Origin of the sequence: Xanthomonas floridensis (assembly GCF_001642575.1) — a bacterium.
GTDB classification, from domain to species: domain Bacteria; phylum Pseudomonadota; class Gammaproteobacteria; order Xanthomonadales; family Xanthomonadaceae; genus Xanthomonas; species Xanthomonas floridensis.
This window is the reverse complement of the sequence record NZ_LXNG01000023.1, coordinates 1-57671: the sequence shown is the minus strand read 5'-3', so window position 1 is coordinate 57671 and position 57671 is coordinate 1. Positions and strand designations below refer to the sequence as shown.

The 57671-nt window shown below is 65.0% G+C and carries 39 protein-coding genes and 5 pseudogenes (1 of these 44 running past the window's edge); 24 read left to right on the top strand and 20 right to left on the bottom strand.

Annotation, left to right across the window (positions count from 1 at the left end; all coding sequences use genetic code 11):
* The 3 genes in view from A7D17_RS13815 to A7D17_RS13805 are tightly spaced (each overlapping or abutting the next) and all read left to right on the top strand, a layout consistent with a single transcriptional unit that may run on beyond the window.
* Positions 1 to 58 carry the 3' end of an ATP-binding protein gene (locus tag A7D17_RS13815; protein WP_064509611.1) on the top strand. Its footprint begins 953 nt before the window's first position, so 58 of the gene's 1011 nt are visible here — the last part of the coding sequence; its start codon lies beyond the left edge, outside the window; its stop codon occupies positions 56 to 58.
* Positions 55 to 930: a sensor histidine kinase gene (locus tag A7D17_RS13810; RefSeq protein ID WP_064509610.1), complete on the top strand. Its 876-nt coding sequence runs from the start codon at positions 55 to 57 to the stop codon at positions 928 to 930. The genes A7D17_RS13815 and A7D17_RS13810 overlap by 4 nt, the downstream gene beginning before the upstream one ends.
* Positions 920 to 2875, top strand: coding sequence for a response regulator (locus A7D17_RS13805; protein WP_064509609.1), 1956 nt, complete (start codon positions 920 to 922; stop codon positions 2873 to 2875). Before A7D17_RS13810 ends, A7D17_RS13805 begins: the two co-directional genes overlap by 11 nt.
* A gap of 472 nt (positions 2876 to 3347) precedes the next feature.
* Here A7D17_RS13805 and A7D17_RS13800 read toward each other — a convergent pair whose 3' ends face one another.
* Entirely contained in the window at positions 3348 to 4997 is a 1650-nt protein-coding gene (locus tag A7D17_RS13800) for a glycoside hydrolase family 43 protein (protein WP_064509773.1), read from the bottom strand.
* Between the two features lie 280 nt (positions 4998 to 5277).
* Here A7D17_RS13800 and A7D17_RS13795 point away from each other — a divergent pair, with 280 nt between their 5' ends.
* The gene (locus tag A7D17_RS13795; protein WP_064509608.1) at positions 5278 to 7644 is read left to right on the top strand and encodes a TonB-dependent receptor; all 2367 of its coding nucleotides are present in this window, start codon (positions 5278 to 5280) and stop codon (positions 7642 to 7644) included.
* 96 nt (positions 7645 to 7740) lie between these two features.
* Here A7D17_RS13795 and trxC read toward each other — a convergent pair whose 3' ends face one another.
* The 6 genes from trxC to A7D17_RS13765 all read right to left on the bottom strand — a co-directional run bounded on the left by trxC (position 7741) and on the right by A7D17_RS13765 (position 14770).
* Positions 7741 to 8187 carry a thioredoxin TrxC gene (gene trxC, locus A7D17_RS13790; RefSeq protein ID WP_064509607.1) on the bottom strand — a complete coding sequence of 149 codons (447 nt, stop codon included), beginning with the start codon at positions 8185 to 8187 and terminating at the stop codon, positions 7741 to 7743.
* Between the two features lie 166 nt (positions 8188 to 8353).
* Entirely contained in the window at positions 8354 to 8719 is a 366-nt protein-coding gene (locus A7D17_RS13785) for a DUF1428 domain-containing protein (protein WP_064509606.1), read from the bottom strand.
* A gap of 360 nt (positions 8720 to 9079) precedes the next feature.
* Positions 9080 to 10204, bottom strand: coding sequence for a hybrid sensor histidine kinase/response regulator (locus A7D17_RS13780; protein WP_064509605.1), 1125 nt, complete (start codon positions 10202 to 10204; stop codon positions 9080 to 9082).
* On the bottom strand, positions 10201 to 10785 hold the full coding sequence (locus A7D17_RS13775) for a chemotaxis protein CheB (RefSeq protein ID WP_064509604.1): 585 nt from the start codon (positions 10783 to 10785) through the stop codon (positions 10201 to 10203). The genes A7D17_RS13780 and A7D17_RS13775 overlap by 4 nt, the downstream gene beginning before the upstream one ends.
* Positions 10782 to 11630 (bottom strand): CheR family methyltransferase, encoded by an 849-nt coding sequence (locus tag A7D17_RS13770; protein ID WP_193395343.1) that lies wholly within the window; start codon positions 11628 to 11630, stop codon positions 10782 to 10784. The genes A7D17_RS13775 and A7D17_RS13770 overlap by 4 nt, the downstream gene beginning before the upstream one ends.
* Positions 11606 to 14770, bottom strand: a complete 3165-nt coding sequence (locus A7D17_RS13765) for a response regulator (protein WP_064509602.1) — start codon at positions 14768 to 14770, stop codon at positions 11606 to 11608. Before A7D17_RS13765 ends, A7D17_RS13770 begins: the two co-directional genes overlap by 25 nt.
* A 156-nt stretch (positions 14771 to 14926) precedes the next feature.
* On the opposite strand from A7D17_RS13765, the gene A7D17_RS13760 reads away from it, so the two are divergent.
* A complete protein-coding gene (locus A7D17_RS13760) occupies positions 14927 to 16090 on the top strand; it encodes a PAS domain-containing sensor histidine kinase (protein ID WP_064509601.1) in 1164 nt (387 codons plus the stop codon).
* The gene (locus A7D17_RS13755; protein WP_064509600.1) at positions 16083 to 16451 is read left to right on the top strand and encodes a response regulator; all 369 of its coding nucleotides are present in this window, start codon (positions 16083 to 16085) and stop codon (positions 16449 to 16451) included. Before A7D17_RS13760 ends, A7D17_RS13755 begins: the two co-directional genes overlap by 8 nt.
* 115 nt (positions 16452 to 16566) lie before the next feature.
* Here the strand turns inward: A7D17_RS13755 and A7D17_RS13750 are convergent, their stop codons facing one another.
* Both A7D17_RS13750 and A7D17_RS13745 read right to left on the bottom strand, forming a co-directional pair.
* Positions 16567 to 17916: a glycoside hydrolase family 16 protein gene (locus A7D17_RS13750; RefSeq protein WP_064509599.1), complete on the bottom strand. Its 1350-nt coding sequence runs from the start codon at positions 17914 to 17916 to the stop codon at positions 16567 to 16569.
* Between the two features lie 388 nt (positions 17917 to 18304).
* Positions 18305 to 18580 (bottom strand): DUF2798 domain-containing protein, encoded by a 276-nt coding sequence (locus tag A7D17_RS13745; protein ID WP_064509598.1) that lies wholly within the window; start codon positions 18578 to 18580, stop codon positions 18305 to 18307.
* Positions 18581 to 18716: 136 nt separating this feature from the next.
* Here A7D17_RS13745 and A7D17_RS13740 point away from each other — a divergent pair, with 136 nt between their 5' ends.
* Entirely contained in the window at positions 18717 to 19664 is a 948-nt protein-coding gene (locus A7D17_RS13740; protein WP_064509597.1) for a LysR family transcriptional regulator, read from the top strand.
* 325 nt (positions 19665 to 19989) lie between these two features.
* On the opposite strand, the gene A7D17_RS13735 is transcribed toward A7D17_RS13740, so the two are convergent.
* Complete coding sequence (locus A7D17_RS13735; RefSeq protein ID WP_064509596.1) at positions 19990 to 21573, bottom strand: alpha-N-arabinofuranosidase; 1584 nt, start codon at positions 21571 to 21573, stop codon at positions 19990 to 19992.
* Positions 21574 to 21819: 246 nt separating this feature from the next.
* On the opposite strand from A7D17_RS13735, the gene A7D17_RS13730 reads away from it, so the two are divergent.
* A complete protein-coding gene (locus A7D17_RS13730) occupies positions 21820 to 22869 on the top strand; it encodes an aldose epimerase family protein (RefSeq protein WP_064509595.1) in 1050 nt (349 codons plus the stop codon).
* 48 nt (positions 22870 to 22917) lie between these two features.
* Here the strand turns inward: A7D17_RS13730 and A7D17_RS13725 are convergent, their stop codons facing one another.
* Complete coding sequence (locus A7D17_RS13725) at positions 22918 to 23709, bottom strand: cytochrome C assembly family protein (RefSeq protein WP_064509594.1); 792 nt, start codon at positions 23707 to 23709, stop codon at positions 22918 to 22920.
* Between the two features lie 440 nt (positions 23710 to 24149).
* On the opposite strand from A7D17_RS13725, the gene ffh reads away from it, so the two are divergent.
* From ffh to rplS, 8 genes are all read left to right on the top strand, one after another.
* The gene (ffh, locus tag A7D17_RS13720; RefSeq protein ID WP_064509593.1) at positions 24150 to 25523 is read left to right on the top strand and encodes a signal recognition particle protein; all 1374 of its coding nucleotides are present in this window, start codon (positions 24150 to 24152) and stop codon (positions 25521 to 25523) included.
* A gap of 658 nt (positions 25524 to 26181) precedes the next feature.
* Positions 26182 to 27009, top strand: coding sequence for a DUF2314 domain-containing protein (locus A7D17_RS13715; protein ID WP_064509592.1), 828 nt, complete (start codon positions 26182 to 26184; stop codon positions 27007 to 27009).
* Between the two features lie 7 nt (positions 27010 to 27016).
* Entirely contained in the window at positions 27017 to 28108 is a 1092-nt protein-coding gene (locus A7D17_RS13710; protein WP_064509591.1) for an NAD(P)H-dependent flavin oxidoreductase, read from the top strand.
* Positions 28099 to 28896: an aminotransferase class IV family protein gene (locus tag A7D17_RS13705; protein WP_064509590.1), complete on the top strand. Its 798-nt coding sequence runs from the start codon at positions 28099 to 28101 to the stop codon at positions 28894 to 28896. Before A7D17_RS13710 ends, A7D17_RS13705 begins: the two co-directional genes overlap by 10 nt.
* A gap of 109 nt (positions 28897 to 29005) precedes the next feature.
* The gene (rpsP, locus tag A7D17_RS13700) at positions 29006 to 29266 is read left to right on the top strand and encodes a 30S ribosomal protein S16 (RefSeq protein ID WP_029220601.1); all 261 of its coding nucleotides are present in this window, start codon (positions 29006 to 29008) and stop codon (positions 29264 to 29266) included.
* Positions 29267 to 29309: 43 nt separating this feature from the next.
* Positions 29310 to 29822 carry a ribosome maturation factor RimM gene (gene rimM / locus A7D17_RS13695; protein ID WP_064509589.1) on the top strand — a complete coding sequence of 171 codons (513 nt, stop codon included), beginning with the start codon at positions 29310 to 29312 and terminating at the stop codon, positions 29820 to 29822.
* 65 nt (positions 29823 to 29887) lie between these two features.
* Complete coding sequence (gene trmD, locus A7D17_RS13690; protein ID WP_064509588.1) at positions 29888 to 30661, top strand: tRNA (guanosine(37)-N1)-methyltransferase TrmD; 774 nt, start codon at positions 29888 to 29890, stop codon at positions 30659 to 30661.
* A gap of 144 nt (positions 30662 to 30805) precedes the next feature.
* Positions 30806 to 31213: a 50S ribosomal protein L19 gene (rplS, locus tag A7D17_RS13685; protein WP_005989873.1), complete on the top strand. Its 408-nt coding sequence runs from the start codon at positions 30806 to 30808 to the stop codon at positions 31211 to 31213.
* A 463-nt stretch (positions 31214 to 31676) separates the two neighbouring features.
* Here rplS and A7D17_RS22935 read toward each other — a convergent pair.
* A pseudogene (locus A7D17_RS22935) lies at positions 31677 to 31802 on the bottom strand (septum site-determining protein MinD); the annotation flags it as partial.
* A gap of 96 nt (positions 31803 to 31898) precedes the next feature.
* Complete coding sequence (locus A7D17_RS13675) at positions 31899 to 33374, bottom strand: MATE family efflux transporter (RefSeq protein WP_064509586.1); 1476 nt, start codon at positions 33372 to 33374, stop codon at positions 31899 to 31901.
* Positions 33375 to 34384: 1010 nt separating this feature from the next.
* On the opposite strand from A7D17_RS13675, the gene A7D17_RS13670 reads away from it, so the two are divergent.
* Positions 34385 to 34792 (top strand): RNA-binding S4 domain-containing protein, encoded by a 408-nt coding sequence (locus A7D17_RS13670; RefSeq protein WP_064509585.1) that lies wholly within the window; start codon positions 34385 to 34387, stop codon positions 34790 to 34792.
* A gap of 391 nt (positions 34793 to 35183) precedes the next feature.
* Here the strand turns inward: A7D17_RS13670 and katG are convergent, their stop codons facing one another.
* Complete coding sequence (gene katG, locus A7D17_RS13665; protein ID WP_064509584.1) at positions 35184 to 37430, bottom strand: catalase/peroxidase HPI; 2247 nt, start codon at positions 37428 to 37430, stop codon at positions 35184 to 35186.
* A 347-nt stretch (positions 37431 to 37777) separates the two neighbouring features.
* The gene (locus tag A7D17_RS13660) at positions 37778 to 38389 is read right to left on the bottom strand and encodes a DUF937 domain-containing protein (RefSeq protein WP_064509583.1); all 612 of its coding nucleotides are present in this window, start codon (positions 38387 to 38389) and stop codon (positions 37778 to 37780) included.
* A 405-nt stretch (positions 38390 to 38794) separates the two neighbouring features.
* Between A7D17_RS13660 and A7D17_RS13655 the strand changes: the two genes are divergently transcribed.
* On the top strand, positions 38795 to 39160 hold the full coding sequence (locus A7D17_RS13655) for an SgcJ/EcaC family oxidoreductase (protein WP_082861986.1): 366 nt from the start codon (positions 38795 to 38797) through the stop codon (positions 39158 to 39160).
* Positions 39161 to 39494: 334 nt separating this feature from the next.
* On the opposite strand, the gene mutS is transcribed toward A7D17_RS13655, so the two are convergent.
* Positions 39495 to 42050, bottom strand: coding sequence for a DNA mismatch repair protein MutS (gene mutS / locus A7D17_RS13650; RefSeq protein WP_323208749.1), 2556 nt, complete (start codon positions 42048 to 42050; stop codon positions 39495 to 39497).
* Positions 42051 to 42597: 547 nt separating this feature from the next.
* Positions 42598 to 44859 carry a methyl-accepting chemotaxis protein gene (locus tag A7D17_RS13645; protein ID WP_064509580.1) on the bottom strand — a complete coding sequence of 754 codons (2262 nt, stop codon included), beginning with the start codon at positions 44857 to 44859 and terminating at the stop codon, positions 42598 to 42600.
* Between the two features lie 310 nt (positions 44860 to 45169).
* Here A7D17_RS13645 and A7D17_RS13640 point away from each other — a divergent pair, with 310 nt between their 5' ends.
* From A7D17_RS13640 to A7D17_RS22930, 3 genes and pseudogenes are all read left to right on the top strand, one after another.
* Complete coding sequence (locus A7D17_RS13640) at positions 45170 to 45481, top strand: hypothetical protein (RefSeq protein WP_064509579.1); 312 nt, start codon at positions 45170 to 45172, stop codon at positions 45479 to 45481.
* A gap of 683 nt (positions 45482 to 46164) precedes the next feature.
* Positions 46165 to 48093 carry an alpha-L-fucosidase gene (locus A7D17_RS13635; RefSeq protein WP_064509578.1) on the top strand — a complete coding sequence of 643 codons (1929 nt, stop codon included), beginning with the start codon at positions 46165 to 46167 and terminating at the stop codon, positions 48091 to 48093.
* A 211-nt stretch (positions 48094 to 48304) separates the two neighbouring features.
* Positions 48305 to 49534: pseudogene (locus A7D17_RS22930) on the top strand (IS5 family transposase); the annotation flags it as partial.
* A gap of 1522 nt (positions 49535 to 51056) precedes the next feature.
* Here A7D17_RS22930 and A7D17_RS24130 read toward each other — a convergent pair.
* Complete coding sequence (locus A7D17_RS24130) at positions 51057 to 52103, bottom strand: hypothetical protein (protein ID WP_153041947.1); 1047 nt, start codon at positions 52101 to 52103, stop codon at positions 51057 to 51059.
* A gap of 616 nt (positions 52104 to 52719) precedes the next feature.
* Between A7D17_RS24130 and A7D17_RS13615 the strand changes: the two are divergent.
* From A7D17_RS13615 to A7D17_RS22925, 3 pseudogenes are all read left to right on the top strand, one after another.
* Positions 52720 to 53135, top strand: a pseudogene (locus A7D17_RS13615) (transposase); the annotation flags it as partial.
* 67 nt (positions 53136 to 53202) lie between these two features.
* Positions 53203 to 53286, top strand: a pseudogene (locus A7D17_RS25310) (transposase); the annotation flags it as partial.
* Positions 53286 to 53573, top strand: a pseudogene (locus A7D17_RS22925) (DDE-type integrase/transposase/recombinase); the annotation flags it as partial. The pseudogenes A7D17_RS25310 and A7D17_RS22925, both read left to right, overlap by 1 nt.
* A 152-nt stretch (positions 53574 to 53725) precedes the next feature.
* Here A7D17_RS22925 and galA read toward each other — a convergent pair.
* Positions 53726 to 56293 carry a beta-galactosidase GalA gene (gene galA / locus A7D17_RS13610; RefSeq protein WP_064509577.1) on the bottom strand — a complete coding sequence of 856 codons (2568 nt, stop codon included), beginning with the start codon at positions 56291 to 56293 and terminating at the stop codon, positions 53726 to 53728.
* A complete protein-coding gene (locus tag A7D17_RS13605; protein ID WP_064509576.1) occupies positions 56290 to 57492 on the bottom strand; it encodes a glycoside hydrolase family 53 protein in 1203 nt (400 codons plus the stop codon). Before A7D17_RS13605 ends, galA begins: the two co-directional genes overlap by 4 nt.
* Between the last annotated feature and the right edge of the window lie 179 nt (positions 57493 to 57671).

Below are 57671 nucleotides of genomic sequence, written 5' to 3'. Positions count from 1 at the left end.
CGCGCGCGGCCGCGACGATGCCTGCGTCTTCGTCATGCGCCTGGGAGGCCTGCAATGAACGCACCCGATGCAGTACCGGCCAGCGACTCGCTGGCCGAGCTGGAGGCCCTGCGCCAGCAGAACCAGGCCCTGCGCGAGGAGTTGGAAGAAACCAATCAGGGCGTGCTCGCCCTGTACGCCGAGCTCGACCAGCAGGCCGAGCAGTTGCGCGATGTATCCGAGCTCAAGAGCCGCTTCCTGTCGTACATGAGCCATGAATTCCGCACTCCGCTGGGCTCGATCCTGAGCATCACCCGGCTGCTGGAAGACGGCATGGACGGGCCGCTCAACGACGAGCAGCTCAAGCAGGTGCGCTTTGTCAGCGCCTCCACGCGCGAACTGAGCGAGATGGTGGACGATTTGCTGGACCTGGCCAAGATCGAGGCCGGGCGCATCACCATCTCGCCCGGCTGGTTCGACCTGATGGACCTGTTCGCCGCATTGCGCGGCATGTTCCGCCCGCTCACCGATGTCGGCACCACCACCTTGATCTTCGAAGATCCACCGGTGCTGCCGATGCTCTACACCGATGACAAGAAGCTGGCGCAGATCCTGCGCAACTTCATTTCCAACGCGCTCAAATTCACCCCGCAAGGCCATGTGCGCGTGCTGGCGCAGCTGGAAGACGAGCGCCATGTGCGCTTCAGCGTGCAGGACACCGGCATCGGCATCGCGCCGGAACTTCACGAAGCCTTGTTCGAGGATTTTGTACAGGTGGACTCGCCGTTGCAGAAGCGCCTGACCGGCACCGGGCTGGGCCTGTCGATCTGCAAGCGCTTCGCCGAACTGCTCGGCGGACGGGTCGGCATCAACAGCGTGGTGGGGCAGGGGTCGGAATTTTTCGTGGTGCTGCCGGTGACGCTGGCAGCGGAGAAGGCACTTGGGCAGTAAGCACCACATCCTGGTCGTGGACGACAATGCGGTGACGCGCTATTCGGTGCGGCGCGTGCTGGAGCACCATCAGTTCGTGGTCGAAGAAGCCGGCACCGGCACCGATGGCCTGGCCAAGCTGGCCGCGCAGTCGTTCGCTGCAGTGGTGCTGGACGTCAACCTGCCGGACATGAGCGGTTTCGATATCGTGCGCACGCTGCGCGCCGAGCCGCGCACCGCGTTATTGCCGGTGGTGCATGTCTCGGCCGCCTCGATCGCCACTGGCGACATGATCACCGGGCTGGATGCCGGCGCCGATGCGTACATGATCCATCCGGTGGACCCGAACGTGCTGGTCGCCACGCTGCGCACCTTGCTGCGCGCGCGCCACGCCGAGGAGGAACTGCGGGCCAGCGAGGCACGCTTTCGCGAGATATTCGAACACATCAGCGCACCGATCGCGGTGGTCGATGCGCGGCTGCACACGCACGAGGTCAATGCGGCGTTCCAGCGCCTGATCGGCAGCGTCAGCCCGGCCGAGGCGATCCAGGCCGCCGGGCTGGACCAGTCCGCGACCGTACACGCGCTGACCACCGCGCTGCAGCAGCGCGAACGTTGGAGCGGCGCCCTGACCGTGCTGCGCAATGGCCGGGCACGCGAAACCGAATGGCGGGTATCGCCGTACCGCGAGCCGGATCTGGGCTTGCTGATGGTCGAGGACGTGACCGAACAGCGCCTGCGCGAGCGCGAACAGCGCCAGGAACTGGACACCGCCACCACCGAGCTGGCGCACCAGATCGCCGAGCGGCAACGCACCGAAATCCAGCTGCTGCAGGCGCAGAAGATGGAAGCGCTGGGCAAGCTCACCGGTGGCATCGCGCACGACTTCAACAACCTGCTGACCAGCATCATTTCCGGCCTGGACATGATCCAGCTGGCAGTGGATTCCAACCGCATCGAGCGGGTGCCACGGCTGGCCGAGATCGCCACCGGCTCGGCGCACCGCGCGGCGGCATTGACCCAGCGCATGCTGGCGTTTGCGCGCAAGCAATCGCTGGATACCCAGCCGTTCGACGTCAACCTGCGCGTGCGTTCGCTGGAAGACATGCTGCGCCGGTCGATCGGCGAAAACATCGTGCTGGAACTGGAACTGGCCGACGCCACCCTGGTGGCGGTGGCCGATGCCAACCAGCTGGAAAACGTGGTGCTCAACCTGGTGATCAATGCCCGCGATGCGATGCAGGGCCAGGGCAGCATCCGCGTGCAGACCACCGCACACACCGCGCTCGACGATCCGGAGCTGGACGACGGCGAGTACGTGGCGGTGAAGGTGATCGACAACGGCAGCGGGATCGCGCCGGCCATCCTCAACCAGGTGTTCGAGCCGTTCTTCACCACCAAGCCCATCGGCGAAGGCACCGGCCTGGGGTTGTCGATGACCTACGGGTTTGCGCGTCAGTCCGGTGGCACCGCACGCATCACCAGCCAGGTGGGCGAGGGCACCACGGTGACGCTGCTGCTGCCGCGTGGGCTGACCGCCAGCGAGCTGCCACCGGCGCCGGCACCGAGTACGCCGCGCACGCACAATGCGCGCATCCTGCTGGTGGACGACACCGACGTGGTGCGCATGATGGTGAGCGAGGTACTCACCGATGCCGGCTATCTCGTGCTCGAAGCCGAGGACGCCAACGGCGCGTTGACCCATCTGCGCACCGAGGTGCCGATCGATCTGGTGGTGTCGGATGTCGGCCTGCCGGGCATGAACGGGCGCGACATGGCCGACCTGGCGCGGGTGTTGCGGCCGGGGCTGCCGATCCTGTTCATCACCGGCTACGCAGAAAACGCGATCACCCGGCAGGAGTTCCTGGCCGACGGCATGGCCCTGTTGCCCAAGCCCTTCAGCCTCAACGACCTGCTCAATACCGTCGGGCAAATGCTCGACAGCAGCGCGCTGGCGCGCGCGTAGCGGCCGCTGCGCCTGGCCGCAGCGACGGCTGGCTGCGAATCAGCCGCAATCACCAGGCCGCACGCGTGGCACAGGCGCAAGAGGGGGTGCCTGGAGCGGTGCGCGGCAGTGGCGCTGGTGGGTGATGCGGTAGTGGCGCTGGAGGGGGGCGTCCTTCGACATTGGTGGTGCGTGATGCTGCGATCACCAGCGGGCGTGAAATGCCGCGTGACGCCTGTTGCAGATGTTTCCTGTGTGCACGCGGAGCGAGGCCGTGCGTGCAGAGGCGCGCTACAGCGGCATGGCTCCGCCCCGCGGGCCTGGCCGAGGTCGCCGCGCGCGATGCGCTCGCGCGCGTGCGTTGCGTAGATCGCATTTCTCCGTGCACACCGGCAAGGCTGGTTTGCGATCGTCCTGATCGCTGATCGCTGATCGCTGATCCAATCCCCAACCCCCAATCTTCACATCAGTAGCTCGGCATGCGCGGCTGCGCTCAGCGCGAATACGCGTACGGCCCGAATGTGGCGCCCAGGAATCCGCCGGCGGTGTCGGTGCTCAGCACGCTGGCATCGCCGTGTTCCAGCAAGGTCTGCCACTGGCCGGTGCCGATGGCGTAATCCACATGCAGTCGCGCGGCATCCAGCGCGAAGCGCAGCTGCACCGGTTGCGTCGCGTCGGGCAGAGGTGCACGCGCCAGCTCCGTGCCGATGCCTGGGTCCTGCAGCCCGGCGCGGCGATACAGCACCACTGCGGCGCCCGCATCGTCGCGTACCAGCATCGCCGCCAGAAAGTGGCTTTCCTTGGCCACGATAGCCAGGCCGGCCTGCTCGCCGGGTGTCAGCGTGCTGCCATCCACCTGCGCAACGACAGTGGCGTGGTGATGCTGCAGGCGGTGCCCCAGGTACGCCGGCTGGCCACGGCCGAGATCGCCCAGCGCCACCTTCGACGGCGTGATGCGCAAGCCCTGCGGGCCAGGCAGGTACCACGGCTGGGTCGGCGGGTGGATGGTCATCCACTGCATCGGTACCCGCGCATCCTGGAAACGCTCGCTCCACTGCATCGGTCCGCTGGTGGGCAGGGCCTGCGTGCCAGTGGGCAAGGACGGACGGGTGGCGACCGGGGGCACCGCGCTGCCATGCGGCAGCACTACCGGCCAGCCGTCACGCCAGGTCACCGGCAACAGGAAGGTTTCCCGGCCCAGGTTGTACTGGTTGCCCTGGTACGGACGGGTGGCCAGGAATACCGCCCACCACGAGCCGTCCTTGAGCTCGACGAACTGCGCATGCCCGGCCGAGGTGATCGGTGCGCTGCGGCTTGGGTCCAGGTCGCGCTGGGTGAGCACCGGGTTGCCGCTCCAGGGCTCGTAGGGACCGGTGATCTGGCGGCTGCGGTAGATCATCTGCGCATGCTGCTCGCCGGTGCCGCCTTCGGCCGCGGTGAGGTAGTAATAGCCGTCGCGGCGGAACAGGTGCGGGCCTTCGATGTGTTCGGGATTGGTCGCGGGCTTGAAACCGGAATCCACGATCACCTGGCGCGTGCCGGTCAGTTTCATGCTGGCCAGATCCAGCCGCTGCAACCAGATCGCGCGGTGGCCGTCGTAGCGCAGCTTGCCGGCGGGCACGTCGTTGTTGACCAGCCAGGCGCTGCCGTCGTCGTCGAAGAACAGCGAGGGGTCGATGCCCTTGGCATCCAGCCACACCGGATCCGACCAGGGCCCGGCCGGGTCCTTGGCGGTGATCAGGAAGTTGCCGCCATCGCAATAGAAACAGGTGTTGGCGATGTAGAAGGTGCCGTCGTGGTGGCTGATGCTGGCGGCGAACAGGCCGCGGGTCAGTTCGTCGCGGCCGTAATCGATCTGGTCCGGCCGATCAATCGCGTTGCCGATCTGGGTCCAGTGCACCAGGTCGCTGCTCTTGAACACCGGCAGGCCAGGAAAATAGCCGAAGGTGGAGTTGACCAGGTAGAAGTCGTCGCCGACCCGGATCGCAGACGGGTCGGGATAAAAGCCGGCCAGCACCGGGTTGCGGTACCGGGCTTGGGTGGGCAGTGGCCCGCCGTCATCGCCCTGGTAGTCCACGCGGGTGACCAGCGCGCTGCCGGCATATGCCAGCTGGCAGCTCACGCTGGCCAGCATGCCCAACATCCATCCGATGCGTTTCAAGACCGCTTCCCCATGCGTTGTGCTGGCCCGGCGCCAGCCCCGCGGCAGCATGACACTTCGTGGCAGGACGGGGCGCGACGATGTGCCATCGCACCCCGGCATGACTGCCTGTACCACGGCCGCTGGGCGGGGGCGGTCGTGGCTGCCACTTCGCTGCAACATTGCTGACATATCGTGCGCGCGGCGCCATGCTGCGCCCCCTTCCGGCATGCCCATGCCGAACGGACTCATTCTCGCGTCACTCACCCAAGGACCCACCCGCATGTCGTTGTACTCGCCTGTCTCGCCGTCGCTGACGCCCGCTACCTTGCACGCCGTGCGAAGCCGCACCGCATTGCAGCGCACGCCGCTGGCACGCGCCTGCGCCGGCCTGTTGCTGGCTTCGATGGCCGCGGCCGCCGCGGCGCAGCAGGCGCCGACGACCCAGGGCGAGGGCAGCCCGACGGCACTGGATGCGGTGACCGTCACCGCCGAGCACCGCGAGCAGAACCTGCAGGAGGTTCCGGTGTCGGTGGGCGTGGTGCAGGGCGCGGCCATGCGCCAGTACACCGCTGGTGGCGACGACACCTTGCTGGCGCTGTCCGGCCGCGTGCCGGGCTTCTATGCCGAGACCACCACCGGGCGCATCTTCCCGCGCTTCTATATCCGCGGCCTGGGCAACATCGACTTCTATCTGGGCGCCTCGCAGCCGGTGTCCATCATCCAGGACGATGTGGTGCTGGAGCACGTGGTGCTCAAGTCCAACCCGGTCTACGACGTGGACCAGGTCGAAGTGCTGCGCGGCCCGCAGGGCACCTTGTTCGGTCGCAACACCACCGCCGGCATCGTCAAGTTCGACACCGTCAAGCCGGGCGACACCTATACCGGCCGCGTCGATGCCAGCTACGGCAGCTACAACACCGTATCGCTGGATGCCGGCTTCGGCGGCCCGATCAACGATGTGCTGTCGTTCCGCGTCTCGGCGTTGTACCAGCACCGCGACGACTGGGTGGACAACACCTTCGCCGGCAGCAGCGCCGATGGCACGCGTACCCCGCGCAAGGATGCGATGGGCGGCTACAACGACCGCAACGCGCGCCTGCAGGTGCTGTTGAAGCCCAACGACGCGTTCTCGTTGCTGGGCTCGGTGCACACGCGCGATTACGACGGCACCTCCACGCTGTTCCTGCGCAATGCGGTCACCCGCGGCAGCGACAAGGTGGACGTGCCGCGCGACCGCGTGGCCTACGACGAAGCCAACGACAATCCGCAGGCCTATAAGACCGATGGCGGCTCACTCAAGGCGATCTACGACTTCGGCGGCGTCTCGCTGACCTCGATCACCGCCTACGAAACCACCTCCGGCTACAGCCGTGGCGACACCGATGGCGGCGCGGCGGCCAACTATCCGGTCAACGGCGTGCCGAACGGGTTCGGCCAATCGATGGGGCAGATCCGGGACCTGGACCAGTACACCCAGGAACTGCGTCTGGCCAGCGAAGGCGACCAGGCACTGCAATGGCAGGTGGGCGCGTTCTATTTCGATGGCCGCGACACCACCGATTTCTATCAGCGTGCGTATTTCCTGCGCACCGCCGCGCGCAATCCCAACAACTGGGTGCGCCTGCGCAATACCAACACCTCGTGGGCCGGCTTCGGTCAGCTGAGCTACAAGGCCACCGACGCACTGACGCTGACCGCCGGCATCCGCCAGACCAAGGACACCAAGGAAACCCGCCTGCTCAAGACCGCCGATACCGCCGCCGGTGCGGTGACTTACCGCGGCCGGCGCGACGTGCGCCTGTCCGACACCCAGCCCAGCTGGGATCTGAGCGCGATGTATGAGATCAATCCCGAGCTGAGCGTGTATGCGCGTGTGGCGCGCGGTTTCCGTGGCCCCACCATCCAGGGCCGCAGCGCGGTGTTCAATTCCGATTTCACCACTGCCGATTCGGAAACCATCCTGTCCTGGGAAGCCGGCATCAAGAGCAGCCTGTTCGACAATCGCCTGCGTTTGAATGTCAGCGGCTTCACCTACACCGTCGATGACATCCAGCTCAACGGCAACGATTCGGACGGCAACGGCGTGCTGTTCAACGCCGACAAGGCCAAGGCCTACGGCCTGGAAGCGGATCTGGACTGGCGCCCGATTTCCAACCTGTCGCTCACTGCCGGCCTGAGCCTGCTGCACAGCGAAATCCACGACAAGCGCGTCTATGCACAGGCCTGCGCACTCAATGGCGTGGTGGTGTGCACGGTCAACGACCCCACCATCCGCGTCGGTGCCAACACCTTCGCTCAAATCGACGGCAACCCGCTGCCCAACGCGCCCAAGTACAACCTCAACCTGGCCGCGCGCTACGACATCCCGGTGGGTAACGATGGCGCGTTCTTCGTGTCCACCGACTGGAACAAGCAAGGCGAGACCAGCTTCGTGCTGTACGACTCCACCGAGTTCCGTGCCGACGGCAACTTCGAAGGCGGCCTCAAGCTTGGCTATACCGGCGGTTATGGTGCGTGGGAGGTGGCGGCATTCGCACGCAACATCACCAACGAAAAGAACGTCAAGGGTGTGATCGAAAACTATATGGCCGCGGTCTATAACGAACCGCGCATCGTGGGCGTGTCGGTGAACGTCAACTGGCAGTAACGCCTGCCTGTGGCAAGGCCGCGGCGCAGCCGTCGCGGCCTTGCCTGGTATGTCGGCCAAGCCAGCGGCGTGGATGCGCCGCTTGGCGTTCTCATCTCAGCCCTGGCTCAGGACCGAGCGCACCCAGCTGATGATCTGCGCGCTGCTCACCGCGCCGGAATGCCGGCCAATCTCGTGCCCGCCGCGCAGTACCAGCAGGGTGGGAATGCTGCGAATGCCAAAGCGCGTGCCCAGCGCCGGATGCAGGTCGGTGTCCACCTTAGCCAGCCGCACCTGCGGCTCCAGCGTGGCCGCAGCGGCGGCAAATTGCGGTGCCATGCTCAGGCACGGCCCGCACCACGGCGCCCAGAAATCCACCACCAGCGGCAGTTCGCTGCGCACGGCGTGCTTGTCGAAATCAACAGCCGACAGCGCCACCGGCGCGCCGAGAAACAACGGGCGATGGCAGTGGCCGCAATTGGGCGCATCGTGCAGACGCGCCCGCGCAATGCGGTTGATTGACACGCAGCTTGGGCAGGCAATCAGCAGCGGGGCGTCGGTCATGCAGAGTCTCCGGTGGTCGGGCAGGGCGTTCGCCTGGTTGCGCCACCTTGGCGGCGAACGCGGCGACAGGCCGCCAGTGTAGCCACCACGACGCGCGACAGCGGCGTCATGCTCCCAGCCGCACCGCACTGCATGGTGCGCTACGGCTGGAGCGCACGCCGCGTGTTCAGGCCGACTGCCCCAGCACCACGGTCGGAACAAAGCCGCCATAGATCATGCGTTTGCCGTCGAAGGGCATCGGGTTGACCGACGGGTCCATGCGCGGGTCCTCCATCATCTTGCGCATGCCTGCGTCGCGGGTGGCCTTGTCCGGCCATTCGATCCAGGAAAACACCACGGTTTCGTCCTCGGTGGCCTCGACCGCGCGATAGAAATCGGTCCATTGCCCCTGCTGGACATCGTCGCCCCAGCACTCCACCACGCGCAGCGCGCCGTATTCCATGATGACCGCATCGCCCATGCGGGCATGGGCGATAAACGCGTCCTTGTTGGCCGTGGGCACGGCAAGCACAAACCCATCGATATACGACATAACCATCTCCGCAGACTGGGTGCACGGCGTGCACCTGAGGATGACCAAGGGGTGTTGGTGCGGCCAAGAACGTGGAAAGCAGTGGGGGGACAGGAGCGTGCATCCAGCGCGCTTGCCACACGAGCATACGGCGCATGCGGCCGATCGGCACTGCTCGAGTTGGCTGTCACGTAGCGTGTGCCACGGGCAGCGCCTGTCGCGCTCGCTCGGCCGGCTGCAGGCAGCACGCGCAGGCTCGATTGGCCGATGACAGCGCCCAACTCCGCTGGTCGGGCAGGGATACCCATCGGCGGGGCGCCGCCCCTGCAGGATGCGGTCGGTATCCGCTGTGCGGTGCGGGTGCCGGAACCGCTGCGGCGGTCAGGCCGCCAGGTTGTGGCGGCGCAGCCGGGCTTCGAACACCACTTCGCCGTCTTCGTTGCGTGCCTGCAAGGTACCGCCATGTGCCTTGACGAACTGGTCGGCAATGAACAGCCCCAGTCCCAGTCCCTGGCTGGCATGGAAGCTGGCCTTGAACGGCTCGAACAGGCGCGGCATCAGGCTATCGGGGATATGCCCGGCATTGCGTACCGACAGCCGCAGGGTGTCGCGTTCGCGCCCGTCCAGATGCACCTGCACCGGATGCTGGCCGCCATGCAGCACGGCATTGCCGACCAGGTTGGACACCACCTGGGCCAACCGGTCGCCGTCGCCATCGCCGTGCAGGTCGCCCTCGGTGCGCAGGTCGATGGTGGTGTGCGGATTGGCCTGCGCCACCTCACCCACCACGCCGTGCGCCACCTCGCCGAAATTGCAGGGGGCGAACTGCATCGGCAACCCATCGGTGCGCAGGCGCGAGAAATCCAGCAACTGCTCGACCATGCGCGCCATGCGGCGCGCGCTGTTTTCCAGGTGGTCGAGCGTGCGTGCCGCCGAACCATCTGCCTCCACGTCCAGACTGAGCTTGTCGGCGCACAACAAAATCACCGACAACGGCGTGCGCAGGTCGTGGGTGAGTACCGCCATCATGGTTTCGTTGAGCGTGAGTGCACGTTCCAGCGAGGCGTTGCGTGCCTTGAGCAGGCGCCGCTGCTGGTACAACTCGATGAACACGTTGACCTTGCTCAGGATCACGTGCGGCTCGATGGGCTTGTGGAGGAAATCCACCGCGCCGGTCTCATAGCCCTGGAACGCGCGCATCGGGTCGTTCGGCGAAGCGGTCAGGAAAATGATCGGCACATGCCGGGTGCGCTGCGAGCCGCGCATCAGTTCGGCCAACGAAAATCCGTCCATCTCCGGCATGTGCACATCGAGCAGGGCCAGCGCCACGTCGTGCTCGAGCAGCAGCTCCAGCGCCTGCGCACCGGAGGCGGCGCACAGCACTTCGATGCCGTCGCGTTGCAATAGCGCTTCCATCGCCACCAGATTCTGCGGCACATCGTCCACGATCAGGATCTTGGCGGGTTCGTCGCCGGGCGCAGCAGGGCCGGTCGCGGTGAGGTTCATGGGTGAAAGGTTTCCAGTTCGCTGCAGATCGCCTGCAGGGTCAGCACCGCATCGGCGCCGGCGTGGGCAAGCGCGGAGGCGGGCATCAAGGGGGAGGCTGCATCGTCGGGCAGCTGGATCCAGGCCGTGCCGCCGGCGGCGCGCACGGCCGCCACGCCGGCGCTGCCATCGCTGCTGGCGCCAGTGAGCAGGATCGCCAGCAGGCGCTCGGCAAACACATCGGCGGCCGACTCGAACAAAGGGTCGATTGCCGGGCGCGAAAACAGCACCGGTGCATCCATCGACAACGCCAGGCTGTCGCGGCTTTCCACCAGCAGGTGGTAATCAGGCGGAGCGATGGTGACCGTGCCGGCCAGTAACGGCTGCTTGTCTTCGGCCTCGCGCACCGGCAGCGCGCAGCGCGCATCCATCAGTTCGGCCACATGGCTGGCGCGGTCGCGCGGCAGGTGCAGCACCACCAGCACGGGCATCGGCAGGGCGGCCGGCAGGCTGGACAACAGCGCCTGCAGCGCCGTGACCCCGCCGGCCGATGCCCCGATCACCACCGCGTCGAAGCGCGGCTGCACCGGCAGGGCGCTCATGCGGCCTTCCGATACAGGCGTTGTTCGCGCGCGCAGGTTTCAAACGCCTGCGCATGCGCACCGAACTGCAGCGATTCCTTGCTGCCCAGGCCCAGGAACCCGCGGTGCACCAGTGCCTCGAAGAACAGACCCACCGCGCGGTCCTGCAGGCTGCGGTTGAAATAGATCAGCACATTGCGACAGGACACCAGATGCACTTCCGAGAACACCGTGTCGGTGGCCAGGCTGTGATCGGCGAACACGATGTTGCGCTTCAGGCGACGGTCGAACACCGCGCCGTCGTAGGCGGTGGTGTAGTAATCCGACAACGAGCCCAGGCCACCGGCATCCAGATAATTGCGGCTGAACTGCGCAATCCGGTCGATACCGTAGGCACCGGCTTCGGCCATGGTGAGCGCCTCGGGATTGATGTCGGTGGCATAGATCACCGCTCTTTCCAGCAGGCCTTCCTCGTGCAGCAGGATCGCCAGCGACCAGACCTCTTCGCCGGTACTGCAGCCGGCCACCCATAGCTTGATCGACGGGTAGGTACGCAACACCGGCAGCGCATGCTCGCGCAGGACCCGGAAGTACGCCGGGTCGCGGAACATCTCCGACACCTGCACGGTGAAGAACTGCATCGCCTGCGCGAAGGTATCCGGCTCGTGCAGCAGGCGGTGCTGCAGGTCGGCCACGCGCGCGCACTCGAAGCGCGCCATCGCATGGCGCATGCGCCGGCGCAGCGACGACACCGCGTAATCGCGAAAATCGTAGTGATAGCGCTGGTAGACGGCCTCCAGCAGCACCCGCAATTCCAGGTCGAACAGTTCCACCGGGTTCATTATCGCGAGCACCAGACGCGGCACAGCGACACCAGCTTGTCCACGTCGATGGGCTTGGCGATGTAGTCGTTGGCGCCGGCTTCCAGGCAGCGTTCGCGGTCGTCGGCCATGGCCTTGGCGGTGAGCGCGATGATGGGCAGATCCTGCCATTGCCGATTGGCGCGGATCTGGCGCATCGCGGTCAGGCCATCCATCTCCGGCATCATGATGTCCATCAGCACCAAGTCCACGTCGCGCGTGGCCAGGCGCTCCAGCGCTTCGCGTCCGTTGCGGGCGATTTCCAGCGTCACGCCCAGTGGCTCAAGCACGCTGGACAGCGCGAAGATATTGCGCACATCGTCTTCGGCCAGCAGCACGGTGGCGCCGTCGAGCACCGCATCGCGGCGACGCGCCTCGCGCAGCAGGCGTTGCTGATCGCTCGGCAGCGAGGCTTCCACGCTGTGCAGGAACAGCGTTACTTCGTCGAGCAGGCGCTCGGGCGAGCGCACGCCCTTGATGATGATGCTCTTGGAATAGCGGCGCAGCCGCTGTTCTTCGTCGCGCGTCAGCGCGCGGCCGGTGTAGACGATCACCGGCGGGAAGGCCACTGCATCATTGCCGGCCATGCGTTCGAGCAGGTCGTAGCCGCTGCCGTCCGGCAGTGCCAGGTCGGTGACCATGCAATCGAAGGTGGAGCCGGCCAGTTGCTCCATCGCTTCGGCAATCGTGCCCACGGCCACGATCTCCAATTGGTCGCGTGCCAGCAGCAGCTGCAGATTGGCACGCAAGGCGCTGTCGTCCTCGACGATCAGCAGGCGTCGCACTGCACGTTCGTTGGTTTCTTCCAGCTGGCGGATGGCACCGGCCAGCAGGTCGCGTGTGGCCGGCTTGATCAGATAGCCCACCGCGCCCAGTTCCAGTGCAATCTGGCTGCGTTCCAGTGCGGACACCACATGCACCGGGATATGGCGGGTGGCGGGGTCGCGCTTGAGGCGTTCGAGCACGCTCAGGCCGGAGGCATCCGGCAGGCCGATGTCCAGCAGGATGCCGCTGGGGCGCAGTTCGGCAGCCAGGCGCAATGCCTCTTCGGCACTGGGCGCCACCACGCAGTCGAAGTCCAGTTCATGCGCCAGATCGACCAGCGCCTGCGCAAAGCGGGTGTCGTCTTCCACCGCCAGGATCAGGCGGCCCGGCCGCAACCGCTGATCGCGATCGTCCAGCGCAGGCTGCAGTGGCGCGGCGCCGGCGGCGGGAATCGGCAACGGCGGCGTGAGCGCGGGGGTACTGGCGTTGCCAAACTGCGCTGCACTCGCCAGGCCCGCGTACGGGCGTTGCGCAGACCCGGCTGCCGATGCTGGTGCAGTGGCAGCAAGGTCGGTGTCAGGAGTGGTGACGCCTTCTGCCGGTGCACCGTCGGTGGGCAGCTCAAGCGTGAAGCAGCTGCCGCGTCCTGGCTCGCTGTCCACGCGGATGCTGCCGCCCATGCGTTGCGCCAGATCGCGCGAGATCGACAGCCCCAGGCCGGTGCCGCCATAGCGCCGCCGTGTGCTGCCGTCTGCCTGCCGGAATGCTTCGAAAATCACCTCGGTCTGCTCGCGCGCAATGCCGATGCCGGTGTCTTCCACCTTGAACAGCACCCGCCCGGCGGTATGCGCCTGGATCGACAGACGCACCTTGCCGTGCTCGGTGAACTTGACCGCGTTGGCCAGCAGGTTCTTGAGGATTTGCTGCAGGCGCTGGTTGTCGACCACCAGCTGGCTGGGGGCGCCGACCTCGGCTTCGATCTCCAGGGTCAGGCCCTTCTGCCGCGCCAGCGGTTCGAAGGTGGCGCGCAGCCGCTGCACGATGCTGCCGGTGTCCACGGTTTCATCGGCCAGCTCCACATGCCCGGCCTCGATCTTGGACAGGTCCAGGATGTCGTTGATCAGCGCCAGCAGGTCGTTGTTGGAGGACAGGATCGCCTGTGCGTATTTCACCTGTTCGGCGCTGAGCGTGCCGTCCTTGTTGTCGGCCAGCAGCTTGGCCAGGATCAGCGCGCTGTTGAGCGGTGTGCGCAACTCGTGCGACATGTTGGCCAGGAACTCGGACTTGTAGCGCGAGGCGGTCGCCAACTCATTGCCATTGCGCACCAGCTGGTTCTGCGCAACCAGCAAGGCCTGCTTCTGCGCTTCCAGCGCCTGAGTGCGCTCTTCCAGCTGCACGTTGATCTGTTCCAGCTCGGCCTGCTGCTGCTCCAGATCGCTCTGCGACTGCTGCAGGCTGCGGCTTTGTTCTTCCAGTTCTTCGTTGGCAACGCGCAGTTCTTCCTGCTGCGTCTGCAGTTCCTCGCTCTGGCGCTGGGTTTCTTCCAGCAGGGCCACCAACTGCGCGCGCAGCAGCGCGGTGCGCAAGGCCAGGCCGATGTTTTCGCCACAGCGTGTCAGCAGGTCTTCCTCGCGTGTGGCGGCCGGGCGCGCATCGCTGACACGACCCAGCTCCAGCAGGCCGATCACCCGCCCATCGGCGGTGACCGGGGCCAGCAACAGTTCCTGGCAGGCGCTCTGGCCCAGACCGGAGGCGATCTGCAGATGCCCGGCATCCACGCCGCGCACCCGGCGCACCGCTGCCCGCTGCAATACCTCGCCCCATTGGCCGGCAGTGGTTGGCAGCGAGGCCGGCATGTCCACCGGCAGCGCCGCGCCGCCGGTCAGCCGCAGGCGATCGCCTTCGATGCGATACAAGGCCCCGACCTGCGCATCCAGCGTCTCGCACAGGGCGCGCACCGCGGCATCGGCCAGGTCTTGTGGACTCTGGTCGCCACGCAGGCTGGCTTCCACGGTGTTTTCGGCCTGCTGCAGCCACAGCGCCACTTCGGCCTGGCGCCGCGCCCGAATCGCCTGCGTCACCACCAGCGCCATCGCCAGGAACGACACGCCGCCGATGCTGCGATTGATCGACGAGAAGCTCGAATTGGTGCTCGGTGGCGCCAGATGAAAGCCGGTTGCCAGCAGCACGCACGACAGCACGCCGACCACGATGGGAACCTGCGGGCGGTTCTGGAACACGGTGACGCCAACGGCCATGAAGTAGGTCAGCCACACGGCATAGCCGAGCGGCGTCACCAGCTCTGCGCCCAATGTCCCTGCCATCAAGGCCCCCGCGCACACCCAGATCCAGCGGTCGCGTGTGGTCGGGATGTTCTGCATGAGGCGCGGACCGAAACTGGGAGGGCGGTCATGGTAGCCGATAAGTTTCACGCGCAAATCGCCGGGTTTTTGACGCTTTTGCGGCTGTGACTGCTTGCACGCAACCTTCACGTGCACGTCACTAAGGTCGCGCGCTTTTCCGGGGAACATCGCCAGATGGATGCCCAGACGGCCATCGACAACGCGGGGCCGCTGTCCCACGACAGCCGGCAGTGCCAGCTGTTGGTGCAGAGCGTTTCCGACTACGCCATTTATATGCTCGATGTCGCAGGGCATGTGCGCAGCTGGAACCCCGGTGGCGAGCGCATCAAGGGCTACTGCGCCGATGAGGTGCTCGGCGTCCATTTCTCGCGTTTTTACCTGCCCGAGGATGTGCAGCGCAACGAGCCGATGCGCAATCTCGAGCTTGCCCGCCAGCAGGGGCGCCTGGCCACCGAAGGCTGGCGCCTGCGCAAGGACGGCAGCCGCTTCTGGGCCAGCGTGGTGATCGAACCGGTGCTGGAATTTGGCGTGCTGGTCGGCTTTGCCAAGATCACCCGCGATGTCACCGACCGCCATGAAGCGCAGCGACTGCTGCAACAGGCGCAGCACGCGCTGTTGCAATCGCAGAAGATCGAAGCGCTGGGCAGACTGACGCTGGGCATGGCGCACGATTTCAACAACCTGCTGACGGTGATGGTGACCAGCCTGGACCTGATCGCCTTGCGCGCCGGCGACGATGCGCGCACGCGCATGCTGGTGGAAGCGGCGCAGACGGCGGTGGATCGCGGCACCTTGCTGACGCGGCAGCTGCTGTCGTTTGCGCGCGGTCAACGGCTGGCACCGGAACGACATGCCGCCAACGCGGTGGTGACGCGCGCACTGGAGCTACTGCGCCGCGCCTGCCCGGCGGGAACTGGCTTGGCGTTGCAGCTGCCCGATGCATTGCCGGATGTGTGTGTTGACCCCAGTCAGCTCGAATCGGCACTGCTCAATCTGGTGTTCAATAGCTGCGATGCGATGCCCAACGGTGGCGCGATCATCTTGAGCACCGACGTGCAGCAGCGCGTTGCGCCATCGGACCCGCACGGCGCCGCGCGTCGCTATGTCGGCATTGCGGTGCGCGACGACGGCCCGGGCATGTCGGTGCACGTGGCGCAGCGCGCCAGCGAACCGTTTTTCACCACCAAGGATGTTGGCAAGGGCTCCGGCCTCGGATTGAGCCAGGTATTCGGCTTTGCATCCCAGTCCGGCGGTTTTGCCGAGATCGAGACCGCACCAGGACGCGGCACCACTGTCACCCTGTTTCTCCCGGCCATCGAGGAGGCCGAGCATGACTGAACCCCTGCGCCTGCTGATGGTGGAAGATCAAGAAGAACTGCGCGAGTTGATCGGCGAGGCCCTGCGCGATGCCGGCATCAGTGTCGACACCGCCGACGATGGCCACGGCGCGTTGCGCATGCTGCGCGAGAGCGGCCCTTACGACGTGGTGTTTAGCGACATCCGCATGCCCAACGGCATGTCGGGCATCGAACTGAGCGAGCAGGTGGCACAGCTGCTGCCGCAGGCGCGCGTGATCCTGGCGTCGGGCTTTGCCAAGGCGCAGCTGCCGCCGCTGCCGGCACGGGTCGATTTCCTGCCCAAGCCGTATCGCTTGCGCCAGCTCATCGACATGCTGAAGGGCGTGGCCGCCAGCGCCTGAGCACCGCCGGCCGCCGCGCCTTGAGCGGCTGCATCCCCTCCCTGCACCGGGTCATCCTGGTTTCGAACGGTGCCGCGGCCAGCGCTGATCGCTGGCTGCACATGCATCGCCGCGTTCAGCGGCTCTGGTAGTACACCTTGTCGATGGCGATCTCCACCGGCGCTGCCGGCGGATCGGCTACCAGCATGAATGGCTGTTTCACCGCCCGCAGGTCCAGATCGTAGAACGCGCTGAAGGGAATGCTCACCGCGTGCCAGGCTCCATCGCGCACCAGTCCATACTGGTTGCCACCGGCCACGAAATCCACCCAGCTATCGCCAAAACTGGTGTTGATGCCGATCTTGAAAGTGGATGGTGTGGTCGTCTTCAGGTGCAGCTTGAGCGCGCCACCGGCGTAGGCGGCCAGATTGCGGTAATCGCTCTGGATGCCCAGCCCGAACCAGGCGCCGGCATTGGCGCGGTAGGCCATGACGCTGCCACCCTCGAACGGCGCCTGCGCGATTGGGCTGAGGTTGTTCCATAGATACAGTTCGGCATCCTGCCCGAAGGTCAGCCGCGCGCTGGTATCGGTCTGCTCGGTGAACACGCCAAAGCGTCCGCCAGGTGCGGCGTGCTGCGTGCCCACGTACAGCTGCGATCCGGGGTTTTGATACAGGCGGATGTAGTCGATCTCCATCTTGCCGGGCAGCGGCGCGGTGACGGCCGCCGGCGAGGTCACGCCGGTATAGGTGCCGCCGACGGCCAGATTGAGCAGCAGATAATGCTGCTGATGGAATTCGTGCAGCGATGCGCCTTCGATGTTGGAGATGGCGAATTCGAAGTATTGCTGCCCATCGATTGACACGCGCAGGAACTGCGGGTCCCAGGTCAGCCGGTACACATGGAAGTCGTTGTGCAGGTTCACCGGGTGGGTGTAGCTGGTGTCGTAGTCGGCTTGCGAGCCGTTGTAGTCCCAGTGCACGGCCGCACCGATGCGGCGGTTGGCGGTGCCGTTGGCAATCGCTGCCGCCATACCGGCTTCCATCAGGTCGATCTCGCCACGGCCGGGCCACACGCCGATCGTGCCCAGCATCCAGTAGGCCGGCCACAGCCCGTTGCCGACCACCGGCGTCTTGATGCGCGCTTCGAGCGTGCCGTACTTGAAGTGCATGCGGCCTTCGGTCTTGAGCCGCGCCGAAGTGAACGGCATGCCCTGGAAAGCCTCGCGGCGCGCTTCGATCACCAGCCGGCCGTTGTCGATGCGCGCGTTCTCGGGGCGGCTGGTGTAGTACTGCATCTCGCCGTTGCCCCAGCCGCACAATCCGATCTGGCAGCCGTTGCCAACATCGTAGGTCCACGTGTTGCCATCGATGGACGGCCCGTTGAAGTTCTCTTCCCACACCAGGGTTTGCGCCTGCGCACCGGGCGCCAACGCCACGCCGAGCACAACCGCCACCTGCATCGCCACACTGCCCAAGGACTTCATGCCTGCTTCTCCAAGCGTGGGCCGGGGCCCGTGGAGAGTCGACGCTGCGGAGCAGGTACTTCAGTGTCAAAGCAAATGTCCGGCCTGTTTCAGTTTCGTGGCGTTCATTCCGGAATAATCAATCATTGGCATGACGCCGGTCGCAAACGTCCGCGCGTGCATGCTGCGTGGCAACAGTCACCAGCGATGCGTGGCAAATCGCACCCAAAGTGCCGGTCAGCCAGTCACCATCGACCTCACCAGCACTCTGAAGCCGGCTGGCATGTGTGCCGGCGAGGCAGCGATCGCTGCTGGGCCATGCCGGTAGCCGGGCGTGACCATCGCCGCAGCTGTGCGGCGGGATTGCAGGCAGTGCCGACCTTGCGGCAAGCGGATGCAGCGGAAGCGCTCAGGCCACCGGATGCACTGTCCACGCCACCAGCCGTATCACCAACGGGCGTACTACCAGCACGCAGCAAAACGCAGTGGGCATCGCGATGCGGTAGGCATCCAGCACGCGCCACTGGAAGCCCGGCGCCAGGCCGGTGTTGGCGGCGGTGATCACCACGCACATCAACAGGGCCATGATTGCCGCCATGTAGAACGCGAAGACGAACGGCGTGGCGCGCACGCCCAGTTTCCAGCGTGGACGTGCAATGACCGGGGAGGGCGGAGATGAGCTCATGGGGTGACCTTGGAGGTGTCGCGCAGTAGCGCCTTGACAGCACTGTAGGGTGGCCGGTGCGGGCGGGGTAGATCGCGTAAGCTTGCGGCTTCCGTAAGCGTTACTTACGAGTTGTTTGGTAATACGTGCTCCATCGATGAACATTCTTCAGTCGATTCGCAGTTTCGTCAGCACGGTCGATGCCGGCAGCATTGCCGGCGGCGCCAAGTTGCTTGGCATCAGCGCCGCGGCGGTGAGCCAGAACATTGCGCGGCTGGAGCAGCATCTGGGCGTGCGCCTGCTGCACCGGACCACCCGCAGCCTGGCATTGACCGAACCTGGCGCGCTGTACTTCGAGCAGGTACGCCAACTGGAGCGCGACCTGGAGCGTGCGCGGCAACTGGTGGCCGGCCCGCAGCAGGCGCCCGCCGGGCGGCTGCGGGTGGCCAGCACCGCCGCCTTCGCCCGGCATGTGCTGGCCCCGATGTTGCCGTCGCTACACCAGCGGTATCCGCAGTTGGAGATCGAGCTGCTGTGCACCGACCGGCTGGTGCAGCACCCGCAGGAAAATGTGGATGTCAGCCTGCGCATCGAAGCGCAGCTGGAAGACGGCCTGGTGGCCCGCTGTATTGCCCAGGTGCCGTTCGTGGTGTGCGCCGCGCCCGCGTATCTGGCCCGCTGCGGCACGCCGACCAGCCCGGACGAATTGAAGTACCACCGCTGCCTGCTGTTGCGGTATCCGGTGGATGGCCGCTTCCTGCGCTGGACCTTCGTGCGTGACAGCGTGCGTTTCCAGCCGCAGCTGGGCCAGGCGATGGTCAGCGACGATGTGGACGCATTGGCCACCATGGCCGCTGCTGGCGGCGGCATCACGCGCGTGGCCGCTTTCGTGGTGCAGCCGTACCTGCAGCGCGGCCAGCTGCAGCAGTTATTCCTGCCCGAGAGCACCAGCGCAGGCCAGGTCGCCCTGGAGCCGCTACGGCTGTACCTGTGCGTTGCCGACCGCCGCGACTTTACGCCCAAGGTGCGCGCCTTCATGGACCACATCGTCGAACGCCTGCCGCAGGAATGGCAGGTAGCCGAACCGGCGTTGGCGCCGGGATAGAACGGCCGACAAAACGTAGCGGGCACGCGTCAGGTGGGCGTAGCCGATGCGCAGGAATTGACGTACGTGAGAAGGCTACGAGGACGCCAAGCTCTGGCCATGGTCGCTGGGCGTCTGCGTCGCAGGTGGGTCAGTCGTTCCTGGGTTGCCTGTGCCAGGTCAGCTTCGACCGCCGGTGCAGCAACGCGGCGTGCACCGTTGCAATGGGTTGCCTGCGCGTTGAATGACCAATGCGCGCCGGGTGGTGGCGACCCTGCGACCAGCGCGAGCCAGCCATTTCCAGCAGCGTGCTGCGCAGCGATCGCCATTCTTCGCTGATGGCGGCTCACTCAAGCCTGAGCATCACCACCGAGCGTGCAGGTAGCGCCACTGTCAGCGTCTTGCGTTGCAGGCGTGCCCCCTTGAACGATGCCGGTTCCACCGCGTGCGGCTGCGCGAACGTGTTATGCGCAGTGATCGCGGGGGCGGTGAGAATCTGTCCCTCGACACGGCGTGCGGACAGCCCCTGCACCTCCACGCTGACGTCAGCCGCGCTTGTTGCATCCAGGTTGGTCAGCGCCACATACACATGCCCATCCCTGGCCTTGACCGCCGAACCGTGCACTGCCGGCACCTGCACGCTGCCATGGCGATACTCGGGCGTGCGCAGGTCGAGCGGCAGTCGGGTGGCGTCCTGGTAGGGCTTGTACAGGGCGAACACGTGGTAGGTCGGCGTCAGCACCATCTTGTCGCCGTCGGTGAGGATCATCGCCTGCAGCACGTTGACCATCTGCGCGATGTTGGCCATGCGTACGCGCTCGGCGTGCGCGCTGAAGATGTCGAGGTTCAACGACGCCACCAGCGCATCGCGCAAGCTGTTCTGCTGATGCAGGAAACCCGGGTTCGCATCGGGCAGCCCTGCATACCAGGTGCCCCATTCGTCGACCACCAGCGCGACTTTCCTGGCCGGATCGTACTTGTCCATAATGGCGCTGTGCCTGGTAATCAGCTCGTCCATCACTAGGGTGCGCGAGAGCGTGTCGATCCACGCGGCCTCGTCGAAATCGGTGGACGAGGCGCGCGGCGGCCAGCCGCCAGGCACGGTGTAGTAATGCAGGCTCAGGCCGTCCATCAGCGTGCCGGCCTCGCGCATCATCACCTCGGTCCAGTGGTAATCGTCGTTGTTCGGGCCGGGGGCGATCTTGAGGATCTTCTGGTTGGCCGGCGCCTTGACGAAGGTCTGGTAGCGCCGGTACACGTCGGCCGCGTATTCCACCCGCATGTTGCCGCCGCAGCCCCACAGCTCGTTGCCCACACCGAAGTAGGGCATCTGCCAGGGCGCATCGCGGCCATTGGCGCGGCGCTCGCTGGCCAGGCTGGAGCGGGTGGGGGCGGTCATGTATTCGGTCCACTGCGCGATCTCGTCCGGCGCCGCATTGCCCACGTTGCCGGCGATGTACGCCTGGGTGCCGAGCAGTTCGGTGAAGTCCATGAACTCGTGGGTGCCGAACCGGTTGGATTCCTCCACGCCGCCCCAGTGGGTGTTGACGCGGATCGGGCGCTTGGCCGGCGCGCCGACACCGTCGCGCCAGTGGTATTCGTCGGCAAAGCAGCCGCCCGGCCAGCGGATATTCGGCACCGCAATGGCTTTTAGCGCGGCGAGTACGTCGTTGCGGTATCCGCGCGTATTGGCAATCGGCGACTCCTCGCCCACCCACACGCCGCCGTAGATACCGGTGCCCAGATGCTCGGCAAACTGTCCGAATACCTGGCGCGACACCTGCGCGCCAGGCTGGTCGGCGTGCAGCGTGCCGTTCACCTTGACCTCGGCCGCAGAGGCCGCCAATGCAGTGATCGCCGCAGCGACCGCAACCATGGTGGGCAGCAGCCTGCTGCGTGAGGTCTGCAACGCGAGGGAAATCCACTGCATCGGCTGGGCGCTCCTGGGGTCGGTAGGCGAGGGCGTGCGCTGGCATCGCAGCGGGCGCGCCGGTAGGGTAGTGCGTGCGTGGCGGTCTGTCGCTGCGGCGCTAGACCGGAAGGCGAGCACTGCCGCGTGCGCGTGCTGCTGCGTGCCGGCAGCAGTGTTCGGCCGGCCAGGATGTGCGCGAGCGCATGGCCGGTGACGGCGCCAGGCGGCTATGCTCGCGGGCTTCCAACAGCGGCGGGGCGATTCATGCAGCGAGTGTTCGGGCAGTTGCCAGACGGAGTCGAGGTCCACGCGCTCACCTTGCGCAGCGATGCAGGGCTGGAGGCCGAAGTGCTGACCTATGGCGGCATCCTGCATGCGCTGCGGCTGACCACCGCACAGGGCGTGGTTCCGTTGCTGCTGGCCTTGCCGGACCTGTCTGCCTACGCGGCCGATGGCGACAGCCTCAATATCCTGGTGGGTCGCTTCGGCAATCGCATCGCCGGTGCGCGCTACACCCTGGATGGGGTGACGCACGTGCTCGCAGCCAACGAGGGGCGCAACCAGTTGCACGGCGGCCTGCGCGGTTTCGGCCGGCGGGTCTGGAGCGTGCTGGAGCAAGCCGTCGACCAGGTGCTGCTTGGCTACGACTCGCCCGACGGTGAAGAAGGCTATCCCGGCAACCTGCAGGTGCGTGCACGGCTGGCCCTGCATGGCGACACGCTGCAGCTGGACTTCGAGGCCTGCTGTGATGCCGCCACGCCGTTGAACCTGACCCATCACCCCTATTTCAACCTGTCCGGTGCCCCCCAGACGCGTGCCGCACTGCAGGTGTTGCGGGTGCCGGCGGACCGCTATCTGCCGGTGGATGCCGAATCGATCCCAACCGGAGAGATTGCCGCGGTGGCCGGTACCCCGTTTGACTTCCGCACGCCTGCCGCGCTGGCCGAGCGGATCGACCCGGCGCACCCGCAGATCGTGCTCGGCAAAGGCTATGACCAGTGCCTGGTGCTGGCCGAAGGAGCGCGCTGCGTCGCCGAGCTGTACTCACCGCACAGCGGAGTGGCGATGCGCATCAGCAGCGATGCGCCGGCCGTGCAGCTCTACGAGGGGCAGCATCTGGACGCCCATCACCCGGGGCTGGGGCGCGGCATCTGCCTGGAGCCGCAGGATTACCCGGATGCGCCCAATCACCCGCAGTTTCCTTCGACCATCCTGCGACCCGGGCAGGTCTATCGCCGCCGCATCGCGTATCGCTTTGCCAGCCCGGGCCCGGAGCAGCCGTGGGAGGTGGTCAGTGCTGCATTGGATGGCTAGTGGCTGCGTCTGTCCACGGTGACCGCCGGTCACTCGGCGTCATCGCAATCAGCGCGGCCCCAGCACCAGCTCGATCACGAACTTGCTGCCGAAGAACGACAACACCAGCAGCGCCATTGCGGTCAGCGTCCAGTGCACCGCCTTGGTGCCACGCCAGCCATTGCGCCAGCGGCCGACCAGCAGCGCGCCGAACACGACCCACGACAGGATGCTGAGCACGGTCTTGTGCAGCAGGCGCTGCGCCAGAAAGTCCTGCACGAACAGCAGGCCGGTCAGCAGGGTCAGGCTCAGCAACACGAAGCCGACCGTGATCGTGCGGAACAGCAAGGTTTCCAGCTCGGTCAGCGGCGGCAGCGCACGCAGCCAGGTATGGAAGTCGCGTCGCCGTAGCGCGCGCTCCTGCAGCCACAACATGATCGCCAGCAACGCGGCGATGCCCAGGGTGGCGTATGCCAGCAAGGCCATCCAGGCGTGCAGCTCCAGCCGCCAGCCCAGGTCCGCGCTCGGCTCGTGACCATAGGCGTGGTAACAGGCCAGCAGGATCGCCGACAACGGGAACACCACCACGCCCACCGCCGCAGTCCTGCCGCGCCCGCCGAACACCGCGGTGAGCCCGGCCATGCCAAGGCCGGTCAGCGACAGCGCTGCGAAGAAGTGCATGTCCGGCCCGCCGGCGGTGCGGAACGCCACCAGTACGTGGTAGCCGGCATGCAGCGCCACCGCTGCCAGCGCCGGCGCCAGCCAGCGCGCAGGCGACTGGTTTCCATCGCGCATCACCGCACGGGTGAGCAGGGCCGCAGCCAGCAGGTACAGGGCGAACGCGATGAGAACGATTGTCATCGTGGAAGTTTCGCATACTGGAGGCTGGGATTCGGGATTCGGGATTCGGGAATCGGGAATCGGGAATCGGGAATCGGGAATCGGGAATCGGGAATCGGGAATCGGGAATCGGGAAAAGCTGGCGGCCGCGGGGCATGTGGGCTGGGGCTGGTAGAGAAGCAGTGGCAGGCGGGGGAATGGAGGCGCCCGGGCGAGTGAGGCGCAGCACGGCACTCACGGCACCGGGCCCGCACCGGCGGCGCACGGGCGGGACAGACTGGTCTGGTTGTGCTGCTCCTGCTGTTCGCGGGCCCCCGGAGTGCTGGTCTGCGCACTGTCGCGCGTTCGCGGGGCTGCTCCGCCGGGATGGTGTCGCCAGGCGCGCGGCGGGTCGGTTGGGGCGGGGCGTTGGCCGGTGCCGCTATAATCGACGCCCGTTTCCCCTTCGCGGTCCCTTGCGCATGTTCGAGTCCCTTACCCAACGTCTCTCCGGCACCATGGAGCGCCTGCGCGGCCGCGGCCGCCTGACCGAGGAGAACATCCGCGAAGCGACCCGCGAAGTGCGTATCGCGCTGCTCGAAGCCGACGTCGCGCTGCCGGTGGTGCAGGCGCTGATCGAGCGCATCAAGGTGCGCGCAGTGGGCCAGGAAGTGCTCAAGTCGCTGACCCCGGGCCAGGCCCTGATCAAGGTGGTACGCGACGAGCTCACCGCCGTGATGGGTGCGGCCGCCACCGACCTCAATCTCAACGTGCCGGCACCGGCGATCGTGCTGATGGCCGGTCTGCAGGGCGCGGGCAAGACCACCACGGTCGGCAAGCTCGCCAAGCACCTGAAGGAAAAGCGCAAGAAGAAGGTCATGGTGGTCTCGGCCGACGTCTACCGCCCGGCCGCGATCGAGCAGCTCAAGACCCTGGCCGAACAGGTTGGCGTATTGTTCTTCGCCTCCGATGCGTCGCAAAAGCCGGTCGACATCGTGCGCGCGGCCATCAGCGATGCGCGCAAGTCGTTCGTCGACGTGCTGCTGGTCGATACCGCCGGCCGCCTGGCGATCGATCAGGCGATGATGGACGAGATCAAGGCGCTGCATGCCGCGGTCAACCCCACCGAGACCCTGTTCGTGGTCGATGCGATGACCGGCCAGGACGCGGCCAACACCGCCAAGGCGTTCGGCGAGGCACTGCCGCTGACCGGCGTGGTGCTGACCAAGACCGATGGCGATGCCCGCGGCGGTGCCGCGCTGAGCGTGCGCTACATCACCGGCAAGCCGATCAAGTTCGTCGGTACCGGAGAAAAGACCGACGGCCTGGATGTGTTTCATCCGGATCGCGTCGCCAGCCGCATCCTGGACATGGGCGATGTGCTGTCGCTGGTGGAGCAGGTCGAGCATAGCGTCGACCAGGAAAAGGCCGCAAAGCTGGCCGCCAAGGTCGCCAAGGGCAAGAAGTTCGACCTCAACGACATGAAAGAGCAGCTCGAGCAGATGCAGAACATGGGCGGCATCCATGGGCTGATGGACAAGCTGCCGGGCATGGGCCAGATCCCGGACAACGTCAAGCAGCAGGTCACCGGCAAGGAAGTGCCGCGCATGATCGCCATCATCAATTCGATGACCAAGAAAGAGCGCCGCAACCCGGCCCTGCTCAACGGCTCGCGCCGCGCCCGCATCGCCCGCGGCTCGGGCATGCAGCCGGCCGACGTCAACAAGTTGATGAAGCAGTACCAGCAGATGGAAAAGATGATGGGCAAGCTGGCCGGCGGCGGCATGAAGGGCCTGATGCGCAACATGAAAGGCATGATGGGCGCCATGGGCGGCCGCGGCATGCCGTTCCGCTGAGTCTGCTCATTCGCTCGCGACGCGATAACTGCGTGCAGTGGGTGCATTCGCAACGTCACGCAGGGCAGAGAAAGGATGGGCTTGGTGCGATTGCCGGTACTTTGCGTCGCAGCGATCAAGCTGCATGGCACCAATCCGCGCGCAGGCGAATGCGAGGCGCTCATGCGCACGTTGGAGCTGGTCGTCGAAGCGAAGTGCTGTTAGGCCCCACATCAGATAGCCCAGCAACTGTGAAAGGAATGATCAGTCGGACATGAGCAGTCGCGATCCACTCACCAGCGATCTACGCGTCAAGTGGTCTGTCGTTACAGACAGTCTTGAGTTCATGCACCCGGATTCTCAGCAGTTTCCTGATCCGCTCTTTCGGGTCCGAGCGGCCACGCTCTCAGGTATGTCGTTTGATGAGGTTTCAAGATTTATAGGTGAGCGCGTTGTGCTTCTGGTCCCAGAGCTACGGGACCGCTACATAGACCCACAGTCAGGGCTGCGTACCAATGCAGCCGGGGCCTAACAATTCATTCAAGCCGAACCCGCTTCGCGGGTCGGCTTAATTCAGGTGTTGAAAACTGCCGCCATGCCGCGCTAGCGCCTGCCTCGTGCCGGCGGCCGACCAACGTTCGCCTGGCGTGGCCAGCGGCGCTTACTTCGAGATGGACAGATGACCGAAAGCCGTACGTACTCCGCCCAGGACGATGCCGCGATGTTGGCGGCGTACGTCGATGCGCGCGCGACGTTCAAGTTTTTCTGGCGTGAACTGTCCTGGGAATATCGCCGGATCGTGCCGGCGTTGTCATTGGCAGCGATCAAACTGCCGTTTGCCACCGACGCATCCGCGGTTGGTGTGCCTTCGCATGAGCACATGTGGGTATCGGACGTGCAGTTCGACGGTGACCAGCTGTCCGGCAAGCTGGTCAATAAACCGGCTTGGATCTCGGGGCTATCCGCTGGGGAGGCGGTGTCTGCGCCGATCGGCGAACTGGGAGACTGGATGTACGTCATCGATGGGCTGGCTTACGGTGGCCATACCATCGATGCGATGCGTCGCGCGATGTCGCCGGCCGAACAGATCGAGCACGATGTCGCGTGGGGCCTGGACTTCGCTGAGCTGGGCGAAGTGCGCCTGGTGCCTAAACCTGTGCAGGAGCGTAAAGGTGGCCTGTTCGACAAGCTAGTTGGTCGCAAGCCGGCACAGCCTGCCGCAGCGGAACGGGATCCGTCCGAGCGCGAGCATCCGATGAGTGAAAGCATGGGGCCCCAGTTCGATCAGGCCCTGCGCGATCAGCCCGACATGGTGCATTTTCGCGATGATGCGGGTTGGACCTTATTGCAGCGCGAGGCCCAGGCTGGCAATTACCGGCCGGTTTCGCTGCTGCTCAAGCACGGCGCAGATGCGTCCCTACGCACGCCCTCGGGAAAGAGTGCGCTCGACCTGGCGTGGCAGATGCAGTGGCCCAGGATCGTGCAACTCCTCGAAGGCCATCGCTGAGGTCGTCATGACACAGTCGCTCGCATCGGATGGCCCGTACTCACACGTCGCCCATTTTTGCGAGCGCTTTGGCGTGCGCGTCCCGATCCTGCTCAGCCCCATGGCCGGCGCCTGCCCGGTGCCGTTGTCGGCGGCGGTTGCCAACGCCGGTGGCATGGGGGCGATGGGGGCGGTGTTGTCGCAGCCGCAGGACATCGTTGCGTGGATGGCCGCCTTCGGTGAGGTGAGTGCGGGCCCTGCACAGATCAATCTCTGGATTCCTGACCCGGTGCCCGCGCGCGATGCGGTAGCGGAAGCGCGTGTGCGTGCGTTTCTCGCGCAATGGGGTCCGCCCATCCCCGACTCGGCTGGCGACGCTGCACCTGCCGACTTCGATGCCCAGTTCGACGCCTTGCTCGCTGCCCGCCCGGCGGTGGCCTCCTCGATCATGGGCGTGTTTCGTCCCGATCAGGTGGCGCGACTGAGAGCGGCCGGCATTGCCTGGTTCGCCTGCGCCACGACCCTGCAGGAGGCGCGTACGGCACAGGATGCCGGCGCCGATGCGGTGGTTGCGCAGGGCGCGGAAGCCGGCGGCCACCGCGGCGCGTTCGCTGCCGGCCAGGCCGAGCGCCAGATGACCGGCTTGTTCGCGCTGGTGCCGCGGCTGGTCGATCGGCTGGATATCCCGGTGATCGCCGCAGGCGGTATCGCCGACGCGCGCGGCATTGCCGCGGCGCTGACGTTGGGCGCAAGCGCCGTGCAGATCGGCACCGGCCTGCTGCGCACGCCCGAAGCGGCACTGCCCGGCGCCTGGGCCAACGCGCTGGCCGCGTCCGAGCCCGAGCAGACCCAGCCCACTCGCGCATTCTCCGGGCGACTCGGTCGCGCGCTGGCAACGCCTTATGTGCAGGCCGCCAGCGCGGCGGATGCACCGTCGCCGGCACCGTATCCGGTGCAGCGCGCGCTGACTGCACCGATGCGTCAGGCCGCCGTCCACGACAACCGCCTGGACGCACTGCAGGCCTGGGCCGGGCAGTCGGCCTGGATGGCGCCCGCGCAACCGGCCGGCGAACTGGTCACGCAGTGGTGGGAGCAGGCGCAGGCACTGTTATGTCGCTGATCTTCTGCAACGGCGCACCGGCCAGCGCGCAGCAACTCGGCGCCGCGGCGCTGATCAACTACGGCCACTTCACCACGTTGCAGGTCCGCAGCGGCGCCACGCTGGGGCTGGATCTGCATTTGCAGCGCCTGCAGCAGGGAACTCGCGCGCTGTTTGGCCAAGAGCTGGAACCGCAGCAGCTGCGGTCGCACCTGCGTGCCGCGCTGGCAGCATCGGCGATGGCCGATGCCAGCCTGCGCGTCACCGTGTTCGCGCCCGATTACGATTTCCGCAACCCCTTGCGCGAGGTCGCACTGGATGTGCTGGTCGCCATCTCGCCGCCGGCGGAGATGCCCGAAACCGGTCTGCGCGTACAGGTGACCGATTACGTACGCGAACGGCCGGAACTCAAGCATGTCGGCACGTTTCCGCTGCTGCACCTGCGCCGCCTGGCCATGCAGGCGGACCACGACGATGTGGTGCTGCAGGATCGGCAGGGCAGGGTGCTGGAGGGGGCGTTCTGGAATCTGGGGCTGTGGGAGCGCGGCGCAGTGGTGTGGCCGCAGGGGCCGACGCTGCTGGGCACGCGGCAACAATTGCTGCAGTCCGGCCTGAAAACCTTGGGCATCGCCCAGGTGAGCCGGCCGGTGGAGCTCGGCGAGCTGGACCGTTTCGATGGCGCATTTGCCTGCAATGCACGTGGGCAGCAGGCCATTGTCGCGCTGGGGCCGGCACGCTGGGGTCCGCATGCGGCGCAACTGCCGCTGCTGGCGCGGGCCCTGCAAACCCATGCCTGGCAAGGGATCTGAGTGATCTGACGCAGTTGCGCGGGGTGGCTTGGCTTCGCTGGCGCGGCCCGCTATAATCGCCGGCTTACCGCGCCACTCTGGCGACTGGGCAACTCAGGAAAACGACACCATGGTCAAGATTCGACTGACCCGCGGCGGCGCCAAGAAGCGTCCGTTCTACCACATCATCGTGACCGACGTGCGCAGCGCGCGCGACGGCCGCAACATCGAGCGTCTGGGTTACTACAACCCGGTTGCGCAGGGCGCCGAACCGCGCATCGTGCTCGATATCGCCCGTGTCGACCATTGGGTTGGCAATGGTGCACAGCTGACCGACAAGGTGCGTAACCTGTATCGCGAAGCGTCCAAGTCCCAGGCCGCTGCGGCCTGATCTTGAGGGCCAGGCATCGCTGCCTGGCCCAGAGTCGACACAGATGAAGCCGACCGAGCGCCGCATCCTGTTAGGCAGGATAGTCGGCGCTTTTGGTGTCAAGGGCGAGCTCAAGCTCGAATCCTGGACCGAACCGCGCAGTGCGATCTTCCGCTATCAACCGTGGATCGTGCGTTCGCCGTCCGGCCAGGAATCGGTGCTCAGCGGGGTACGTGGACGCGATCAGGGCAAGAATCTGATTGCGGTATTCCCCGATATCACCGACCGCGACACCGTCGAAGCCATGCACGGGACCGAGATCTTTGTTCCCCGCAGTGCATTGCCGCCGCCCAAGCCCGATGAGTATTACTGGGTGGATCTGGAAGGCCTGCAGGTCGAAACCGTCGAAGGCGTCAAGCTGGGCACGGTGTCGCACCTGTTTTCCACCGGTTCCAATGACGTGGTGGTGGTACGCGGCGATCGCGAGCGAATGATTCCGTTCGTGTTGCCGGACTTCGTCAGGTCGGTGGATTTCGAGGCCAATCTGATCGTGGTCGACTGGGATCCGGATTTCTGATCAAAGCGGTGCATCGGCTCCGCTCTTGCTCTACCCATTCCCCAATCCCGATTCCCGATTCCCCAGTGCGCATCGACGTCATCAGCCTGTTCCCCGAATTCATCGCGCAATGCGCGGCGTTCGGCGTGGTCGGGCGGGCGCAGGAGCGTGGATTGCTGGAATTGCAGGGCTGGAATCCGCGCGATCATGCGCAGGGCAACTACCGCCGGGTGGACGATCGTCCGTTCGGTGGCGGGCCCGGCATGGTGATGTTGATCGAGCCGTTGCGGGCTTGTTTGGACGCGGTGCAGGCCGCCGACCCACGTCCTGCACCGGTGATCTACCTCAGCCCGCAGGGGCGGCCGCTCACCCAGCCGCTCGCCCGCGAGCTGGCGCAGTTGCCGCGCATGGTGCTGTTGTGCGGCCGCTACGAGGGCGTGGACGAGCGCTTCCTCGACCAGGCGGTGGATATGGAAATCTCCATCGGCGACTACGTGCTGTCCGGTGGCGAGCTCGGTGCGGCAGTTCTGGTGGATGTGGTGACGCGCTTGCAGGACGGGGTGTTGAATGACGCCGAATCCGCCGCCCAGGACAGTTTCGAAGGGCCGCAGGGCCTGCTGGACTGCCCGCACTACAGCCACCCGTCCAGCCATGCCTGGGGCGATGTGCCGGAGGTGCTGCGGTCGGGCAATCACGGGGCCATTGCGCGCTGGCGTCGGCAGCAATCGCTGGGCCGGACCTGGCTGCGTCGTCCGGACCTGCTGGACGAGGCCGGGCTGGACAAGCACGATCGTCGCTTGCTGGAAGAGTTTCGCCGCGAACTCGACCCAGGCGGCGATAAGCCCGGCGACAAGAAATAAGGGCGCACCCCTAGCCCTTGAAGATTTGATTGGGGTACAATATGCGGCTTGCTGGCCAGCCTTGCGTCTGGCCCTCCTACGAACCTCGAGCAATCGCCGTGCGGCGACTGCCGGTCCAATATCACCAGACACGCGGTGCCCACCATGAGCAAACTCAACAAGACCATCCTGGCTGACTTCGAAGCCGCCCAGATCCAGCGCAAGCTGCCGGAATTCAACCAGGGCGACACCGTTGTGGTGAACGTCAAGGTGAAGGAAGGCAACCGCGAGCGCGTGCAGGCCTATGAGGGCGTGGTGATCGGTACCAAGAATGCCGGCCTGAACTCCGCTTTCACCGTGCGCAAGATCTCGCACGGTTTCGGCGTCGAGCGCGTGTTCCAGACCCACAGCGCCATCATCGACTCGGTCGAAGTGAAGCGCCGCGGTAAGGTCCGCGCCGGCAAGCTGTACTACCTGCGTGGTCTGGAAGGCAAGGCTGCCCGCATCAAGGAAGATCTGGCCGCTGCTGCACAGGCCAAGGCCGCTCGCCAGGCTGCTGCCAAGGCCGAGTAAGCCACACCGCTGGCAGGTCATTCGACCTGCTGCTGCCAGACGGCCGCCTTCGGGCGGCCGTCTGCGTTCTGACGATATGGTCCGGGTTCGATGGGCCGGGTTGGCTCCCGGATCGCCTGCAACGCCAGGCATTGGCCGACACCGCCTGGCCAGTGCCGTTGTCGACCAGGATTGCCAGGGACTCCCGCTGCGCACTGCAGCAAGCTCAGTGCCACGTACCCGCTATCGAGGACGAGCGCGCCGAGGCGGCAACGCCGTCAAAAGCAGGGAGGCCGCGTCTGAGGCATGCGAGAAACGCCTCGGCTTTGCAGAGTTGCGGTCCAAGGATGGGGCAGGCTTTGCTGGTCCATGTACGGTCATGCGCGTTTCCAGCGGGCGCGTACGGCATCGCTATGTCGACGGCATGAGTGCGCATCCTGGTGTGCTCGTGCCGCACGCTCTGCGGATTGCAGATTGCGGACTGCAGGAACGCCAGCACCGTTTTGCCTTCCTCGGCCTTGCGGGTCTTGTAATCGAGCAGGCCGATGATGCGGTCGGAATCGCGCACCGAAGACACTTCCGGGTTCATCAACACCACGGCGCGGTCGGCGACCTACATCGACAGGAATGTGTCTTATACACCGGCAGGAACGCACCTTTTCGATACCGGCCGGCGACGCCCAGGTAGCTGCCGGCGGCGCAGGCGCTAACGCGCAGGCGGCTGTGCCGGGTCGGTGATCGGCGCCGGGTCGGCGACCGGCGAGGCCGGATGTGCCGGCACTTCGGCGGCGGCGGCCAGCGCGGACGGGTGAGTCGGGGTGGCCAGCATGCGGGCCTTGCGCCAGCCGCCCCAGCGGTAATACGCCAGCGACAGCAACATCGAGCAGGTGGAACTGATCGGGAAGCTCCACCACACCGCATCGGCGCCCAGATGCGGCAGCAGGGCATTGGCCAGCGGTACCCGCACCCCCCACAGCGAAAACGCCAGGATCAGCAGCGGCGGGATCACCGCGCCGGTGGCGCGCACCACACCCGACACCACGAAGCTCACCCCGAACAGCAGGAACGACCAGATGGCGATGTGGTTGAGATGGCGCGCGATCTCCAGGGTGGCGCTACCTTCGGGCAGGAACAGCGCCAGGGTCCAGCGGTCGAACAGGATCAACGGCGCGATCAGCAGGCCGGTCATCAGGAAGTTGGCGGCGACCCCGGTGCGGGCGGTGGCATCCACGCGTGCCCACAGGCCGGCGCCCACGTTCTGCGCAGCCATCGACGAGCAGGCCGCGCCCACCGCCATCGCCGGCATCTGCACGTAATTCCATAGCTGCAGCGCCGCGCCGTACGCGGCAGCGGTGTCGGTGCCGAAGCCGTTGACCAGCGACAGCATTGCGATCATCGCCAGCGAGATCATCACCATCTGCAGCCCCATCGGCACGCCCTTGACGATGAGCGCACGCAGGATGGTGGTGTCGATGCGGAACAGGTGCAGATCGCGCCGCCCCAACCACAGGATGTGGCGTTTCCGGCGCAGATACACCAGCAGCCCGACCAGCGCGACCACCTGCGCGATCAGCGTGGCCCAGGCCGCACCGGCGATGCCCAGCGCGGGAAATGGGCCGATGCCGAACAGCAGCAGCGGGTTGAAGACGATATCCAGCAGCACCGACAGCAACAGGAAACGGAACGGCGTGCGCGCATCGCCGGTGCCGCGCAGCGCCGCCGACAGAAACGCGAACAGGTACAGCGTGGGCATCGCCAGGAAAATCACCCGCAGATACGCTTCGGCCAACGCCTGCGAGGCGGCCGGCGTGCCCATCGCGGTGAGCAGATGCGGCGCCAGGAACCAGCCCAGCACGGCGATCACCGCCGACAGACCGCCAAAGAAACTCGCGCTGGTTCCCATCACCTTGCGCGCCTGGGCGATGTCGCGTGCGCCCATGGCCTGGCCGATCAGGATGGTGGACGCCATGCCGATGCCGAACACCGAACCGATCAGGAAGAACATGATGCTGTTGGCGTTGGCGGCGGCCGTCAGCGCTTCTTCGCCCAGATAGCGGCCGATCCAGATGGCGTTGACCGAGCCGTTGAGCGACTGCGCGATATTGCCGGCCATGATCGGCAACGCGAACAACAGCAGGTTCTTGCCGATCGGGCCTTCGGTCAGGACAGCGGATTTGGGCATCGCTTGGCATCGTCGCGCAGAAGCTGCGCACACTAGCATCGCCGTGTGAGATCCGATGCATGCCATCCAGTTTGCGCCGCAGATTGCGTTGGGGCACGCGCTATGTTCGGCGCCAGCGGTGACTGCCTTCGCAGAGATGGTGCGCTGGCTGTTCGGGATGCGCTGCAGAGCAGGGGCGTGTCCCTCATCCGGCGCTGCGCGCCACCTTCTCCCGCAGGCGGGAGAAGGGCTGGGGCTGACGGGCGCGCTGTCGGATCGGCGATGGGCGCAGGCAACGCTTCCTTTCCCCCGCGTGCGGGTGAAGGTGCCCGCAGGGCGGATGGGGGGTGCTGCAAGTTTCGTTGGGACGCGCTCTCCGTTTGACACCAGCGGTGACTACCTTCGCAAAGATGTTGCGCTGGCTGTTCGGGATGCGCTGCAGAGCAGGAGCGTGTCCCTCATCCGGCGCTGCGCGCCACCTTCTCCCGCAGGCGGGAGAAGGGTCCGGGCTGACGGGTGCTGTCGGATCGGCGATGGACGCGCGCAATGCTTCCTTCCCCCGCAAGCGGGAGAAGGGCTGGGGCTGGCGGATGCTTGGCGATGGGCGCACGCAACGCTTCCTTCCCCCCGCCTGCGGGTGAAGGTGCCCGCAGGGCGGATGGGGGGCGCTGCAAGTTTCGTTGGACGCGCTCTCCGTTTGACACCAGCGGTGACTACCTTTTCAGCGGTGTTGCGCCGGCTGTTCGGGATGCGCTGCAGAGCAGGGGCGTGTCCCTCATCCGGCGCTGCGCGCCACCTTCTCCCGCAGGCGGAAGACGGGTCGGGGCTGGCGAGCGTTTGCTGGATTGGCGTTGCGCATGCCCACCCGCGGTCCCTTCCCCTGCTTGCGGGGGAAGGTGCCCGCAGGGCGGATGGGGGCACGCCGACCGTCGACCACGCAATCGGTCACCATCGCAAGGTTGACGGTCCAGCTTGAGTTCCGCAGCGCTGCCCAAACATCGGTTACCAGGCAGAGCGAGACAGCAAGACGCATGAATCCGGAGCTGGAACAGGGCACGACGGTCAGGCTGGATGTGTGGCTGTGGGCCGCGCGCTTTTTCAAGACGCGCAGCCTGGCCAAGAACGCGGTCGACACCGGCAAGGTGGACGTGGGCGGCCAGCGTCCCAAGCCCTCGCGCAGCCTGCGCTGCGGCGAGCAGCTGCGCATCGACCGGGGCGGCGAAATCTTCGAGATCACGGTGGCCGGGCTCAGCGACGTCCGCGGGCCGGCGCCGGTGGCGCAGGCCCTGTACGTGGAGGGCGAACCATCGCGCGAAGCACGCGCGCAGTGGCGGTTGCAACGCGCTGCCGAACGCACCGGTTACCGGGCGCCGGAAGGCAAGCCAGACAAGCGCGCGCGCCGCTTGATCAACGCCTTGGGCGATATCGACGCGCTATAGCGATCGAGCACCTCACTGATGCTTTGCCCGGTGGTACGCAAGGCAAGGCGTAGGAGTGTCGAACCAGTAAATGCCCTGGGGCCGGCTTTCTGCGTGATTGCATGCAGTGGTGCGGTGCGTTCGGGTGTCGCTGCAAGTGCAGTCCGCCCGGTGGTCCGGTAGAGCGTTGTGATCGAACAGTCAGTCACGCTGCGTGTTGCCAAACAGCCTTTGGCGCGCCGTTGCCTGGCACCAGGAAGTGGCCTGGCAAGCCTGTCTGCCGTTCCATCAACACCTCACCATCACCCCGCATGGCCACGACGATCAGTGCGTCGCGCAAAACAAACGCCCCGGTTGTCCGGGGCGTTTGTCTGACTGCCAGTGCCAAAGACAGGCCCAGCGATCCAGCGGCTTATGCCAGGTCGAAACGGTCCAGCTGCATCACCTTGGTCCAGGCAGCGACGAAGTCGTGCACGAACTTTTCCTGTGCGTCTGCGCTTGCGTAGACCTCTGCTACCGCGCGCAGGATGGAGTTGGAGCCAAACATCAGGTCCACCCGCGTGCCGGTCCAGCGCTGCTCGCCGGTGCTACGGTCGCGGCCTTCGTACAGCTCCTTGGCGTCGGAGGTGGCCTTCCACTCGGTCCGCATATCCAGCAGGTTGGCGAAGAAGTCGTTGCTCAGCACGCCGGGGCGGTTGGTGAACACGCCATGCGTGCAGCCATCGGCGTTGGCCCCCAGCACGCGCAGGCCGCCCACCAGCACCGTCAACTCCGGCGCGGTCAGCGTCAGCAACTGTGCCTTGTCGATCAGCAATGCTTCTGCAGGCACTGCGTAGCGGCGCTTGGCGAAGTTGCGGAAGCCATCGGCCACCGGTTCCAGCACCGCGAACGATTCGACATCGGTCTGTTCCTGCGATGCATCGGTGCGGCCCGGTGCGAACGGCACGGTCACCTGCTGGCCCGCTGCCTGCGCGGCGTGTTCCACCGCCGCATTACCGGCCAGCACGATCAGGTCGGCCAGCGAAATCTTCTTGCCACCCGATTGCGCGGCATTGAAGTCGGCCTGGATACGCTCCAATGTGCCGAGCACCTTGGCCAGCTGCTCGGGCTGGTTTGCCTGCCAATCCTTTTGCGGTGCCAGGCGCAGGCGTGCGCCGTTGGCGCCACCGCGCTTGTCCGAGCCACGGAAGGTGGACGCCGAGGCCCAGGCGGTAGAGACCAGCTGCGCCACGGTGAGGCCCGAGGCCAGGATGGTCTGCTTCAGCGCGGCGGCATCCTGCGCATCGACCAGGGCGTGATCGACGGCCGGTACCGGGTCCTGCCACAGCAGTTCCTCGGCCGGCACGTCCGCGCCCAGGTAGCGCGAGCGCGGGCCCATGTCGCGGTGGGTGAGCTTGAACCAGGCGCGCGCGAAGGCATCGGCAAACTGGTCCGGGTGCTGATGGAAGCGACGCGAGATGGCTTCATACGCCGGGTCGAAGCGCAGCGCCAGATCGGTGGTCAGCATGGTCGGGCGATGCTTCCTGGATGCATCGTGCGCATCGGGAATGATGGCATCGGCATTCTTGGCCACCCACTGGTGTGCGCCGGCCGGGCTCTTGCTCAGTTCCCACTCGAACTTGAACAGGTGGTCGAAGAAGTCGTTGCTCCACTGCGCGGGCGTGGTGGTCCAGGTGACTTCCAGACCGCTGGTGATGGTGTCGGCGCCCTTGCCGCTGCCGTAGCGGTTGTGCCAGCCCAGGCCCTGGCTTTCCAGCTCGCCGGCTTCGGGCTCGGCGCCGACGTTATCGGCCGGGCCGGCGCCGTGGGTCTTGCCGAAGGTGTGGCCACCGGCGATCAGCGCCACGGTCTCTTCGTCGTTCATCGCCATGCGCGCAAAGGTGTCGCGGATGTCGCGTGCGGCGGCCACCGGGTCCGGCTTGCCGTCCGGTCCTTCCGGATTGACGTAGATCAGGCCCATCTGCACGGCGGCCAACGGGTTCTCCAGATCGCGGGTGTGCGGTACTTCGCTGTCGTCGTCCTTCACCAGCACGCCGTGGGCTTCGTCCACGCCGGGCGAGCCGCGCGAATAGCGGTCGTCGCCGCCCAGCCATTTGGTCTCCCGGCCCCAGTACAGATCCTGATCCGGTTCCCAGGTGTCTTCGCGGCCACCGGCGAAGCCGAAGGTCTTGAAGCCCATCGATTCCAGCGCGACGTTACCGGTGAGGATCAGCAGGTCGGCCCAGGAGATCGCCTGGCCGTACTTCTGCTTGATCGGCCACAACAGCCGGCGCGCTTTATCCAGGCTGACGTTATCCGGCCAGCTGTTGAGCGGCGCGAAACGCTGCTGCCCACGGCCGCCGCCGCCGCGCCCGTCGCCGATGCGGTAGGTGCCGGCGCTATGCCAGGCCATGCGCACGAACAGTGGGCCGTAGTGACCGAAGTCGGCCGGCCACCAGTCCTGCGAATCGGTCATCAGTGCGCGCAGTTCCTGCTTGAGCGCCTGCAGATCGACGCGCTTGAACGCCTCGGCGTAGTTGAAGGTCTCGCCCAGCGGATTGGACTTGTTCGAATGCTGGCTCAGCAGATCCACGCGCAGCTGGTTCGGCCACCAGTCGCGATTGGTCGTGCCGGTCCCGACGACGGCGTGATTGAACGGGCACTTTGCTTCGGTTGTCATGGCGTTTACCTGTGTGCGTGGGCACTTGGGGAGCAGCGTGCCGAACGGCCGGCACGTGCTGAGGGATCGAAGTGGCGGGCAGTACTCAGGGCATGGTCATCGGTGAAACAGCGAGCAGAGGAGCCGCGCATGGCGCCGCCTGGGCTCTGCCGATGCTAGCGGGTGGCTGCAGCGGCCGGAATACCGGGAAGATCGGAGTGGACGGACGGGCTGCATCGAGCGGGCACATCTTATGGAAGCGTGGGGACACCATAAAGACCGCCGATCGTTTATTGAATTCGAATGATTCAAACGTATCGATAGCGCGTCGCTATGGATAGCATGTGGGTGCCAAAGCGGCAGAGCGCTCAGCGCTTGCCGAACAGACTGCCGCCCAGCTTCATGACATCGCCCAGGCCCAGCTGTCCGTCGCCGTCCTGATCCAGCACGCTGGTCAGCAGGCCGCCAGCCCCGCCGGTATTGACGTGCTGCTGTTCCTGCGCCAGTGCGGGCCCGAGCTGGCTGCCGGCCGTTGCATCGCCGCCGGCGAAGCGTTTGGCCAGATACGCCATCACGACCGGGGCCAGCAGCTGCAGCAATTGGCTGGCCTTGCCGGGTTCCAGGCCGGTGGCCTGGCCCAGGCCGGCGGCTGCCTGCGGCGCCTTGGCACCGAACAGATGGGCAACGATGCCGGCGCCGTTGGCCGGCGCGCCGCTGGCGGTACCGCCGAACAGCGCGCCGACCAGGCTGCCGATGTCGGGGCTGCCGGCATGGTCGCGCTGCAGTGCACCCAACAACGCGTCGCTGCCGCCGGCCTGCTGGCTGTTGCGGCCCAGGGCGCCCATCAACAGCGGCAGCGCGGTCTGTACCGCCGATTGCGCCTGATCGTGCGTGATCCCCAGGCGGCCAGCGAGTTGTTGCAGGTGCGGGCCCTGCAGCTGCGCGAGAAGTTGCGAGGTGAGCGAATCGGAAATGGTCATCGGTCCCGGTTCCTGTTGAGCGTTGCGGCAGGGTGCGCCCGTCTGGCGTCCAGAGCAATTGGCGAAGAGCTGCGTGGTGCCGCGTGTGCGCCTGCTGTCGCTTGAGTGCGGAGCCGGGTGGTCGCAGCACGCCGCGTGCGCCGGAGTGGGGAATCGCAGCACCGCAGCGTGGACGTGCCGCCGGGCGAGGCGTGTTGCGGGATTACCGGCGTCAGTGCGTGGAGGCGGATGCCTGGACTAGGTGATGTGTTATAAAGTAACAATAACGCGCAATGTGTTGTTCCACTTCACCTCCAGGAGTTGCCATGACCACCGTTGCCATGACCACCCATGCCACCCTTGCCGACCACAGTCCCGTGACCACCGCGCGCACCGCCGCGTACTGCCCTGGCCGAAGCGGACAAGATGCTGCTGCGCTGGACCGAGACGGTGGGGCGCCGGGACATCGAGGCCGTGCTGGCCCTGTACGCGCCGGACGCCATCCTGGTGCCGACGCTCTCGGACGATATCCGTGGGCGCGATGCGGACCGCCGTGCGTACTTCGCTGCGTTCCTGGCCGCCGATGGGCTGAGCTGCGGCGTCACCGTGCAGAAGAAGCGGGTGAGTGCCAAGTTGGGCACGGTGGTGATCGGCGGGCTTTACACCTTCGTGTTCGAGCGCGGCGACGTCAGCGAACCGGTGCATGCGCGCTTTCTGTTTACGTTCGAGGAGATCGACGGTCGCTGGCTGATCACCGGTCACCATTCATCGCGGTGCTTGGAAGAGGTGTAGCCGGCACTGCGCGCGATGGCTGGACTCGCGCCGGCAGGGCGGTGCAGTACACCGGGGCGGCACGGTGGGCTGTCGAAGAGGCCGAGCTCTGCAGCGTTTGAAGCGAGGACAGTGCACGCGCTCTCCGAGCGCGTGGCAGGTGACGCGGCTGGTTGCGCGCAACGTCACGCTGCCGGCTGGGCTTGATAGCGGATTCGTCTCCCTGCGGCTGCGTAGCGGCGCGAGGCGACCGCGACGTGCCGTCAGTGCCGGATGCCCCTCGCATCATTCCAGCGGAAGGGCATCTGTCAGGAACGCTGTCTGCCAGGATCGCTGCGCGGTCCTGGTGGTGCTGTCAGAGCAACGCCTTCAACCGATACAGCGCTTCCAGCGCCTGCTTGGGCGTGAGCTCGTCCGGGTCCAGCGCCTGCAGCGCGTCCTGCGCCGCGGAGGACGGCGCGGTGAACAGCCCGAACTGCTGCGGCGCATCCAGTGCCGCCGGCGCCATCTGCGCGCTATGGCTTTCGCCTCCGCGTTGTTCGAGCTCGGCCAGCCGGCGGCGTGCCTGCATCACCGCTGCCTTGGGCAGGCCGGCCAGCGCGGCCACCTGCAGGCCGAAGCTGCGATTGGCCGGGCCATCTTTCACCGCGTGCATGAACACCAGGCGCTCGCCGTGCTCCACCGCATCCAGGTGCACATTGGCGATGCCGCTGGCGCCGCCGGCATGCGATTCGTCGGCCAGCGCGGTGAGCTCGAAATAGTGCGTGGCAAACAGCGTGTAGCAGCGATTGCTGTGCGCCAGATGGCGCGCCACGGCATCGGCCAAGGCAAGGCCGTCGTAGGTCGAGGTGCCGCGGCCGATCTCGTCCATCAACACCAGCGACTGCGGTGCGGCGTGATGCAGGATGTAGCTGGTTTCGGCCATTTCCACCATGAAGGTGGATTGCCCGCGCGCCAGGTCGTCGCCGGCGCCGATGCGGGTGAGGATGCGGTCGATCGGCCCGATCACCGCGCGGCTGGCCGGCACGAAGCTACCGATATGCGCCAGCAACACGATCAACGCGTTTTGCCGCATATAGGTCGATTTACCGCCCATGTTGGGGCCGGTGATCACGAGCATGCGGCGGTCGCTGTGCAGGTCCAGATCGTTGGGTTCGAAGGGTTGGTCGCGCACCGCTTCCACCACCGGGTGGCGGCCGCGTTCGATGCGCAGACAGGGCGCGTTGTCCAGTTCCGGCTGCGACCAATCCAGTGCCTGCGCGCGCTCGGCGAAGGCGGCCAGTACATCCAGTTCGCTCAGGGCGCCAGCGCAGCGCTTGAGGCCTTCCAGTTCGCTGCCCAGCGCATCGAGCAAGCCTTCGTAGAGCAGTTTTTCGCGCGACAGCGAGCGCTCGCGCGCCGACAACACCTTGTCTTCGAAGCTCTTGAGTTCTTCGGTGATGTAGCGCTCGGCATTGGTCAGGGTCTGGCGGCGGCTGTAATGCAGCGGTGCCTTGTCGGCCTGGCCCTTGCTGATTTCGATGTAATAGCCATGCACGCGGTTGTAGCCGACCTTGAGCGTGGCGATGCCGCTGCTGGCGCGTTCGCGTTGTTCCAGGTCGATCAGGAATTGATCGGCGTTGGTGGACAGGCGGCGCAGCTCGTCCAGTTCGGCGTCGTAGCCTGACGCGATGACGCCGCCATCGCTGAGCTTGAGCGGTGGTTGTTCGGCCACGGCGCCGACCAGCAGATGCGCGGTGGCATCGTGCTCGCCGAGTTCGGCGAACAAGGTCTGCAGGCGCGGCGAATCCAGCGGCGCCAGGATGGCGCGCACCTTCGGCAACAGCGCCAGACCGTCGCGCAGGGTGGAGAAGTCGCGCGGCCGCGCCGAGCGCAGCGCCACGCGGGTGAGGATGCGTTCCAGATCGCCGAGCGCGCGGAATGCCTCGCGCACGTCGGCATCGGCACCGGAATCGATCAGGCTCGCCACTGCATGATGGCGTTGCACAAGCACATCACGCATGCGCAGCGGGCGATGCAGCCAACGGCGCAGCAAGCGCCCACCCATCGGCGTGACCGTGCTGTCCAGCACACCCAGCAGGGTGTTGCGGGTGTCGCCATCCACGCGTGTGTCCAGCTCCAGATGCCGGCGCGTGGCCGCGTTCATCGAGATCGCCTCGCTCGCCACTTCCATCGCGATCGAGGTCAGATGCGGCAGACGTTGTTTCTGGGTTTCCTCCACATAGCCGAGCAGCGCTCCGGCAGCGGCGGTGGCGCAGGGCTTGTCGTCGATGCCAAAGCCGGACAGGTCGTGCAGCTTGAAGAACGCCAACAGCTGACGCCGCCCGCTGTCGGCATCGAACAACCACGGCGGCCGGCGCCGCACGCCGATGCGCCCACGCAGGAATTCCGGCCAGTTGTCTTCGTCCGGCACCAACAGTTCGGCCGGCTCCAGGCGCGCGATCTCCGCTTCCAGCGCATCCACGCTATCCACCTCGTTGACCAGGAACCGGCCGCCGGCCAGATCCGCCCAGGCCAGGCCGTAGCCCTGCTTGCTACGCGAGATCGCCATCAGCAGCGTGTCGCGGCGCTCGTCCAGTAGCGCCTCGTCGGTAACCGTGCCGGGCGTGACGATGCGCACCACCTTGCGCTCGACCAGGCCCTTGGCCAGCGCCGGATCGCCGATCTGCTCGCAGATCGCCACCGACTCGCCTAGCGCCACCAGCCGCGCCAGGTAGCCTTCGTAGGCATGCACCGGCACGCCGGCCATCGGGATCGGTGCGCCACCGGAACTACCACGCTGGGTCAGCGTGATATCCAGCAGGCGGGCCGCCTTGCGCGCGTCGTCGTAGAACAGCTCGTAGAAATCGCCCATGCGGAAGAACAGCAGCAGGTCGGGGTAGTCCGACTTGGCGGCGAAGAACTGCTTCATCAGCGGGGTGTGCTCGGGAGCACCCGTGCTGGGCTTGGGTTTGTCTTTGCTGTCGGGGGTTTGCAAGAACGTTGTTCCGAAAACTGGGCGCGGGAGGGCAGGCGGGTGATGACGCGCAGTGCGCGCTGCACGTGAGGTCCGAACGGTGAGACTACGGGCGGCGGCCGAGGCGGCCGCATCGGCCGGGGGCGTGCAAGTTTACGGCTAGCGGCCCGGGATCGCGATCCGGGGGATGCGAAGAGTCGGAGCTGGCGGGCGCTGGTAGCGCGGCAGGGACCCGAATGGATCTGCGATACAACCCCGTATCTCAGGCGCGGCTGCTGCCATGACGGCGCAAGGCCGGCCACTTGCGTAGCCGGCCTCGTGTTTTAACCATTTGTTATCGAAAGCGGTGAGCACGTTCCCCGATTGGCAATCGGGCGGCCGGAGAAGGTGCCCAGGAACCGTGGTGTGGGAGTGAGTGGTCTATCTCACCCCCCGACACTCGCCACGTCTACCCGACGATTGCGCAATCGTCGGGGCGGTTGTGACCGGAACGTCTGCCGGCTCAGAACTCCTGCCAGTCGGCACTGTTGCTTGAGATGCTTGCCACTGCCGCCTGCCTGGCCGGGCGCTTGACCGCGGCCTTGGCGAGCTCGCGTTTGGGCGTGGCCACTGGCCTGCTCTTGGGCTGCAGTACGGTGGGTGCGGCAGTGCGAATGGCTGACGGGCGTTCGGCTTCGATCTTGAAAATCGACACCGCCTGCCTGAGCTGCACGGCCTGGTCTTCCATCGAGCGGGCGGCGGCGGTGGCTTCTTCCACCAGTGCGGCATTTTGCTGGGTGGTCTCGTCCATCTGGGTGACGGTGAGGTTGACCTGCTCGATGCCGGCCGACTGTTCCTGCGAGGCAGCAGAGATCTCGCTCATGATGTCGGTGACGCGCTGCACGCTGGCCACGATCTCGGCCATGGTGGTGCCTGCGGTGTGCACCAGCGCCGAGCCTTCGGACACGCGCTCGACCGAATCGTCGATCAAGCTCTTGATCTCCTTGGCCGCGGCCGTGGAGCGCTGGGCGAGGGTGCGCACTTCACTGGCAACCACGGCAAAGCCACGCCCTTGTTCGCCGGCACGCGCGGCTTCCACCGCGGCGTTCAAGGCCAGGATGTTGGTCTGGAACGAGATGCCGTCGATGACGCTGATGATGTCGGCGATCTTCTTGGACGAGGCCTCGATGCCGGTCATGGTGCCCACGACCTTGCTGACGATATCGCCACCTTGCGAGGCCACGCTGGCCGCACCGATCGCCAGCTGATTGGCCTGGCGCGCATGTTCGGCATTCTGCTTGACGGTGGAGGTGAGCTCCTCCATCGAGGCGGCGGTTTCTTCCAGGTTGGCGGCCTGCTGCTCGGTGCGCTGCGACAAGTCCTGATTGCCGGCGGCAATTTCGCTGGCAGCCGAATTGATCGACACTGCCGACTGCTGGATACGCCCGACAATCTCGGCCAGCTGCGTTGCGGTGGCGTTGGCGTCGTCGCGCATCTGTGCAAACACGCCCTTGAAGTCGCCGCTCATGCGCGCGGTCAGATCGCCGGCTGCGATGGATTGCAGCAGCGTCGACAACGATTGCAGGTTGCCGTCGGCAGTGGCCATCAGCTGGTTGAGGCTGTCGACCATGACGTGGAAATCGTATTGGAAACGATCGGCATCGCCACGCGCGCTGAAGTCGCCATTGGCTGCCGACAGCGCCAGCTGCTTGATCTCCGCGTTCATCGCCGACAGGTTGGCCTTGACCTCGTTCATGGTCTGGGTGAGGACGGCTTTTTCGCCGGGCAACGCGTCCATGCTCTCGCTCAGGTCGCCAATGGCGTAACGGCCCATGATGCGTGCGAGCGTGGTCTGCACCGCCAGGTGCGAGGCCACCAGGGTGTTGGTGTCCTGCGCCATGCGGCCGTAATCGCCGGGAAATGCATTGGCATCGATACGGAAGCTGATCTGCCCGTCATCGTGGCGCTTGGCCATTTCGCCTTGCGCGCGCAACAGGGACTGCAACTGGGCCTGCATGCCGCTCATGGCACGCAGCAGGCGGCCGGTTTCGTCCTGGGCGTCGGTCTGCACCTGATTGTCCAGCTGGCCGTTGGCGATCGCTTCGGCGGCCTTGGTGGCGCGGGCCAGCGGATGGGTCAGGCTGCGGGTGATCAGCCAGGCCAGCAGGCCGCTGATCGTGACCACGGCGACCCCGCCGATCAGCAACAGCAGCTTGGCGCGATTCATCGACTGTACCGCTTCCGCATAGGCCTGCTGGCTTTGGTGCTCCTGCCGGCTCACCAACTCACGGATCTTGTCCTGCCAGGCAGTATTGGCAAGGCGCGCCTTCTGGTTGAGCAGGGCCTGCGCAGGCGTGTTGTCATCCGCCGCTGCCAGGGTCATCACTTCGTCATTGATCTTGCCGGAGACCGCGCGCAGTGCGTCCATCTCCGCGCGAATCTTGCGGCCTTCTTCGGAGCTGGAAAGAGTGTCGAGCTTTGCGCGCAGATCCTTGTAGCGCTGGCGCTGGGTCTTGATCGTCTCCAGGGCCTGGTTGTCGAGTTCGGCACTGGTGGCCATGGCGTAGGTGCCCAGCGCGATCATGATCGACGAGTTGGCATCCAGCATCCCGTTGCCCATCTGGATCTTGGCCATGCGGTCGAGCACGATGAAATCCAGCTGTTTCTTGGCGCTGGCCATCGAACTCAAGCCGATGGCAACCAGCAGACCCGACAGCAGGATCAACAAGGCAAATGCGGCGCCAAGGCGGCGGCCGACGGAATAGCGTTGCAATAAGGAGGTCATGCGGCAGTCCCGAGTCCAGGGTTGGAAGGCGCCGGTCAGACCAGTCGTGTGAAGATCGCATGAGGATCGGGTCGGCAACGTGGATAACGACGCGTGGCCTGGAAACTTGATCCCGTCAAGGCCAACGGATTTAGCGCCGCGTCGCCGTTGTCAACAGGTCGGGAAATACCCGACTGGCAGACGCTGTGAGCGGGCCTGCAGACTGCTGAGGTGGCACCCTGCGGCAGCGGCGAGCTCGGCCGTCACTGCACATGGTCGTGGCAGAGGCCGCGTTAGAGTCGCTGCCCACACCGACGTCCGACATGCACGCATGGATACCCAGAACCACGAATGGATGCAGGCCGTCACCGATGCGCTCAGCGACCTGCTGGCTGCGCGCGTTGCGCAGGCCACCTTGCTGGAGGCCATGCTGGTCTCGCATCCCGAGCCTGCCGCGCTCAGAAAAGCCTGGGATGAATTGTCGTCCCAGCGCATTGCCGTCGTAGCGCAGAACAAGGCGACCGCGCAGGTGGAACGGCCGATGGATGGCTATACGCTGGAGCAATTCCAGGCGTGGGAAGAGAAATTTCGCCGGTATTTCCCGCGCGATTTAAACGCTTCATCGGACGATGCGCCAGGCTGATCAACGGCGTACAGGGCAAGGTCATTAGCTCCTAGTGCCCTGTAGAGTGACTGAAGACGCCTTTCTCACGTGGTTGCTTTGAAGGCGCGGGCCAGCTGCCATGCGGTGTCGACATGAGGTTCGAGCGGAAGCGACATCGGTTGCGTTTGTCCAGCCGCCCGACGCCGGGACATCGGTGTGACCGCATGCCGGGTCCATAGGACAAAGCCTTTGAGTCAAGCGGGCACGGACGCTGCCAGCGACGCCGTGCCGCCGCTACTACTGATTGCACCACGCCATTTGCTGTCCGTTGATGGCGGGGCGGTTGTCACCTCTCGGCGCTCGCCAATAGCTACGTTGCCATTGCCGAGACACATCGATAGCGCTTGCGTGCCGCCTTCCTGTCCGTCACGAGACTTTGGATTGCATTGTTTCGCCCGAACTCGCAGGAATGCCGGTCAGGACGCAGGAAAGGTTTCGCTTGTGCGCTTCGCGTGCAGTGTCGAGCGCACGCCTGTTGCGGTTGCGTCGGCAGTGCTTGGACTGGGCGTGAGTCCGGGTGACGACAACGGCCAGATCGATTGCAAGACTGCAGTGCATTACTGGGCTTTTCGCGCCTTGCGCCACCGTCGATCGCTCCTGGCCAGACCCCTTCTGCGGGTGGAAACGCTAAGATCCGGACTCGTGCAGAGTTGGAGGCGCTAATGATCGATCGTCGTACCTTTCTTGCCACCGGTGTCGTGGCCGTTGCCACAAGTTTCGGCGCATCCGCCGCTCGAATGACGGCTGCGCCGCGTCCGAATGGCCCAGCGCCGTGGGGCGCCGTGCCTAGCGCACGGCAGCTGCGGTGGCATCGGTGGGAGCAATACGCCTTCGTGCATTTTGCGATGAATACCTTCACCGACAAGGAGTGGGGCTACGGCGACGAAGATCCGCGCAGGTTCGATCCCAGCGATTTTTCGGCCGATCAGATTGTCGCTGCTGCCAAGGCTGGCAATCTGAAAGGGCTCATTTTCACGGCCAAGCACCACGATGGCTTCTGCCTATGGCCGACGCGCCTGACCGAGCATTGCATCCGGAACTCGCCGTACAAGAACGGCAAAGGCGACATCGTCGGTGAGATGGCCGCGGCGTGTCGACGCGCCGGCCTGGCGTTCGGCATCTATCTCTCTCCCTGGGATCGTAACCACGCCGAGTATGGGCGCCCCGGCTATCTCGATTATTTCCGCAAGCAGATCGTCGAACTCTGCACCGGCTATGGCGAGCTGTTCGAGTTCTGGTTCGACGGTGCCAATGGTGGCGACGGCTATTACGGTGGAGCGCGCGAAGCGCGCAAGATCGATGCGCCCGCTTACTACAACTGGCCAAAAATGATCGAGCTGGTGCATCGGCACCAGCCGATGGCCTGCACCTTCGACCCGCTCGGCGCCGATATCCGGTGGGGTGGTAACGAGGACGGTATCGCCGGCGATCCGAGCTGGCCGACCATGCCCAATGCCCCGTATACCCAGGAAAACGGCAATTCCGGCGTTCGCGGCGGGGCGCTGTGGTGGCCGGCAGAAACCAACACCTCGATCCGCCCGGGCTGGTTCTACCACGCCGATGAAGACGGCAAGGTGCGCAGCCCGGAGAATCTGGTGCGCTATTTCGACACCTCGGTGGCGCGTGGCACCAACATGAACCTCAATCTCCCGCCCGACCGACGCGGCCGCATTCCCGACCACGACGTGGCGGTGCTGCAGAGTTTCGGCGATGCGCTCCGCGCCAGCTTCGCCATCGATCTGGCCAAGGGCGCCAAGGCCAGCGCCAGCGCGTCGCGCGGTGCCGGGTTCGAGCCGGCGCGCGTGCTCGATCGGCAGCCGGACAGCTACTGGTCCACGCCGGATGACATCACCACGCCGACACTGACGCTGGACCTGTCGGCGGTGCACAGCTTCGATTTGATCCGGCTGCGCGAGTACCTGCCGCTGGGCGTACGCGTCACCCGCTTTGCGGTCGAAGCCGAGGTCGATGGGCAATGGCGGCGGCTGGCTGAAGCGCAGTGCATCGGTGCACAGCGGATCGTGCGTCTGGAGCGCCCGATCGCCGCGCGGCGTGTGCGCCTGGTGGTGCTTGAGGCGCCGGTGTGCCCGGCCATCAGCGAATTCGCGCTGTTCCGTGCGGTGGCGCCGGTACCGGTCGCGCGGCCGACGGCGAACGCACCGGATGTGCTGTCAACTGCAGGCTGGCGTATCGTCGAGGCGAGCGCGCCAGGGGCGGACAAATTGCTCGACGACGATGCCAGCACGATCTGGGTCACGCCCGCACCAACGCCGGGCCATCCCGCGCGGGCAACCATCGACCTCGGTGCGCTGCGTCAGGTGGCCGGTTTCAGCCTCACGCCCTCGCGCACGGTGATGAACGGTGCGGCGCCGCCGAAGGGCTATCGCGCCGAAACCAGCGAAGATGGCCAGCACTGGCAGCCCGCCGGCGCCGGCGAGTTGTCCAATATCGCCTATGCGCTCTCGACCCAGCGCCTGAATTTCCCCGAGGTCCGCCAGATACGCTATCTACGGCTGTCGTTTGCGGAAACGGCGGTGCCCGCCGACCGGTTGTCAATCGCGGGGATCGGTGCGTTTTCGCGCCCGCGTTGAGCGCTTGTGCTTCCGCGCGGCCATGCGCCGTGCGGGAGCGCATCCTTGTGGCGAGGCATTTTTGCGCTTGGCACACGCCACATTGCTGAAAGATGCCGGTCTCGCATCTGGATCCGTTCATGCGGAAAAGGCGTGCGATGCGCTGTTGTCCCAGCGCCTTGCGTATGTTGCGTACAAGAAAACACTGGCCAACGACCCGCGCCGCCTGGATTCGCTGTCGCCACGGTTGCCGGTCATTACCGGCACAGGCGGTCGACTCGCATTGCCGATGCGTCTGATCGCCGGGCTGCTCTACCTCAAGCACGCCTACGACCTGTCCGATGAAGCGGTGTGCGAACGCTGGCTGGAAAATCCGTACTGGCAGTTTTTCACCGGCGAGGTGGTGTTCCAGACCTGCTTGCCGTGCGATTCCAGCTCCCTGACACGTTGGCGACAGCGCCTGGGCGAAGCCGGTATGGAAGAGCTGTTGGCGCACACGATCAACACCGCTCATGCGATGAAGGCGGTGGATGCAGCTGAGGTGTCGCGGGTGATCGTGGATACAACCGTGCAGGAAAAAAGCGATCGCCCATCCCACCGACAGCTGTTTGCCTGAGGCTGCGCGCAAGAAGCTGGTGCTGCTGACCAAGCGCCATGGCATCGCACTGCGACAGAGCGATGCGCGGCAAGGTCCGGCGTTGAGCCGCAAGGCCGGGCGCTATGCGCATGCGCGCCAGTTCAAGCGCATGCGCAAGGTGCTGCGACGCCAGCGCACGATCCTGGGACGCGTACTACGCGATCTGCAACGCAAGCTGGCCCAGCTGGAACCGTCGGTGCGTGAGCGCATCGGTGTCTGGTTGGAGCGCGTACACCGGTTGTTGACACAGCGTCCCAGGGACACACAAAGACCCTGCGCGTTGCACGCGCCGGAAGGGGAATACATCAGCAAGGACAAGGCGAGGAGCCCGTACGAATTTGGTCAAGGTCGGCATTGCGGTGAGTGCGCGCAAAGGCTTGATCGTGCGCGCGCGCAGTTTCCCGGGTAACCGGTACGACGGCGACACGCTGGCCGAGCAACTGGAACAGGCACGCGTGTTGCTACAGGGCGTAAATGTCACCCCGACGTGGCGATCGTGGACCTGGGGTATCGCGGGCGCGACGTGGAGGGTGCGCAGATCCTGCATCGGGGCAACGCCAAGACGCTGGCTCGACGGCGATGGAGCTGGATCAAGCGGTGGAGCCGGTGATCGGACATCTGAGACAGGACCGCCGCTTGAATTGCTGCCATCTCAAAGGCACCCAGGGCGATGCACTGCACGTGCTCGGCTGCGCCGCTGGCGACAACCTGCGGTGGCTGCTGCGCTGGATCGCATTCTTGCGTGCCTGGTGGCAGGTGGTGCGGGCGCGCTCCTCAACGTCCTCAAGCATCATCTGGTCGGCGACCATGGCGTTTGGTGCTTGAGAGTGGTTTTTCAGGGGCGACTACATGGCACCTGACCGCGCTGTGTTGAATGCCGGCACGTTCCTGCGTGAGAACTCCAACGAGATCATGAGTGTAATTGGGGCGCGTTGTGGAGACTGCGCGGTGCCCGGAGAGCGTCGTACCGGCAGTGGCGCACTCGCATATCGCGAGGGTGAACGCATTGCTTTGCTGGATCGCTCATTGGCGGACAACTGCGTTGACCGGCACGCGACCAAAAGCCAAGTTACTTGGGCTTGAGTACCTGCACCTATCCACCAGTACGACGACCGCAGCAGGCAACTACTAGCACCGCCTTGCAACACATCTGTGAGCCGGTGGTGCCTGGTTGCCGGAAATTGAACGGCACAGCTGTTTGCAGTGTATGGACTGTCTAAATCGTGAGGCCGCGGTGAGCCTCTTAAAAGCGCAGCCCTCGTATGCGACGCGGCGATTCTAGGTCGCGCCCCAAGAACCCCCAACGTCCTCTTGCGATAGAATTCGCCAGAGCGTATGGGGGGGGGAGCATTATCACTCGCTGCGACGTGGCTGCACGCGGGTTTCTACACGGGAGCCGCGCCTGCGAACCACGCAAGCGCGGATTTAGCGCAACAAGGCCCGAAAATAACAACTCTTCGCCCGGTCAACCTTTTGTTATCAATACATGTCAAGCCGGCGGCTTTTCGCCAGGTCTCGGATGGCCAGGCAACCATTGCCAGTCGCATTTAAGGCGCTGAAACTCTGGCAGATATCCGGTGACGGTGTCTCCGCGGTTATTGTAGATGCATTGTTTCTGATTGCCTCCGCGAGTCCCTATGTATTGCGTAAACTGCCAGTGAGCTGGGCACGACTGATCAGCCCGCACGCGTACCTCATTTGGTGTGCCACCTGTAAGCTTTATCGTCCCCACACGCTCTCCAATGTGCTCCACACCTCTGACCTGGATGCCGTGAGAGGACGTGCATGTAAAGGTTTCGCTTCTTTCGTGGCACGTACTCCACGACATTCCACCGGAGCCGCTTAACGAGAAGACTCCCCAGGTCGGCGGGATTGGCGGCTCAAAGCTAGCACCGACGCCGAACGATTGTTCGTGGCACTGGCTCGTCCCAACCGTGGCCTCGATTGTGCCGCAAACTTCGCCGGTATTGCACGACGCCCAACTACTAGGGTTGAAGAAGGAAGCCTTCTGGTCATGGCCTACCCAGCCCGTGAAATTATTTGAAACATGTGTGGCGGATGCAGTGCTGGCGTAAGCAAGCACAAGAAACGAGGCCGTGGCCAGAAATAAGCTATTGCGATGTCTTGACATGGGATTGTCCTGGGTGGGCTATGTTTAGGGACAGGTAGAGGGTTGTATATATTAATTTTAAAAATGAAAACAAAATCAGTTTAAGAAATAAATTTAGCTGATGTAGAGGTAGCTTTGGCGCCTCAAATACTTTGGCTGGTGCTGGTTGGTTGACTTTTCTTATTCAATCGACGATCTAACTGAAATGTTGAGAGGTTCGTTTGATGGTCGCGGTCGTTACTGAGAGCCAGTGCTAGTGGCGCCGGCGGACTTGCCGCTGACTAGTTCACTGAAATGTTTGCGTTGAGCGGGATCGGTGGAGGCGCTTGTCATGGCGTTAGACAGTGTTGATCGGAGTGCAGGTGTTAGCTCGACATCACCGCTATTAATTGCATCAAGGGTCAATCTGAGTAATAACGGGTTGGTACTGTCCTTTTGAATGTATCCTACTGCCGCATCCGCTGCATGTTCTGGAGTTGATAATTGATAGAGCTTTTGAGCGGCAACCGCCCGTACTGCTCTATCTCCCGTGCCAGAGGCAAGTGAATCCATCTGGGATGTGGCGGACTTTCTTAATTGCCCGCCTTCAACCGTGTCGTCTTTTTCGAGAGTGCTGGCCAGATTCAAGGCGGCAATTGCTGTACCCTTATCCAGACCTGTGTCGTTCAGCCGGGCCACGGCGTCGGAAATGATCGCGTGAGAAGCTTGTCCACGAAAACCGTAGTAAGTTTCATACATGTCTTGATAAAGGGACGTGTCCTTGCTTGACCAAACCCGTTTTGCTTCATCCAGCATCATCTGCCTGCCCACTGGACTGCCGGCAAGCATGTCACGCACCATATTGCGGTGCATTGGCTGATTCCCAGGGATAGCCGCGTAGAAACTCGCAACCCGCTTCTGGGTCTCCGGGCTTGCCTCAATTGCTCTCGTCAGTTGAGCGGTAAAGGCATCTATCTCAGATTGAGGCATTGGTGGTTGGGCGTAGAATCTATCAAAAAATGCGTTCAAGTGCGCCACAACATTCTCCGCGCTGAAGGGCACTTCATAAGGCTCATCCGCTACGAAATTTCCAGAACGCAAGCTATTCCCCAACCGGTATGAGTTCAGGGCCGGTATGGATCCACCAGTGACAGTGCGATGCGTTGCAAGTTGCCTTTCTTCCATTGATTTCTGATCTCGCGTGGCGCCGGATATACTGTAGAAGTAGATCGCGGCGCCGATGAGTGCGGCTCCAAGGAGTGCGGCGGACGAATAGTTGTACCTGCTTTCTCTTAATGCATTCATGGTGGGGCCGCTTCGGATAGGAATTATAAGAAGGCATGTATCGCGCGCGATGATCGCACTCGATAAATATTTGAGGTGTTGGCGCTTTCTCTGCCACTGCCGTAATCATTGCGTTGAGGCCCGGCCTCTGCTGTGTAAGCGAGGAAGATTTAAAATAGCCATCGGGTGGAAGTGAGGGGAACATAAACGACGGTCCAACTGGTGATGTGTCAGCTCTTGCCACAATTTGCAACAAATAGCCTTGATTTCTTCAGTGAGTCCCGGTGTAATTTATTGTTATGTATTTATTTTGGTTTCGATAAGTGGTGGCGCGCAGTTGCTTGTCTCAATTAATTACCAAATTTGAAGCCATTTATTTTTTCAGGAGGGCGGGAAATGCGATGTTCTTTCTCGATATTTCCTGGTTTAAGGCGCGCTTTTATGCACTTATTACAACGTGGCTCAAGAAATTGGCATAGATTGAAAAAAGCACGGGCCCAAGTCTCTGTTGAGCTAGTATCCATTTGGTTTTGGCTTTGGTCGGCAAAAAAGTCAGCGCACGATTGTCAGCCTCCCGTGAAATAGATCCAGCCATAACTGGAGGTCTCCGGCACACTGGGCACCAAGCAGACCAACGATGCGCAAAAGCAAGTTCACAGAAAGCCCATTGTCGCCACGCTGAAGCAGGTTGAGGGCGGCCGCCAGGTCAAGGATGTGTGCCGTGAGTTGGGTATTTCCGACGCGACGTACTATGTCTGGAAGTCCAAGTGCGGTGGCATGGAGGCATCTGATGTGCAGCGCCTTCGCGACCTGGAGACCGAACACAGCAAGCTCAAACGCATGCATGCCGAGCTCGCGATGGAAGACCATGCCCCCCAAGGATGTCATCGCAAAAAAGCTGTAGACCCGGCGCGCATCCGCCCGCTTCTTGTCTGGCTCATCGATCAACATGGCTGGAGCGAGCGTCGTGACTGCGCGGTGGTTGGGGTGGCTCGCTCGACGGCGCGCTATCGGCGCCGTCCCGATCAGGATGAGGAGGTCATTGCGCTGTTGTCCTGACCTGCGCCCACTGAGCCGTACCAGCTGGAGCTACAAAGTCCGTGATCCCAAGAGGACGGACATGAAGAAGAGCAGATTCAGCAGCGGGCAGATCATCGGGTTTGTCAAGCAGGCCGACGCGGGCATGGCCGTGGCGGAGTTGTGCCCGATGCGCTGTGGGATGGTCGACGCTTTCGCACGTCCAATTTCATCGACGACTTCAGCCGGGAAGCCTTGGCGATCGAAGTTGACTTGAATCTTCCGGTCGCCCCCGTCATCCGCACCTTGGAACGCACCGCAGCCTGGCGCGGCTATCCCGCTAAGCTTCGCCTAGACAATGGCCCGGAGTTTGTCGCATTAGCTTTGGCCGAGTGGGCCGAGCGCAAAGGCATCGCATTGGATGTCATTGAGCCGGGACGGCCGATGCAAGACGGTTTCATCGAATACCGCAGGCCTGAAAGCCGTCGCATTGCGGCTACGCCTATTTACCGTAGTCGTCGCTGCCATGCTCCGGGCAAAGGGAGCACGGCGTCAGGGCGATGATGGAGCGACATCAATTCCTCCACACGCCGATGGCATTGATGTGGCTGCGTAAACGTGCCAAATCATTTCAGCAGCGGCGTGGACGCGGCTTTTCTACCTGTCATTTGTAGCGTGTCCGATGTCAACCCAGCTGCACTGGCGTGAAGCACTATGTCGCCGGATGTCTGGGTGCTCTGCAGTAACGCCATGCACAACCCATTGAACGCCCTTCGCTGCGGCGCCTTGTCGGCCTCGTGGCTGCTCGGGTTGCCGTTGCCGACGCCGATCAGTTTGCCGGCACCGCTGACCGCGAAGTGTACCTGCGTATCGGCGACGGGGACCAGGCGGCCTTGTGCGTCGATAATCTCCACTTTCACCACTGCCACATCTTCGCCATCGGCGCGCAGTGCGGTGCGATCGCAACTCAAGCGGATCGCTGCCGGTTTGCCGGCCGTTTCTCGGCGTTCGGTGAGTACCAGCGTGCCGCCGCGATAGCCGCGCGCTTCGATGACGCCGGGGGCGTACTTCACCCGCCATTCGACATGGCCGTAGGCCGGTACCTGCTGCAGGCCCTGGCTGACGCCGTTGACCAGCAACTCCACCGCGTCGAGATTGCTATGGCACCAGACGGCGAGGTGGCCGTTGTCGTCGGGTTGCAGCAGACCGTCCCAGTTCCAGTGCGGGAACAGATGCAGCACCGGTTCGGTGGTCCATTGCGCGCGGTAGTACCAGTAGTTGTCCTTGGGGAAGCCGCAGCTATCGAGTACGCCGAATTGCGAGGCCACATTGGGCCAACGGTTGTACGGGGTTGGTTCGCCGCGGTAGTCGAAGCCAGTCCAGATGAAACCGCCGGCGATATAGGGGCGTTGGGCGACGTAGCTCCACCAGGCTTCGGCGGTGCTGGCCCACCACGGGTGGTCCAGGTCGTAGGCGCGGGTATAGCCGCGTGCGTCGTCGCGTTGGTAATTGCCGCGCACCGACACGGTGCTGCCGGTTTCGCTGCCGTAGATGGGAATGTCCGGGTACTGCGCGTGGAAGCCGTCCATCTGGCTGGTGCGGTAATTGAAACCGACCACGTCCACCACCTGGCCCACGCCGTCGCCAAAGCCCTTGTCCATGGCGAAGGTGGTGGGGCGGGTGGGGTCGAGCTGGCGCACGCGCTGCTGCATGCGCGACACGATGCGCGCGCCGCGCTCGGTCACCTGCTGCGGTTCTTCGTTGCCGAGCGACCACAGAATGACGCTGGGATGATTGCGCCCGCGCCGGACCATGGTTACCAGTTCGCCCATCGCTTCGGGGTCGGTGGACATGCGGCGGGTTTCTTCGATCACGAACATGCCCAGGCGGTCGCACAGTGCGAGCAATTCGGGGGTGGCCGGATTGTGCGAGCTGCGGTAGGCGTTGCAGCCCATCGACTTGAGCTGGCGCAGGCGCCATTCGTGCAGGGCGTCCGGGATGGCGGTGCCGACGCCGGCATGGTCCTGGTGGTTGTTGGTGCCGTGCAACTTGAGCGGCGTACCGTTCAACAGGAAGCCGCGTTGTGCGTCGAAGGCGATGCTGCGTACGCCGAACGGGTTCACCACCGCATCAGTGGCGCGCCCGTCGCTGTGCACGCTGGTGGTGGCGCTGTAGAGTTGCGGGGTGTCGATCGACCACAGCATGGCCTTGCCCAGTGGCAGGGTCTGCTCGATCTGCTGCAGCTGCCCCGGCGCCAGCGTGATGGCCGTGCTGGCCGACTGCGCAACCACGCGACCGTCGGGCGCGGCGATGCGTGTCTGCACGATGCACTGGCGCGGCGCGGTGCCGTCATTGCGCACTTCGGTGGAGATCTGCGCGGTGGCGTTGCCGGAGTCGATGCTGCTGCGCACGAACACGCCGTCCTGCGGCACATGCAGCGGGTCGGTCTTTTGCAGCCACAGGTGGCGATAGATGCCGGCGCCTTCGTAGAACCAGCCTTCGCCCAGGGTGGCATCCACGCGCACGGCGATGACATTGGGCTTGCCGTAGTCGAGTACTTCGCTGAGGTCGACCTCGAAGCCGCAGTAACCGCTAGAATTGCGGCCGACAATGTGGCCATTGCAGAACACGATGCAATCGCGGAACACACCGTCGAAGACCAGGCAGATGCGCTTGCCCAGGTCGCTTGCGGGAATCTGCAGCGTGCGCCGATACCAGCCCACGCTGTTTTCCGGAAAGCTGGTCCCCAGCGCCTTGTAGCCATGCGCGGCTGCCGGGTCTTCCTCGGTCATCGAAGCGGAGATCGGCTCCGGGCGAAAGGGCAGGGTCACGGCCCAGTCGTGCGGCAGATCTACCTGTTGCCAGCTGCTGTCGTCGAAGCTCAGTTGCGCAGCGGTGGCGGTGTCCTTGCCGGCCTTGGCGAAGGTGCGCTGGAAGGTACCGAAGTCGAAATCGCGCGACGGGTCGCTGGCATGGCCCAGATGAAAGCGCCAGCCGAAATCGAATAACAGCCGCTCGCGTGGCGCCAGCGTTGCGTCACCCAACGGGCCAGCCGGCGCGGTGTTTTTGGCAGTTGCCGATGCGGCGCCGGCAATGCCGGGCGCCAGGGCTGCAGCGGTGCCGACAGGAAGTGCGGCGCTGACACTGCTTGCAAGCATGCCGCGCAGCAACGCGCGGCGATTGATACCGGTCATGGCTGTGTCCTCGTGCTGGCGCCTGCCGGTTGTGCCGATGCGGGCGTGTGTGCTGCGGGCACATACGAAGGCGGCGCGCCAGTGTACGGGTGGTGCATGAAGTCGATCGCCGGCAGTACTTCATTGCCATGTTTGAAGTCGAAGAAGCTGGCGTTCTCCCATGACGAGCCGGTGCCCCAACGCGTCTTGCAACTGCTGCTGGTCCATGCCGGTTCCCAGTACACGACACCGGCGCCGCCGGTGTCGATCACCAGCTGGGTGAGATCGATCATGTACCTGGACTGGCCTTGCGGCGTTGCCGGGTAGCCGGCAATCAGCGAATCTTCGCCGAGCAGGTTGTGCGAGGTGTCGCCGGACTCCAGCGTCCACGGGTAGGCGGTTTCCACCACCACCACGTCGGCATCGTAGCGGCCACGCAGGCGCTTGATGGTCTTGCCCAGCTGCGCCATCGATTGGGTGGACCACTTGCGGTAGTAGCTGATGCCGATCAGGTCGAAGTCGGTGACGCCGGCCTTGGTGGCGGCGGCGAACCACGGCTCCACATTCTCCGGCTGGGCGATATGGAGCATCACCCGCGGTTTGATCGTTGCGCGCGCGCTGATGTCGCGCACCGCCTTGATGCCGGCGTTGAACAGTTTGGCGTTGCGCTGCCAGTCGATGGGGCGTTTCTTGTCCCAGGGCTGGCTGTCCATCAGGTCGGAGTTGCTTTCGTTGCCCACCTGCACCAGCTCCGGCATCAACCCGGCGCGGTCGAGTGCGCTGAGCGTGTCGTAGGTGAAGCCGTAGAGCGTGCGGGCCAGTTCGTCGGTCTCGGTGATGCTGGACCAGGCCTTGGGAATCAGCTGTTTTTCGCCGTCGGCCCAATCGTCGGAATAGTGCAGGTCCAGCAGCACCTGCATGCCTTGCGCACGTGCGCGCGCAATGGTCTTTTTGACGTCGGTGAGGTCGCTGTACTTGGTCCAGCGCGCATCGTTCCACAGCCGCACCCGCACCAGGTTGGCGCCATGCGCGTGGAACAGTTCGAACGGATCGGTAACCACACCGTTCTCGCGATATTGCACGCCGCACTCCTCCATCTCGTTGACGTAGGACAGGTCCGCGCCGAGATACAACGTGGCGGGGGGCTGGGCGGCGTGTGCGGAAACGGACAATGCCAATGCCAGCAGCGTCGGTGTCCAGAAGCGGCGTGTAGAGCGCATGTAATTCCTCGACAAATCAACCATGGAGCGGCCAACAGCATGCTGTATGTGGCCGTCGTGCAGCGCAGGCGGTGTGCGGAATCGCAACCAGAGTCGCAGTGCATTGCCGCGTATCGACGTCACTCGCCTGCTGCCCGGCGCAGCAGGCGCCGGATGCGTCTGTGGGGGGGGGGGGGGGG

Bases quoted from the DNA above. Each gene is read 5' to 3' on its own strand.
- A7D17_RS13810 (WP_064509610.1), top strand. From the start codon at position 55: ATGAACGCACCCGATGCAGTACCGGCCAGCGACTCGCTGGCCGAGCTG.
- A7D17_RS13800 (WP_064509773.1), bottom strand. From the start codon at position 4,997: ATGTTGGGCATGCTGGCCAGCGTGAGCTGCCAGCTGGCATATGCCGGC.
- A7D17_RS13795 (WP_064509608.1), top strand. From the start codon at position 5,278: ATGTCGTTGTACTCGCCTGTCTCGCCGTCGCTGACGCCCGCTACCTTG.
- trxC (WP_064509607.1), bottom strand. From the start codon at position 8,187: ATGACCGACGCCCCGCTGCTGATTGCCTGCCCAAGCTGCGTGTCAATC.
- A7D17_RS13785 (WP_064509606.1), bottom strand. From the start codon at position 8,719: ATGTCGTATATCGATGGGTTTGTGCTTGCCGTGCCCACGGCCAACAAG.
- A7D17_RS13780 (WP_064509605.1), bottom strand. From the start codon at position 10,204: ATGAACCTCACCGCGACCGGCCCTGCTGCGCCCGGCGACGAACCCGCC.
- A7D17_RS13775 (WP_064509604.1), bottom strand. From the start codon at position 10,785: ATGAGCGCCCTGCCGGTGCAGCCGCGCTTCGACGCGGTGGTGATCGGG.
- A7D17_RS13765 (WP_064509602.1), bottom strand. From the start codon at position 14,770: ATGCAGAACATCCCGACCACACGCGACCGCTGGATCTGGGTGTGCGCG.
- A7D17_RS13760 (WP_064509601.1), top strand. From the start codon at position 14,927: ATGGATGCCCAGACGGCCATCGACAACGCGGGGCCGCTGTCCCACGAC.
- A7D17_RS13755 (WP_064509600.1), top strand. From the start codon at position 16,083: ATGACTGAACCCCTGCGCCTGCTGATGGTGGAAGATCAAGAAGAACTG.
- A7D17_RS13750 (WP_064509599.1), bottom strand. From the start codon at position 17,916: ATGAAGTCCTTGGGCAGTGTGGCGATGCAGGTGGCGGTTGTGCTCGGC.
- A7D17_RS13745 (WP_064509598.1), bottom strand. From the start codon at position 18,580: ATGAGCTCATCTCCGCCCTCCCCGGTCATTGCACGTCCACGCTGGAAA.
- A7D17_RS13740 (WP_064509597.1), top strand. From the start codon at position 18,717: ATGAACATTCTTCAGTCGATTCGCAGTTTCGTCAGCACGGTCGATGCC.
- A7D17_RS13735 (WP_064509596.1), bottom strand. From the start codon at position 21,573: ATGCAGTGGATTTCCCTCGCGTTGCAGACCTCACGCAGCAGGCTGCTG.
- A7D17_RS13730 (WP_064509595.1), top strand. From the start codon at position 21,820: ATGCAGCGAGTGTTCGGGCAGTTGCCAGACGGAGTCGAGGTCCACGCG.
- A7D17_RS13725 (WP_064509594.1), bottom strand. From the start codon at position 23,709: ATGACAATCGTTCTCATCGCGTTCGCCCTGTACCTGCTGGCTGCGGCC.
- ffh (WP_064509593.1), top strand. From the start codon at position 24,150: ATGTTCGAGTCCCTTACCCAACGTCTCTCCGGCACCATGGAGCGCCTG.
- A7D17_RS13715 (WP_064509592.1), top strand. From the start codon at position 26,182: ATGACCGAAAGCCGTACGTACTCCGCCCAGGACGATGCCGCGATGTTG.
- A7D17_RS13710 (WP_064509591.1), top strand. From the start codon at position 27,017: ATGACACAGTCGCTCGCATCGGATGGCCCGTACTCACACGTCGCCCAT.
- A7D17_RS13705 (WP_064509590.1), top strand. From the start codon at position 28,099: ATGTCGCTGATCTTCTGCAACGGCGCACCGGCCAGCGCGCAGCAACTC.
- rpsP (WP_029220601.1), top strand. From the start codon at position 29,006: ATGGTCAAGATTCGACTGACCCGCGGCGGCGCCAAGAAGCGTCCGTTC.
- rimM (WP_064509589.1), top strand. From the start codon at position 29,310: ATGAAGCCGACCGAGCGCCGCATCCTGTTAGGCAGGATAGTCGGCGCT.
- rplS (WP_005989873.1), top strand. From the start codon at position 30,806: ATGAGCAAACTCAACAAGACCATCCTGGCTGACTTCGAAGCCGCCCAG.
- A7D17_RS13675 (WP_064509586.1), bottom strand. From the start codon at position 33,374: ATGCCCAAATCCGCTGTCCTGACCGAAGGCCCGATCGGCAAGAACCTG.
- A7D17_RS13670 (WP_064509585.1), top strand. From the start codon at position 34,385: ATGAATCCGGAGCTGGAACAGGGCACGACGGTCAGGCTGGATGTGTGG.
- katG (WP_064509584.1), bottom strand. From the start codon at position 37,430: ATGACAACCGAAGCAAAGTGCCCGTTCAATCACGCCGTCGTCGGGACC.
- A7D17_RS13660 (WP_064509583.1), bottom strand. From the start codon at position 38,389: ATGACCATTTCCGATTCGCTCACCTCGCAACTTCTCGCGCAGCTGCAG.
- A7D17_RS13655 (WP_082861986.1), top strand. From the start codon at position 38,795: ATGCTGCTGCGCTGGACCGAGACGGTGGGGCGCCGGGACATCGAGGCC.
- mutS (WP_323208749.1), bottom strand. From the start codon at position 42,050: ATGAAGCAGTTCTTCGCCGCCAAGTCGGACTACCCCGACCTGCTGCTG.
- A7D17_RS13645 (WP_064509580.1), bottom strand. From the start codon at position 44,859: ATGACCTCCTTATTGCAACGCTATTCCGTCGGCCGCCGCCTTGGCGCC.
- A7D17_RS13640 (WP_064509579.1), top strand. From the start codon at position 45,170: ATGGATACCCAGAACCACGAATGGATGCAGGCCGTCACCGATGCGCTC.
- A7D17_RS13635 (WP_064509578.1), top strand. From the start codon at position 46,165: ATGATCGATCGTCGTACCTTTCTTGCCACCGGTGTCGTGGCCGTTGCC.
- A7D17_RS24130 (WP_153041947.1), bottom strand. From the start codon at position 52,103: ATGAATGCATTAAGAGAAAGCAGGTACAACTATTCGTCCGCCGCACTC.
- galA (WP_064509577.1), bottom strand. From the start codon at position 56,293: ATGACCGGTATCAATCGCCGCGCGTTGCTGCGCGGCATGCTTGCAAGC.
- A7D17_RS13605 (WP_064509576.1), bottom strand. From the start codon at position 57,492: ATGCGCTCTACACGCCGCTTCTGGACACCGACGCTGCTGGCATTGGCA.